Annotated in this window: 53 protein-coding genes, 1 pseudogene and 1 riboswitch (1 of these 55 cut by a window edge); of the genes and pseudogenes, 24 read left to right on the top strand and 30 right to left on the bottom strand. The window is 67.9% G+C overall.

From position 1 onward, the window contains the following. The 5 genes in view from xerC to ACFWP0_RS01030 are tightly spaced (at most 39 nt apart) and all read right to left on the bottom strand, a layout consistent with a single transcriptional unit that may run on beyond the window. Window positions 1-546, bottom strand: the 5' portion of a protein-coding gene (xerC, locus tag ACFWP0_RS01050) for a tyrosine recombinase XerC (protein WP_377839127.1). It extends 444 nt beyond the left edge of the window; 546 of the gene's 990 nt are visible here — the first part of the coding sequence; it begins with the start codon at window positions 544-546; its stop codon lies beyond the left edge, outside the window. Between the two features lie 34 nt (window positions 547-580). After that, on the bottom strand, window positions 581-1,258 hold the full coding sequence (locus ACFWP0_RS01045) for a DUF484 family protein (RefSeq protein WP_377839126.1): 678 nt from the start codon (window positions 1,256-1,258) through the stop codon (window positions 581-583). A gap of 4 nt (window positions 1,259-1,262) precedes the next feature. Beyond that, on the bottom strand, window positions 1,263-2,174 hold the full coding sequence (gene dapF / locus ACFWP0_RS01040) for a diaminopimelate epimerase (protein ID WP_377839125.1): 912 nt from the start codon (window positions 2,172-2,174) through the stop codon (window positions 1,263-1,265). A 21-nt stretch (window positions 2,175-2,195) separates the two neighbouring features. Beyond that, the gene (locus ACFWP0_RS01035; RefSeq protein WP_377839123.1) at window positions 2,196-3,086 is read right to left on the bottom strand and encodes a lysophospholipid acyltransferase family protein; all 891 of its coding nucleotides are present in this window, start codon (window positions 3,084-3,086) and stop codon (window positions 2,196-2,198) included. Window positions 3,087-3,125: 39 nt separating this feature from the next. Next, window positions 3,126-3,992: a lysophospholipid acyltransferase family protein gene (locus ACFWP0_RS01030; RefSeq protein ID WP_377839122.1), complete on the bottom strand. Its 867-nt coding sequence runs from the start codon at window positions 3,990-3,992 to the stop codon at window positions 3,126-3,128. A 278-nt stretch (window positions 3,993-4,270) separates the two neighbouring features. Here ACFWP0_RS01030 and metK point away from each other — a divergent pair, with 278 nt between their 5' ends. The 3 genes and pseudogenes from metK to ACFWP0_RS01015 all read left to right on the top strand — a co-directional run bounded on the left by metK (window position 4,271) and on the right by ACFWP0_RS01015 (window position 6,131). Next, window positions 4,271-5,434 (top strand): methionine adenosyltransferase, encoded by a 1,164-nt coding sequence (gene metK, locus ACFWP0_RS01025; protein ID WP_377839120.1) that lies wholly within the window; start codon window positions 4,271-4,273, stop codon window positions 5,432-5,434. Window positions 5,435-5,544: 110 nt separating this feature from the next. After that, window positions 5,545-5,712, top strand: a pseudogene (locus ACFWP0_RS01020) (type II toxin-antitoxin system Phd/YefM family antitoxin); the annotation flags it as partial. After that, the gene (locus ACFWP0_RS01015; protein WP_377839119.1) at window positions 5,712-6,131 is read left to right on the top strand and encodes a type II toxin-antitoxin system VapC family toxin; all 420 of its coding nucleotides are present in this window, start codon (window positions 5,712-5,714) and stop codon (window positions 6,129-6,131) included. The pseudogene ACFWP0_RS01020 and the gene ACFWP0_RS01015, both read left to right, overlap by 1 nt. A gap of 122 nt (window positions 6,132-6,253) precedes the next feature. On the opposite strand, the gene ACFWP0_RS01010 is transcribed toward ACFWP0_RS01015, so the two are convergent. Then, window positions 6,254-7,681: an amidase gene (locus ACFWP0_RS01010; RefSeq protein ID WP_377839118.1), complete on the bottom strand. Its 1,428-nt coding sequence runs from the start codon at window positions 7,679-7,681 to the stop codon at window positions 6,254-6,256. Between the two features lie 15 nt (window positions 7,682-7,696). Beyond that, window positions 7,697-9,001, bottom strand: coding sequence for an MFS transporter (locus ACFWP0_RS01005; protein ID WP_377839117.1), 1,305 nt, complete (start codon window positions 8,999-9,001; stop codon window positions 7,697-7,699). Between the two features lie 81 nt (window positions 9,002-9,082). Between ACFWP0_RS01005 and ACFWP0_RS01000 the strand changes: the two genes are divergently transcribed. Then, window positions 9,083-10,087: an Lrp/AsnC family transcriptional regulator gene (locus tag ACFWP0_RS01000; RefSeq protein ID WP_377839116.1), complete on the top strand. Its 1,005-nt coding sequence runs from the start codon at window positions 9,083-9,085 to the stop codon at window positions 10,085-10,087. Between the two features lie 3 nt (window positions 10,088-10,090). Here the strand turns inward: ACFWP0_RS01000 and ACFWP0_RS00995 are convergent, their stop codons facing one another. Genes ACFWP0_RS00995 through ACFWP0_RS00985 form a run of 3 tightly spaced genes read right to left on the bottom strand, consistent with a single transcriptional unit; the run spans window position 10,091 to window position 14,676 of the window. Continuing rightward, window positions 10,091-12,580 (bottom strand): ATP-binding cassette domain-containing protein, encoded by a 2,490-nt coding sequence (locus ACFWP0_RS00995; protein ID WP_377839114.1) that lies wholly within the window; start codon window positions 12,578-12,580, stop codon window positions 10,091-10,093. Further along, window positions 12,580-13,458 carry a branched-chain amino acid ABC transporter permease gene (locus tag ACFWP0_RS00990; RefSeq protein WP_377839113.1) on the bottom strand — a complete coding sequence of 293 codons (879 nt, stop codon included), beginning with the start codon at window positions 13,456-13,458 and terminating at the stop codon, window positions 12,580-12,582. The genes ACFWP0_RS00995 and ACFWP0_RS00990 overlap by 1 nt, the downstream gene beginning before the upstream one ends. A gap of 27 nt (window positions 13,459-13,485) precedes the next feature. Next, window positions 13,486-14,676 (bottom strand): ABC transporter substrate-binding protein, encoded by a 1,191-nt coding sequence (locus ACFWP0_RS00985; RefSeq protein ID WP_377839111.1) that lies wholly within the window; start codon window positions 14,674-14,676, stop codon window positions 13,486-13,488. Between the two features lie 230 nt (window positions 14,677-14,906). On the opposite strand from ACFWP0_RS00985, the gene ACFWP0_RS00980 reads away from it, so the two are divergent. From ACFWP0_RS00980 to ACFWP0_RS00970, 3 genes are read left to right on the top strand one after another with little or no spacing between them, the layout of a single operon-like run. Beyond that, window positions 14,907-15,863: a polysaccharide deacetylase family protein gene (locus ACFWP0_RS00980; protein WP_377839110.1), complete on the top strand. Its 957-nt coding sequence runs from the start codon at window positions 14,907-14,909 to the stop codon at window positions 15,861-15,863. Between the two features lie 36 nt (window positions 15,864-15,899). Further along, complete coding sequence (locus ACFWP0_RS00975; protein ID WP_377839108.1) at window positions 15,900-16,727, top strand: FCD domain-containing protein; 828 nt, start codon at window positions 15,900-15,902, stop codon at window positions 16,725-16,727. Window position 16,728: 1 nt separating this feature from the next. Beyond that, on the top strand, window positions 16,729-17,370 hold the full coding sequence (locus ACFWP0_RS00970; RefSeq protein ID WP_377839107.1) for a flavin reductase family protein: 642 nt from the start codon (window positions 16,729-16,731) through the stop codon (window positions 17,368-17,370). Between the two features lie 4 nt (window positions 17,371-17,374). Here the strand turns inward: ACFWP0_RS00970 and ACFWP0_RS00965 are convergent, their stop codons facing one another. Continuing rightward, window positions 17,375-18,298 (bottom strand): LysR family transcriptional regulator, encoded by a 924-nt coding sequence (locus ACFWP0_RS00965; protein ID WP_377839105.1) that lies wholly within the window; start codon window positions 18,296-18,298, stop codon window positions 17,375-17,377. Between the two features lie 127 nt (window positions 18,299-18,425). Between ACFWP0_RS00965 and ACFWP0_RS00960 the strand changes: the two genes are divergently transcribed. The 11 genes from ACFWP0_RS00960 to ACFWP0_RS00910 all read left to right on the top strand — a co-directional run bounded on the left by ACFWP0_RS00960 (window position 18,426) and on the right by ACFWP0_RS00910 (window position 28,657). Beyond that, window positions 18,426-19,403, top strand: a complete 978-nt coding sequence (locus tag ACFWP0_RS00960; protein WP_377839104.1) for a tripartite tricarboxylate transporter substrate binding protein — start codon at window positions 18,426-18,428, stop codon at window positions 19,401-19,403. Window positions 19,404-19,477: 74 nt separating this feature from the next. Beyond that, the gene (leuC, locus tag ACFWP0_RS00955) at window positions 19,478-20,899 is read left to right on the top strand and encodes a 3-isopropylmalate dehydratase large subunit (RefSeq protein ID WP_377839102.1); all 1,422 of its coding nucleotides are present in this window, start codon (window positions 19,478-19,480) and stop codon (window positions 20,897-20,899) included. After that, window positions 20,896-21,546 carry a 3-isopropylmalate dehydratase small subunit gene (leuD, locus tag ACFWP0_RS00950; protein ID WP_377839101.1) on the top strand — a complete coding sequence of 217 codons (651 nt, stop codon included), beginning with the start codon at window positions 20,896-20,898 and terminating at the stop codon, window positions 21,544-21,546. Before leuC ends, leuD begins: the two co-directional genes overlap by 4 nt. 26 nt (window positions 21,547-21,572) lie before the next feature. After that, a complete protein-coding gene (locus tag ACFWP0_RS00945) occupies window positions 21,573-22,460 on the top strand; it encodes an alpha/beta fold hydrolase (protein WP_377839100.1) in 888 nt (295 codons plus the stop codon). 59 nt (window positions 22,461-22,519) lie between these two features. Continuing rightward, on the top strand, window positions 22,520-22,756 hold the full coding sequence (locus ACFWP0_RS00940; protein WP_377839098.1) for a DUF1289 domain-containing protein: 237 nt from the start codon (window positions 22,520-22,522) through the stop codon (window positions 22,754-22,756). A 65-nt stretch (window positions 22,757-22,821) separates the two neighbouring features. Next, entirely contained in the window at window positions 22,822-23,868 is a 1,047-nt protein-coding gene (locus ACFWP0_RS00935) for a glycosyltransferase family 4 protein (protein WP_377839097.1), read from the top strand. Between the two features lie 58 nt (window positions 23,869-23,926). Continuing rightward, a riboswitch (S-adenosyl-L-homocysteine riboswitch) is annotated at window positions 23,927-24,050 on the top strand. 100 nt (window positions 24,051-24,150) lie between these two features. After that, window positions 24,151-25,569, top strand: coding sequence for an adenosylhomocysteinase (gene ahcY, locus ACFWP0_RS00930; RefSeq protein WP_377839095.1), 1,419 nt, complete (start codon window positions 24,151-24,153; stop codon window positions 25,567-25,569). A 125-nt stretch (window positions 25,570-25,694) separates the two neighbouring features. After that, window positions 25,695-26,030, top strand: a complete 336-nt coding sequence (locus ACFWP0_RS00925; RefSeq protein WP_377839628.1) for a phage holin family protein — start codon at window positions 25,695-25,697, stop codon at window positions 26,028-26,030. Window positions 26,031-26,165: 135 nt separating this feature from the next. Further along, complete coding sequence (gene metF / locus ACFWP0_RS00920; RefSeq protein ID WP_377839094.1) at window positions 26,166-27,008, top strand: methylenetetrahydrofolate reductase [NAD(P)H]; 843 nt, start codon at window positions 26,166-26,168, stop codon at window positions 27,006-27,008. 182 nt (window positions 27,009-27,190) lie between these two features. Beyond that, a complete protein-coding gene (locus ACFWP0_RS00915) occupies window positions 27,191-28,240 on the top strand; it encodes a PAAR domain-containing protein (protein WP_377839093.1) in 1,050 nt (349 codons plus the stop codon). A 6-nt stretch (window positions 28,241-28,246) separates the two neighbouring features. Next, window positions 28,247-28,657 carry a hypothetical protein gene (locus ACFWP0_RS00910; protein WP_377839092.1) on the top strand — a complete coding sequence of 137 codons (411 nt, stop codon included), beginning with the start codon at window positions 28,247-28,249 and terminating at the stop codon, window positions 28,655-28,657. Between the two features lie 74 nt (window positions 28,658-28,731). Here the strand turns inward: ACFWP0_RS00910 and ACFWP0_RS00905 are convergent, their stop codons facing one another. The 6 genes from ACFWP0_RS00905 to ACFWP0_RS00880 form a co-directional block, all read right to left on the bottom strand. Beyond that, window positions 28,732-29,730, bottom strand: a complete 999-nt coding sequence (locus ACFWP0_RS00905) for a tripartite tricarboxylate transporter substrate-binding protein (RefSeq protein WP_377839091.1) — start codon at window positions 29,728-29,730, stop codon at window positions 28,732-28,734. A 178-nt stretch (window positions 29,731-29,908) separates the two neighbouring features. Then, complete coding sequence (locus tag ACFWP0_RS00900; protein WP_377839090.1) at window positions 29,909-30,772, bottom strand: peptidase; 864 nt, start codon at window positions 30,770-30,772, stop codon at window positions 29,909-29,911. A gap of 55 nt (window positions 30,773-30,827) precedes the next feature. After that, a complete protein-coding gene (locus ACFWP0_RS00895; RefSeq protein ID WP_377839088.1) occupies window positions 30,828-31,631 on the bottom strand; it encodes a transglutaminase domain-containing protein in 804 nt (267 codons plus the stop codon). A gap of 13 nt (window positions 31,632-31,644) precedes the next feature. Continuing rightward, window positions 31,645-32,613 carry an alpha-E domain-containing protein gene (locus ACFWP0_RS00890; protein ID WP_377839087.1) on the bottom strand — a complete coding sequence of 323 codons (969 nt, stop codon included), beginning with the start codon at window positions 32,611-32,613 and terminating at the stop codon, window positions 31,645-31,647. Window positions 32,614-32,615: 2 nt separating this feature from the next. Further along, complete coding sequence (locus tag ACFWP0_RS00885) at window positions 32,616-34,046, bottom strand: circularly permuted type 2 ATP-grasp protein (RefSeq protein WP_377839086.1); 1,431 nt, start codon at window positions 34,044-34,046, stop codon at window positions 32,616-32,618. 334 nt (window positions 34,047-34,380) lie between these two features. Next, complete coding sequence (locus tag ACFWP0_RS00880; protein WP_377839085.1) at window positions 34,381-35,052, bottom strand: 5-formyltetrahydrofolate cyclo-ligase; 672 nt, start codon at window positions 35,050-35,052, stop codon at window positions 34,381-34,383. Between the two features lie 90 nt (window positions 35,053-35,142). Between ACFWP0_RS00880 and ACFWP0_RS00875 the strand changes: the two genes are divergently transcribed. Next, window positions 35,143-37,275 (top strand): transglycosylase SLT domain-containing protein, encoded by a 2,133-nt coding sequence (locus ACFWP0_RS00875; RefSeq protein WP_377839083.1) that lies wholly within the window; start codon window positions 35,143-35,145, stop codon window positions 37,273-37,275. Next, window positions 37,272-38,372: a CCA tRNA nucleotidyltransferase gene (locus tag ACFWP0_RS00870; RefSeq protein WP_377839082.1), complete on the top strand. Its 1,101-nt coding sequence runs from the start codon at window positions 37,272-37,274 to the stop codon at window positions 38,370-38,372. The genes ACFWP0_RS00875 and ACFWP0_RS00870 overlap by 4 nt, the downstream gene beginning before the upstream one ends. 23 nt (window positions 38,373-38,395) lie before the next feature. Here ACFWP0_RS00870 and ACFWP0_RS00865 read toward each other — a convergent pair whose 3' ends face one another. The 7 genes from ACFWP0_RS00865 to nhaA all read right to left on the bottom strand — a co-directional run bounded on the left by ACFWP0_RS00865 (window position 38,396) and on the right by nhaA (window position 45,939). Continuing rightward, a complete protein-coding gene (locus tag ACFWP0_RS00865; RefSeq protein ID WP_377839081.1) occupies window positions 38,396-39,583 on the bottom strand; it encodes a class I SAM-dependent methyltransferase in 1,188 nt (395 codons plus the stop codon). A 144-nt stretch (window positions 39,584-39,727) separates the two neighbouring features. Continuing rightward, window positions 39,728-41,536 carry a DEAD/DEAH box helicase gene (locus tag ACFWP0_RS00860; RefSeq protein WP_377839080.1) on the bottom strand — a complete coding sequence of 603 codons (1,809 nt, stop codon included), beginning with the start codon at window positions 41,534-41,536 and terminating at the stop codon, window positions 39,728-39,730. Between the two features lie 278 nt (window positions 41,537-41,814). After that, window positions 41,815-42,576: a uracil-DNA glycosylase gene (locus tag ACFWP0_RS00855; RefSeq protein ID WP_377839078.1), complete on the bottom strand. Its 762-nt coding sequence runs from the start codon at window positions 42,574-42,576 to the stop codon at window positions 41,815-41,817. Window positions 42,577-42,613: 37 nt separating this feature from the next. Then, complete coding sequence (gene tenA / locus ACFWP0_RS00850) at window positions 42,614-43,276, bottom strand: thiaminase II (RefSeq protein WP_377839077.1); 663 nt, start codon at window positions 43,274-43,276, stop codon at window positions 42,614-42,616. Window positions 43,277-43,358: 82 nt separating this feature from the next. Then, window positions 43,359-44,144, bottom strand: coding sequence for a 3-hydroxybutyrate dehydrogenase (locus ACFWP0_RS00845; RefSeq protein WP_377839076.1), 786 nt, complete (start codon window positions 44,142-44,144; stop codon window positions 43,359-43,361). 112 nt (window positions 44,145-44,256) lie between these two features. Continuing rightward, entirely contained in the window at window positions 44,257-44,646 is a 390-nt protein-coding gene (locus ACFWP0_RS00840) for a DUF488 domain-containing protein (RefSeq protein ID WP_377839075.1), read from the bottom strand. 57 nt (window positions 44,647-44,703) lie between these two features. Beyond that, window positions 44,704-45,939: a Na+/H+ antiporter NhaA gene (gene nhaA / locus ACFWP0_RS00835; protein WP_377839073.1), complete on the bottom strand. Its 1,236-nt coding sequence runs from the start codon at window positions 45,937-45,939 to the stop codon at window positions 44,704-44,706. 438 nt (window positions 45,940-46,377) lie between these two features. On the opposite strand from nhaA, the gene ACFWP0_RS00830 reads away from it, so the two are divergent. Next, window positions 46,378-47,541, top strand: coding sequence for a glycosyltransferase (locus ACFWP0_RS00830; RefSeq protein WP_377839072.1), 1,164 nt, complete (start codon window positions 46,378-46,380; stop codon window positions 47,539-47,541). Between the two features lie 20 nt (window positions 47,542-47,561). Here the strand turns inward: ACFWP0_RS00830 and ACFWP0_RS00825 are convergent, their stop codons facing one another. From ACFWP0_RS00825 to ACFWP0_RS00810, 4 genes are all read right to left on the bottom strand, one after another. Continuing rightward, entirely contained in the window at window positions 47,562-48,026 is a 465-nt protein-coding gene (locus tag ACFWP0_RS00825) for an HIT family protein (protein ID WP_377839071.1), read from the bottom strand. Continuing rightward, the gene (locus tag ACFWP0_RS00820; protein WP_377839069.1) at window positions 48,023-48,472 is read right to left on the bottom strand and encodes a GNAT family N-acetyltransferase; all 450 of its coding nucleotides are present in this window, start codon (window positions 48,470-48,472) and stop codon (window positions 48,023-48,025) included. The genes ACFWP0_RS00825 and ACFWP0_RS00820 overlap by 4 nt, the downstream gene beginning before the upstream one ends. Before the next feature lie 23 nt (window positions 48,473-48,495). Continuing rightward, window positions 48,496-49,962 carry a polyphosphate:AMP phosphotransferase gene (gene pap, locus ACFWP0_RS00815; protein WP_377839068.1) on the bottom strand — a complete coding sequence of 489 codons (1,467 nt, stop codon included), beginning with the start codon at window positions 49,960-49,962 and terminating at the stop codon, window positions 48,496-48,498. A gap of 81 nt (window positions 49,963-50,043) precedes the next feature. Beyond that, window positions 50,044-50,907 (bottom strand): MBL fold metallo-hydrolase, encoded by an 864-nt coding sequence (locus ACFWP0_RS00810; protein WP_377839066.1) that lies wholly within the window; start codon window positions 50,905-50,907, stop codon window positions 50,044-50,046. Between the two features lie 124 nt (window positions 50,908-51,031). Between ACFWP0_RS00810 and ACFWP0_RS00805 the strand changes: the two genes are divergently transcribed. Genes ACFWP0_RS00805 through ACFWP0_RS00795 form a run of 3 tightly spaced genes read left to right on the top strand, consistent with a single transcriptional unit; the run spans window position 51,032 to window position 52,237 of the window. Continuing rightward, the gene (locus ACFWP0_RS00805) at window positions 51,032-51,367 is read left to right on the top strand and encodes an ArsR/SmtB family transcription factor (protein ID WP_377839065.1); all 336 of its coding nucleotides are present in this window, start codon (window positions 51,032-51,034) and stop codon (window positions 51,365-51,367) included. Then, window positions 51,364-51,795: a YeeE/YedE family protein gene (locus tag ACFWP0_RS00800; RefSeq protein ID WP_377839064.1), complete on the top strand. Its 432-nt coding sequence runs from the start codon at window positions 51,364-51,366 to the stop codon at window positions 51,793-51,795. Before ACFWP0_RS00805 ends, ACFWP0_RS00800 begins: the two co-directional genes overlap by 4 nt. 1 nt (window position 51,796) lies before the next feature. Then, a complete protein-coding gene (locus ACFWP0_RS00795; protein ID WP_377839063.1) occupies window positions 51,797-52,237 on the top strand; it encodes a DUF6691 family protein in 441 nt (146 codons plus the stop codon). Here ACFWP0_RS00795 and ACFWP0_RS00790 read toward each other — a convergent pair. Beyond that, window positions 52,221-53,489: a phenylacetate--CoA ligase family protein gene (locus ACFWP0_RS00790; RefSeq protein WP_377839062.1), complete on the bottom strand. Its 1,269-nt coding sequence runs from the start codon at window positions 53,487-53,489 to the stop codon at window positions 52,221-52,223. The two genes, ACFWP0_RS00795 and ACFWP0_RS00790, sit on opposite strands and share 17 nt — an antisense overlap. 81 nt (window positions 53,490-53,570) lie before the next feature. Further along, the gene (locus ACFWP0_RS00785) at window positions 53,571-54,413 is read right to left on the bottom strand and encodes an ABC transporter ATP-binding protein (protein WP_377839060.1); all 843 of its coding nucleotides are present in this window, start codon (window positions 54,411-54,413) and stop codon (window positions 53,571-53,573) included. Between the last annotated feature and the right edge of the window lie 96 nt (window positions 54,414-54,509).

The raw sequence follows: 54,509 nt of genomic DNA, 5'->3' as shown, positions 1-54,509 counted from the left end.
GCGCGACTCGTAGTGCGGCGTACGTTCATAGCGCAGGTCCAGCCCCACCAGTTCCGACAGCCGCAGGCCGCTGGAATAGAGCAGTTCGAACATGGCCTGGTCGCGCAGCGCGGCGGGTTCGGTCGCAACGCGGGCGGGCGGGCGGTCGAGCAAGGCCTGGGTCTGTTCCACGGACAGCGCCTTGGGCAGGCCGCGGGGCGCCTTGGGCGCGCGCACGCCGGCCACGGGGTTGCCGGCCAGTTCGATCGCCGGCGCCCACCATTGGTAGAAGCCGCGCCAGGCCGCCAAGGTGCGCGCCAGGCTGCGCGGGCCGCGGCCCTGCGCGTGCAGGCGCGCCACGAACTGGCGGATATGGCCGTTGCCGAGCTTGTCCAGCGGCAGGCGGGCCGTGTCGGCCAGCTCGCGCAGGAAGTGGAGTTCGCGCCGGTAGCCGTCCAGCGTATGGGGCGAATAGCGGCGGTTGGTTTCCAGATGGCGCAGCCACGCGCGCATCGGATCGGGCAGGGCGGCCTGGGGCGGATCGGAGTCTTGCGCGGCATTCTGCATTGCGTTTTCCTTGTCCGCCTGCCCGGGCGTTGCGCTAGGCCTTGGGCGTGGCCGGGTTCAGGCGGTGCAGCGCGGCGGATGCCAATTGGCCGATGGATTCCAGGAACGTCGTGCCCATTTCAGGCGTGAAGCGCTCGGGGTCGTCCGATCCCAGCACCAGCAGGCCGACGGCGGCGCCGTCGGCTTCCAGGCGCAAGGGCACCAGCGCCAGCGACTTGGGCTTGCCGTCCAGCCAGGCGGCCGCTTCAAAGGCAGTGTCGGTGCCGCAGTACGGCGTCTTCAGGCTGTCGGTGAAGGTGCGGACGTCCTGAGTGACGGGCTCGCCATAGCCGTGCGCGGGCAGCTCGGACAGGTCCCACAGGCGCAGCGCCACATGGTTCAGTTCGAACTGCTCGGCCAGGCCCAGCGCGATTTCGCCAGGCACCAGTTGCGGGTCGCATTCGGACAGCAGGCGGCAGCACCACTTGGCCACATGCGTGCCGATGCTTTCGTTGGCGCTGGCGTTGCGCACGAGTTCGTTCAGGCGCCATTCCAGTTCGCGGTTGCGTTCGCGCAGCGTGAGGATCTGGCGTTCGCCCAGCGAAATGGCGCGCGAGCCGTGCGGATGCGGCACCTGCAGGGTGGCGAAGACTTCGGCGTGTTCGTCGAAGAAGCCGGGGTTCTCTTGCAGGAAGCCGGCGATGTCCTGGGCGGTGAAAGCGGTATCGGTCATAGGGTTATCGGTTCAGCGCCATGGAGAAGACGAGCTTGTCGATGTCGACTTGGCCCGTGAAGACGGATTCGGCGGGGCCGGTCATGCGTAGCTGTTCGCCGTTCCAGGCAATGGTGAGCACGCCGCCGCGCGTCTGCACGCGCACGGGGGACTCGAGCAGGCCGCGGCGGATGCCGGCCGCGACCGCGGCGCAGGCGCCGGTGCCGCAAGCCAGGGTTTCGCCGGCGCCGCGTTCAAAGACGCGCAGCCGGATGTTGTGGCGGTCCACCACTTGCATGAAGCCGGCGTTGACCCGGCGGGCAAAGCGCGGATGGGTTTCGATCAGGGGGCCGAGGACGGACACGGGCGCGGTGTCGACATCGTCGACCACCTGCACCGCATGCGGATTGGAGATGGCCACCGCCGATATGGCGACCGTGCGGGGCAGGCCGGCGGGCGCGTCCAGCTCCAGGTCCCACAACGTGTCCTGGCCCTGCGCGCGCGAGGCCAGGCCCGCGGTGTCGAACGGCAGGGCGGCGGGGTCGAAACGGGTGCTGCCCATTTCCACGGTGACCTGCTCGTCGTCGCCCTCGTCCAGGACGAGGATGCCGGTGGCGATCTCCGCGCGCAGCGGGTTGCGGTCGGACAAGCCCTGTTCATGGACGAACCGCACGAAGCACCGGGCGCCGTTGCCGCAGTGCTCGACCTCGGTGCCGTCGGAGTTGAAAATGCGGTAGCGGAAATCCGCGTCCGGCCGCGTGGCGCGTTCGACCAGGAGGATCTGGTCGGCGCCGATGCCGAAATGCCGGTCGCCCAGGGCGCGGGCGCGCTCGGGCGTCATGTCGATGGCCTGGCGGACGCCGTCGAGCACGACGAAATCATTGCCCGCGCCATGCATTTTGGTGAAGTTCCAGTTCATCACCGGATTATCGCCCATTATTGCGGCGCGGGCCGGGGGTCAGTAGAGCTTGGGCTCGCCTGGGGGACGCGTCTTGAACCGGCGGTGGACCCAGTAGTACTGGCTGGGGCAGCGGCGCACCCAGGATTCCAGATCGCGGTTCAGCCTTGCGGTGGCCTCCTCCAGGGTGTCTTCGCCCGGAAAGTCCGCCAGCGGCGGCAGGACGTCCATATGGTAGCGGCCGGTATCCGGGTTCCAGAAGCCCAGGATGGGCAGCACGGCGGCATTCCATTTCTTGGCCAACTGCGCGGTGGCAAGCAGGGTGGCGGCCTGGACGCCGAAGAACGGCACGAAAACCGCGCCCTGGCGGCCGAAATCCATGTCCGGCAGGTAGTAGACGGGGCGCGGTTCGCGCAGGTGACGGATCAGTTCGCGCACCCCGTCCTTGCGGCTGACCAGGAAGACCTCGTTGAAGCGGGCCCGTCCGGCGGCAACCACCGCGTCGACGTGGGGGTCGCTTTGCGGCGTGTACATGGTGGCGGCGCTGGGGAGCTCCAGCGTCAGCCGGGTGGCGGACGCGTCCAGCCCGATGAAGTGCGGCGCCAGCAGGATGACAGGACGGCCTTGGGCGATCAGCGCGTTGATCTGCTCCGCGCCCGTCTGCGTCACCAGCTCCTTGACGGCCTCGGCGGTTCCGTACCAGAGCACGCCGCGATCCACGATGGATTGCGCCAGGGCGCGGAAGTGTTCGGCCGCCCAGCGCTCGCGGACGGCCTCGGGCTGGTCCGGGAAACACAGCGCCAGATTGCGGCGGACGATGTGCGCGCGCGATTTGGCCAGCCGCAGGCCCAGCCAGCCCAGGCAGGCGCCGACGCGCTGCCGGGTCGAGGGCCGCATGCGGGAGAACCATTTCAGCAGGGAAACCAGCGCGCGCGTTTTGAAGTCAGTCATGGTGTGGGGGATGGGGCCGGGGCAGGTGCGACGGCGGGTTCAGCTTGCCGTCGACGCCGCATCGGCGGCGGGCGCCGGGGGCGCGCCGCGCGGCGTCTTGTAGCGGTTGTAGCTCCAGAGGTATTGCTCGGGGCAACGGCGGATCAGTGTTTCCATGGCGGCGTTGAGCAGCGCAGCCTGGGATTCTGCGTCGGCGGGCAGCGGCTCGGGCACGCGCACATAGTGGATGCGCCAGCCGCGGCCGTTGGGCAGCCGTTCGCCGGCGGTCAGGATGATGGGCACGTTGGTCTGCGTGGCCAGCTTGCCCGGCAGCGTCATCGTATAGGCCATGCGTCCGAAGAACGGGGCCCATACGCCGTCGCCCACGCCGGGCGCCTGGTCGGGCAGCATGCCTACGGACTCGCCGCGGCGCAGGGCGCGCACGAATTCACGGACGCCTTGCATGGTCGCCGGCACCGCATTGACGGCCGAACTGTTGCGCGCCGTTTCCAGGAGCGGGGCCAGGAAGTCCTTGCGCGGGGGCCTGAACATGACCGTCATGGGCATCTGGCGGGCCAGGTAGCGGGCGGTGATCTCGAAGCAGCCCAGGTGCGGCGTCAGGAACAGGATGCCGCGCTTTTCGGCGCGCGCCGCGTCGACCACGTCGTTGTCGTCCGAGACCACCTGGGCCAGGCTTTGTTCATTGCGAAACCAGACGCGCGGATTTTCCAGGATCATGGCGCCGGTCTCGCCCGCCGCCCGCCGGGCGAACGCCGCGCCGGGGTAGCCGGCCTGCGCCGCATTGGCCTGCAGGCGACGCCGGTACTTGCCGGGCCAGGCGTAGATCGCGCGCCCGGCAAGGCGCCCCAGAGCGTGCGCGACGGGTAGCGGCAGGGCGGCAAAGAGTCGGAACAAGGAGAGCAGCATCGGCAAAAGGGTGAGAACGGGCAGGGTACTGCCGGTGCTCGGGGAATATGTATACACCCCGGGCTCAAGCATAAGAACGGCATTTTCGCTTAAAATGCCTTCAGTCGCCGAGTTAACCGACAACTTGCGGGGCGACGGCAAGGGGTGCAGCGCTGTGCGCGGCCATTGCCAAATCCGCTAAAGCGTCGCGCCCAGATTGGCGTATGCCATGTAGAACGGGGTGCAACGCGCCTCGTGAACCTATGTGCCGGGAATTCCGGACAAGCAAGGACGCATCTGTGGCCAACAACGATTTTCTCTTTACCTCCGAGTCCGTCTCCGAAGGGCACCCCGACAAGGTTGCCGACCAGATTTCCGACTCGATCCTCGACGCCATCTTCACCCAGGACCCCAATGCGCGCGTTGCAGCTGAAACGCTGTGCAACACGGGCCTGGTCGTGCTGGCTGGCGAAATCACCACCACCGCCAACGTCGACTACATCCAGGTCGCGCGCGACACCATTCGCCGCATCGGCTACGACAACACCGAGTACGGCATCGACTACAAGGGCTGCGCGGTGCTGGTTGCGTACGACAAGCAATCGCCCGACATCGCCCAAGGCGTGGACCGCAGCTCGGAAGACTATCTGAACCAGGGCGCGGGCGACCAGGGCCTGATGTTCGGCTACGCGTGCGACGAAACGCCCGACCTGATGCCGGCTCCGATCTGGTACGCGCACCGCCTGGTGCAGCGCCAGAGCGAACTGCGCAAGGATGGCCGCCTGCCGTGGCTGCGTCCCGACGCCAAGTCGCAAGTGACGTTCCGCTATGTCGACGGCCGCCCGGCGGAAGTCGACACCGTGGTGCTGTCGACCCAGCACGCGCCCGAGGTCACGCAAGAGACCATCCGCGAAGCGGTGATCGAAGACATCATCAAGCCCAGCTTCCCCGAAGGCCTGATCACGCCGCAGACGAAGTTCCTGGTCAACCCGACCGGCCGCTTCGTCATCGGCGGCCCGCAAGGCGATTGCGGCCTGACCGGCCGCAAGATCATCGTCGACACCTACGGCGGCGCATGCCCGCACGGCGGCGGCGCGTTCTCGGGCAAGGATCCGTCCAAGGTCGACCGTTCGGCCGCCTACGCCGCCCGCTACGTGGCCAAGAACATCGTGGCCGCCGGCCTGGCGCGCCAGTGCCAGGTGCAGGTCAGCTACGCCATCGGCGTGGCCGAGCCCATCAACATCACCGTCTACACCGAAGGCACGGGCGTCATCCCCGACGACCAGATCGCCAAGCTGGTGCGCGAGCACTTCGACCTGCGTCCGAAGGGCATCGTGAACATGCTGGACCTGCTGCGCCCGATCTACGCCAAGACCGCCGCCTACGGCCACTTCGGCCGTTCGGAGCCGGAATTCTCGTGGGAAGCCACGGACAAGGTCCAGGAACTGAAGAAGTCCGCCTGACGAGAAAGTCCGCCGGATCGGCTTGATCCACGGCCTGATCGGACAAGACGCCTCCGCACATGCGGGGGCGTCTTGCATTACGGGCCGCTGTGCTCTTGCATCGGTATTGCATTACAGACCGTGGCAAGCCTGCTCATGTGCTGTTGAGCTTTGAGGACTATCAGCGGCTCACAAAGCAGCGACGCAACATCGCCGATGCGCTGGCAATGCCGGGCGTTGCCGACGTTGAATTCGAGCCGCCGTGCGTGGCCATCGGAACCCGGCCGGTTGACTTCTGATGATGTACGTCCTCGATACAAATGTGGTGTCCGAGTTGCGCAGGGTCCGGCTGGGCAGGGCCGATGCAAACGTCGCGGCATGGGCGGCGGGCGTTGATGCCGCCGATCTTTTTGTATCGGCTATCACCATCATGGAGCTGGAGCTTGGCGTTCTGTCGATAGAACGCAAGGATGCGATTCAAGGCGCCATGCTGCGTTCATGGCTGGAACAGCAAGTATTGCCCGAGTTTTCGGGCCGCACGCTTCCAGTCGATACGGCGGTGGCGCAACGCTGCGCCCGCCTTCACGCACCCGATAAGCGAGGCGAGCGGGATGCGCTGATTGCGGCAACGGCCATCGTGCACGGCATGGCGTTGGTGACCCGCAACGTGGATGATTTCAAGCCCACGGGAGTGACAATCATCAATCCGTGGGCTTGAGGCCCGATGCCAGCACGCAGGCGCGGTCGAGCAGCGACAACGCCCGCATGGCCATCTGACCCGCCAACACGCAAACGCCCCCGCATCGCGGGGGCGTTTGTCGTTGCGGCGCCGCCTGGAAGTCAGAGGCCCCAGGCCGACAGGTCCGGTACGCGCGGGTCCGGCGACAGCACCGGTTCCAGCGCCTCTGCGCAATCCAGCAGCGCGGCATCGCGCCCGGCCGGAGACAGCAGCTGCACCGAGCCGGGCATGCCGTCGGCGTCGAAGCCGGCCGGCAGCGCGATGGCGGCCGCGCCCAGGAAGTTGGCCGGGCGCAGCAGCTTGCCCAGGCCGGCGTGGCGCACGTCTTCGGCGTCCAGGGGCTGTGCGGCCTGGTCGCAGGCGGGCATCAGCAAGGCGTCCACCCCTCGCATGGCCAGCGCGAAGGCGGCCATGTCGGCGTGGCGGCGCAGCAGCGCGGCCTCGTAGTCGGCCTGCGCGATCCGGCCGCCCGCGGCGATGCGCGCGCGCACCACGTCCCACAGCGGCTGCGCGGGGTCTTCGGCCAGCGCGCCGTAGTATCGATAGGCCTCGTAGGCCAGCACCAGCGAGTTGTCGTCCGCCATGCGGGCAAACGACAGGGATTCGGGCGGATGCCAGGCCGTGGGCGTGAAACCGGCTTGCGCCAGGCGCTCCTGCGCCTGATGCCAGGCCTGCAGGCCGGCGTCGGTCAGCGCGGCGGGCCAGGCTTGCGGCGCCAGCACGGCCACCGCGCCAGGCCTGCGCGCCTCGGAGCGGCGCAGCGCGGCGACGCAGGCGGGGGGCAGGGCCAGCGTCGCCGCGTCGTCGACATCGGGGCCTGCCAGCGCCTGCGTCAGCAGGCGGGCGTCCGCGACGCTGCGGGAGATCGGGCCCAGCACGTCCAGCGTATCCGACAGAGGCAGGCAGCCGGCGCGGCTGATGATGCCGGTCGACGGCTTGTAGCCGACCACTCCGTTCAACGCCGCGGGCGCGCGCACGGAACCGCCGGTGTCGCCGCCCAGCGCCAGGGGCGCCAGTCCGGCCGCCACCGCCACGCCCGAGCCGCTGGAGGATCCGCCCGGCGCGCGCGCTGTCTTGGCGTCCCAGGGATTGCGCGCCGTGCCTTGCGTCGGGTTCTGGCCCGACAGGCCGAACGCGAACTCGGTCATGCGCGTCTTGCCCAGGATGACCATGCCTTGGATCGCCAGCCCCCGCGCCGCGGCGGCGGTGCCGCTGCTGACGACGCCCAGGCGCGTCCGCGATCCGCCGCTGGCCGAGGTGCCTTCCCACTGGACGCTGTCCTTGATCGCCACCGGCACGCCGTGCAGGGGCCCCATGAAGATGCCTGCCTCACGCAAGCGGTCCGCGGCCTCGGCTTGCGCCATCGCGCGTTCGGCAGTGACCTCGCTGTAGGCGGCCAGCGCGGGCGCGCGCTCGATGCGGTCCAGGAAATGCAGGGTGACCTGGCGCGAACTGAGTTCGCGCTGGCGGATGGCGCGGGCAAGTTCGCGGGCGTCTCGGAAATGCAGAGGGGTGTCTTGGGCTGGCATGGGGCTCGTCGTCGTTTACTTCAGGACCTGGCCGCGGGTCTCGGGCATGCGGATGAAGGTGATCAGGGTGATCACGGCGCCCGCCAGCACGTAATAGAAGAACCAGCGCTCCATGCCCTTGCTTTGCAGCCAGGTCAGCAGATAGGGCGTGGTGCCGCCCAGCAGCGCCACGACCAGGTTGTACGGCGTGCCGATGCCGACGGCGCGCACGCTGGTGGGGAACTGCTCGGACATGATGGCCGGGGCAATCGACGTGTACATGGCGTACAGCACCAAGCCGAACAGCTCCACCGCCAGGATCGAGCCGAAGGACGGGCCCAGCGTGGTCATCAGCGGATAGAAGAAGACCAGGTAGCCGGCGGCGAAGAAGATCAGCTGCGGCTTGCGGCCGATGCGGTCGGACAGCATGCCGAAGACCGGCTGCACCAGCATGAACACGATCAGCGCGACGGTGTTGGCGGCAAACGCGGTCTTGGGGTCGGCGCCCACCTGGCGGATGGCGTAGGTGGGCACGTAGGCCACGAAGATATAGAACGCGAACGTCGTCAGGATCGAGAAGCCCACGATGCGCAGCACTTCGCGCGGGTGGTCGCGCAGCAGGGTGCGCAGCGGCTGCTTTTCGACGCCGGCCTTCTTGGCGTGCGAGAAGGCCTCGGTTTCCGGGATGGAGCGGCGGATCCACATGCCGGCCAGGCCGCCGAACGCGCCGATCAGGAACGGAATGCGCCAGCCCCAGGCGGCCATGTCGGCCTTGGTCAGCGTGGACGTCAGGATCCAGCCCACCGCGGAGGCGGCCAGGATGCCGACGGCGGCGCTGAAGAAGACGAAGCTGGAATAGAAGCCGCGCTTGTTGGGAGGCGCCATTTCCGCCAGGAAGGTCGTCGCCGAGGCATACTCTCCGCCCAGGGACAGGCCTTGCAGCAGGCGGGCGGCGGTCAGCAGCAGCGGGGCGGCCAGGCCGATGGCGGCGTAGGTGGGGGTGATGGCGATGATGAGCGAACCGCCCGCCATCATCAGGATCGTCAGGCCCAGCGCGGCCTTGCGGCCGTAGCGGTCGGAGAAGATGCCGAGCGCCCAGCCGCCCACGGGACGCATGAAGAAGCCCACGGCGAAGATGCCGAAGGTCGCCAGCAAGGCGGTGGTTTCGTTGCCTTCCGGGAAGAACTGGCTGGAAAAGAAGATGGCGAAGGAAGCGTAGATGGTCCAGTCGAACCATTCGACCGCATTGCCTACACTACCGGCCAGAATCGTGCGGGCGCGGGAAACGGGCGCGGCGCTTGCCCCTTGCGCCTGGCGCAAGGTTGCGGATGTGCTGCTCATGACGTCCTCAAATAAGAATTTATTTTTGGTCAAAAAGACCGTTTAATTTTATGTTTTTATCAATGCGCGAACGTTAAGTTAATGGATATGGTCACGTCAAGTAAGGGTAACCCCCTAATTCCGGCATTGGACGACACCGATCTGGCCTGCCTGGTCGCGCTGCAGGCCGAGCCTCGCGCCTCCTGGCGCGAGCTGGGCGCCGCGACCGGCATTGCCGAACGCACGGTCGCGCGGCGCCTCAAGCGCCTGATGGAGGCCGACGCGCTGCGCGTCATCGCCGAGCCGGACCCGCTGGCCACTGGCCGCGGCGTGGTGCTGCACGCCTGGGTGCGCTGTCGTTCGGGGCGGGTGCCGGACGTGGCCGAGCAATTGGCGCGGCTGGACATCAGCCAGCTCGTGGTGACGCTTGCCGGCTCGGCCGACCTGATGGCCGAGCTGACGCTGGCGGACGCCGCCGACATGCCGGACGTGGTGACGCATGTGCTGCCGTCGATAGACGGCGTGGAGCATGTGGAAGCGCGGCTGGTGCTGCGGCCGTTCCGCCGCGCCGGCCAATGGCGCATCCAGGCGCAGCCGGACGACGCGGCCGAAGCGCCGCAGTCGCGGCCGCCGGCGGCCCTGACCGAGCCGGAACAGCGCATGGTGACCCATCTGATGCGAGACGGGCGCGCCAGCCTGGCCGAGCTGGCCGAGCAGGCCGGCGTGAGCGAGCCCACCGCGCATCGCCTGCTGCAGAACCTGGTGGAGCGCCGCGCGCTGAGCTTTCGCGTGGAAGTCGAACCGGCGCTGGTCGGCTTTCCCGTCGAAGCCGTGATCTCGGTGCAGGTGCGCCCGCAGGCGGTGGACGCGCTGGCCGCGCATCTGGCGCTGGATCCGAATACGCGCTGCCTGTTCGGCACCAGCGGCGCTTCGCAGCTCTTCTGGCACGTGCTGTGCCGGGACAGCCTGCATTTGTGGGACGTGGTGACGCGCCGGCTGGGCGAGCTGGACGGCGTGCTCAACAGCGAAGTCGGCGTGGTGATGCGCGCGCACAAGCGTTGCGGCATTGTGCGCGCGGGGGCGCGGCTGGGGCCGGAAGCCGCCTGAGGCCTAGGCGCCCAGATACGCCCGGGCCAGGGCCCCGTCCTGCGCGATCTCGGCCGCGGTGCCGTGCGCTGCCACGCGGCCCGATTCCAGCACGTAGGCGCGGTCGGCCAGCGACAGCGCCAGCGCGGCCATCTGGTCCACCAGCAGGATGGTCATGGATTCGGCGCGCAGCCGGTCCAGGGCCTCGAACAGCTCGTCGATGATCTTCGGCGCAAGGCCCAGCGACGGCTCGTCCAGCAGCAGGATCACGGGCTTGGACATCAGCCCGCGCGCGATCGCCAGCATCTGCTGCTCGCCGCCGGACAACAGGCCGGCGCGCTGGTGCAGGCGTTCGCGCAGGCGCGGAAAGCGGGTCAGCATTTCCTCGACTCGCGCGTCCCGGTCCTGCGGCTGCAGGAACGCGCCCAGACGGATGTTGTCCAGCACGCTCAGGCCCGGAAACACCTGGCGGCCTTCGGGCACCAGCACCAGGCCGCGCGCCACGATGCGGTCGGCGGCCAGGCCGTGCAGCTCCTGGCCTTGCAGGTGCATGCCGCCTTGCGCTGGCCGGTGCAGCCCGGCCAGCGTGCGCATCAGCGTCGATTTTCCTGCGCCGTTGGCGCCCAGGAGCGCCACCATTTCGCCCTGCCTGACCTGCAGGTCGATTCCGTGCAGCACCGGGTTGGCCCCGTAGCCGGTGGTGAGCTTGCCCACGCCCAGCACTTCGGGCGGCAAGGCGCCGCCCGCCGGCCGGGTCCGGGCGGCGGGGATGCGGCGGGCCGCCTCGTCGCCCAGATAGGCCTGGCGCACCGCCGGCGATTGCTGGATGTCCGCGACGCTGCCCTGCGCCAGTTCACGGCCGGCGTCGATGGCGACGATGTGGTCGGACACGCCCATCACCAGCGTCATGTCGTGCTCGACCAGCAGCACGCCCGCGCCGGCGTCGGCGATGCGCCGCAGCAAGCCGGCCAGGCGCGTCTTGTCTTCACGCGAGAGGCCGGCCGCGGGTTCGTCCATCAGCAGGATATCGGCGTCGGTGGCCAGCGCGCGCGCAATCTCCACCAGCCGCCTATCCACATGAGGCAGGTCCGCCGCGGGCGCGTCCAGCGCGCCTTCGTAGCCGCAGAACGCCAGCAGGGCCCGCGCGCGTTCGCGCGCATCGGCGGCCAGATAGCGGTGCGAGGCCAAGAGGCCGCCCAGGCGGCCGCGCAGCATGCCCAGCGCCACGTTGTCTTCCACGCTCAGCGTGTCGAACAGCTGCGAGGTCTGGTAGGTGCGGGCGATGCCGCTGCGCGCCACCCGGTGGGCCGGCAGCGCCGCCAGCGCCTGGTCGCCCAGCGCCACGGCGCCGCTGGTCGGCTGGTAGTAGCCGCTGAGCATGTTGATGACGGTGGACTTGCCCGCGCCGTTGGGCCCGATCAGCGCGGTCACCGCGGCGGGCCGCACGGTGAAGGACACGGCCTGCACCGCGCGCACGCCGCCGAATGTCATGGTCAGCGCATCCGCCCGCAGGATCCGCCGCGGCCGGCCAGTGGCGGGCATGCCGCCGTGGCGGGGCGCCAGGCCCGCGCCGTGCGCGCCGCGCCGCCAGCGCGCCAGCAGGCCCGCCGCGCCTTCGGGCGCCGCCCACAGCACCACCAGCAGGAAGGCGCCGAAGAACAGCAGCCGGTACTCCTCCAGGCTGGACAGCATCTCCGGCAGCAGGCCCACCACCAGCGCGCCCAGCAAGGGGCCCGCCAGCGAACCCGCGCCGCCTATCGTCACGGCCAGCACGAACAGGATGGACTGCATGAAGTTGAAGTTGTGCGGGGTGATCATGCCGGCCTGCGGCGCGTAGAGCCCGCCCGCCAGGCCCACCACGGCGGCCGACACCATGAACGCCACGGCCTTGACCGCCAGCGGGTTGATGCCGATGGATTCGCTGGCCGTCTCGCTGTCCTTGACCGCGCGCATGGCGGCGCCCCAGGTGCCGCGCGACAGCAGGGCATAGCCCGCCAGCGCCGCGAACACGGCCACGATGGCAAGCATGGCCACGCCGCGGTCGCCGCCGATGCCGCCCAGGGCGGGCTGGGCGATGCCCATCAGGCCGTTCTGGCCGCCGGTGATCGATCCGCCTTCGATCAGCGCGTGCTCGACGATGAAGCCGAAGGCGATGGTGATCATTGCCAGGTACGGCCCCTTCACCCGCAGGGCGGGCACGGCCAACAGCAGGCCGAAGGCGGCGCAGACCAGCGCGGCGGCCGGCCAGGCCAGCCAGAAGCTCCAGCCGGCCTGGCCGGTGAGGATCGCCACCGTGTAGGCGCCGATGGCATAGAAGCCCGCATGGCCGAACGACATCTGGCCGGTCAGGCCCAGCAGCACGTTCAGGCCGATGCCGGCAAGCGCCAGCAGCGCCACGTTGCCCAGCACGAACACGTAGTAGCCGTTGACGGTGGCGGCCAGGAGCAGGGCGGCGGCGGCCAGCACCGCATAAAGCGCCAGCGGCAGCCAGCGCGTTGCAAGTTGCTTGTTCATCAGACCTTCCTCACGTCGGCGCGCCCGAACAGTCCGTTGGGGAGCACGGCCAGCATGACGATCACCAGCGTGAAGCTGATGATCTGGGTGTAGCCGGAGCCCAGGACCACGGTGATCAGCGCTTCGACCACGCCGAACAGCAGGCCCGCGATCATCACGCCCCAGGCGCTGGTGATGCCGCCCAGGATGGCGACCACATAGGCCTTCAGGCCGAACAGCGTGCCCATGTCGGCCTGCACGTTGAACAGCGGGGCGACGAGCGCGCCGGCCACGCCGGCAAACAGCGTCGACACGGCAAAGGCGGCCATGATGGCGCGGCGCACGGGGATGCCCATCAGCCGCGCCGCGTTCGGGTTCTGCACCACCGCCAGCAGCGCCACGCCCCAGCGGGTGCGGCGCGACAGCGCATGCAGCGCGGCGGCCAGCGCCAGGCCGACCAGCGGGATCAGCAGCTGCAGCGGGTAGATGCCCAGGCCCAGCCCGCCGATCTCCAGCGGCGCCTGGGCCAGCGGCGAGGGCAGGCTGCGCGGCTCCTTGCCGAAGGTGAACATCACCACGTTGTCCAGCACGATGCCCAGCGCCACCGTGGACATGAGCCAGGCATTGGAGCCGCGGCTGGCGAAGGGCCGCACCGCCAGCCGCTCCACCACCAGGCCGTAGAGCGCGCATAGCGCCAGCGCCAGCGGCAGGGCGGCCGCCAGCGGCCAGCCCAGCGTCTGGGCGAACGTGTAGGTCAGCACGGCGCCCAGCATCATGGAACTGCCCTGGGCGAAATTCACCGTGCCCGATACGGCATAGGTCAGGTAAAAGCCGAGGGCCATCAGGCCGTACATGCTTCCCAGCCCCAGGCCGCTGACGATGGCGGACATCAACAACATGCGCGTCTCCCGCGTGAACCGGCCGGTTTACTGCTCGCCCTTGACGGGCAGGATGCGGTTGTCGATGAACTGCGTCCACACGTAGTCGTTCTCGCGCAGCGCGTCGTGCGAGGCCGGCGTGAAGGGCTGCTCATACGTCTTGATCAGGCCTTCGTACTTGCCGATCTTGTAGAAGCCCTGGCGCACCGCGTCGCCGTCGGTGGAGCCCGCCTGCGCGATGGCCAGCGCGGCCAGCTGCATGCCGTCGTAGGCATTGGCCACGCCCACGGCGGGCGTGATGTCCTGCGGGCCCTTGATGTCGGAGTACTTGGTCTTGAGCGCCTGCATGACCTTGTCGCCCACCGGTCCCTGCTTGCCGAAGAAGCTGTACGTCTGCACGAAGTGCACGTTCTTGGCGTTGGGGCCGGCCAGCTCCGTGAAGCGGCCGCCGGCGGGACCCCAGTGCGACACGATCGGCACCTTCCAGCCCATGCGGTCCAGCGATTTCACAACCTGGGCCGACGGGCCCACGTTGCCGACCAGGAACAGCGTGTCGGCGCCTGCGGCCTTCAGGCGGCTCAGCTGGGGCACGATGTCCAGGTCGCTGGGTTGGAATTTCTCGACGCCGGCCGGCGCGACCTTGGCCGCCGCCAGCGCGGCGTTCAGGCCTTTCTCGTTGGATTCGCCCCAGGGATTGTTCACCAGGATCATGCCCGGCTTGGCGCTCTGGAAGGTCTTCTGCGCGTACTGCACCATCGCGCTGTCGACGATCTCGTCCATGGCGGACACGCGGAATACGAAATTGGGGTTGCCCTTGTTTTGCGTGATGGCCGTGCCGGCCGCCCACGGGCCCATGAAGGGCACCTTCTCCTGGTTCACGATGGGCACGATGGCCATCGAGACCGGCGTGTCCAGGCCGCCGAACAGCACCGCCACCTTTTCCTTGTAGATCAGCTCGCGGGCCGCGGCCATTCCCTTGGCGGGATTGCCTTCGTCGTCGCGCCGCACCAGCACGACCTGGCGGCCGCCCAAGAGGCCCCCGCTCGCGTTGATCTCGTCGATGGCCACGGCCATGCCGCGCGTCAGCGCTTCCCCGGCGCGGGCGGATTCCCCGGACAGCGCGGTGATCAGGCCGATCTTGATGGGATCCGCGGCCAGCGCCGGTTGCGAGGCCAGGCCTGCGGCAAAGAGCGCGGCGGCGGCGCCGTGGAGCATGAAGGAACGACGGGTCGGGGTCATCGGGGCACTCCTGGAAAAGTGGAATGAATCTTGCATGGGGTTAAGTGCTGCTCCGTTTCCCCATGCAAGATCCATGCCACCTGATCCGCTCCGCCGCCAGACGGCGCCGGCGCCCCTGCCACCGCGGGGCAAGGCGTGTTTCCTTCGTGGTTTGTCCGCAGCCGATCTGTATTTTGTTTCCAAAGCGTCAGCGTTTTTGTTCACAATCATGCATCAAGATTTGCACCAAAATGAATCCATCCTCGCTTCAAAGCACTAAACCGGGGCGTGAAGAGGCGTCCGCCTGGACGCCCGCGCCGCTGGCCTGCCATGGCCGCTTCCCGTACCAGCCGATAGCCGGGCGGGCGGATTACACGTGGCCCAACGGCGCCCGCCTGGCCGTGTACCTGGGCTTCAACCTCGAACACTTCGCCTTCGGCGAAGGGCTGGGCGCGGAGCTGGGGCCGGCGTCGCCGCACCCCGACGTGCTCAATTACGCCTGGCGCGAGTACGGCAACCGGGTGGGCGCGTGGCGCTGCCTGGAGTTGTTCGACGAACTGCGCCTGCCGGCCGGCGTGCTGATCAACACCGCGCTCTACGAGCATTGCCCTGAACTGGTGGAGGCCTGCCTGGCGCGCGGCGACGAACTGATCGGCCATGGCTACAGCAATGCGCACCGGCAGGGCGGCCTGCCCGAAGCCGAGGAAATGGCGCTGCTGGCGCACTGCCGCGACCGTATCCTGCGGCATGCCGGCAACGGGCCCGCGGGCTGGCTGTCTCCGTGGATCTCGGAAAGCCGCGCTACGCCCGACCTGCTGGCGGAGGCGGGCTACCGCTACACGCTGAACTGGTGCCACGACGACCAGCCCATGCGCATGCGCACCCGCGCGGGGGACCTGTGGGCGATTCCCTACCCGCAGGAGCTCAACGACATCCCGATGATCATGGGCCGCAAGATGGACGCGCGCGACTTTGCCGATATGATTCTTGACCAGTTCGAGGAAATGCGCGGGCAGGCCGCCCGCCAGCCGCTGGTCATGGGCATCGCGCTGCATCCGTATATCGTCGGCCAGCCTTATCGCCTGCGGCACCTGCGGCGCGCCTTGGCGCCGCTGGCCGCCGCGCGCGACCGCGGCGAGATCTGGTTCGCCACGCCCGGCGAGATCTGCCGGCATGTGGACAGCCTGCCGCCCGGCGTCATCGTCTAGCGCCGCCCCGTCTCACCCGTTGAACCGAGTCCTCTCATGTCCACCCGAAGCCCCGCCAAACCTCGCACCCCCCGGACCGCCCGGCCGAAGCCGGCGAACGAGCCCGCCCCCGGCTTGCAGGCAGCCGGTACGCCCGCCGCCGGTACGCCCGCCGCCGGTACGCCCGCCGCCGGTACGCCCGCCGCCGGTACGCCCGACGCCGACATGGAGCGCCGCATCTGCGAAGCGGTGTACGAAAGCGTGATGAGCCAGCGCCTGACCCCCGGCACGAAACTGCCCGAGGCGGCGATCTGCGAACTGTTCGGCGTGTCGCGGTCGGTGGCGCGCAAGGCCTTGCAGCGCCTGGCGCACGAGCATGTGGTGGACCTGCACCACAACCGCGGCGCCGTGGTGGCCGAGCCCACACCCGAAGACACGCGCCAGATATTCCAGGCGCGCCGCGCGCTGGAGGCGGCGCTGGTGCCGCTGGCGGCGGCGCGCGCCACCAAGGCCGACTATGCCTCGCTGCGCAAGCAGCTGCGGGACGAGCACGCGCTGCTGCACCGGGCCGGCCAGCCCGCCTGGGCGCGGCAGGCCAGCGCCTTTCACGTCCGGCTGGGCGAGCTGTCGGGCAATGCCATCCTCCACGGCTACCTGTCGGAACTGGTGTCGCGCTGCTCGCTGATCGTGGCCCTGTACGAGCCGCCCGGCAATGCGGCCTGCGAACACGGCGAACACGTGCTGATCGTGGACATGATGGAACGCGGCGACGTGGCCGAGGCCGTGAAGATCAACGACAACCACCTTGCGGACCTGGAACGGCGCATCAGCCTCGAACGTCCGCAACCCGCTCAAACTCTTGCCCAGATGCTGGGACTGGCCTGACATGGAAATCGATTTCGACGCTATTACCGAGTATCAGCGCTACAAGCTGATGGCCAGCCTGATCGTGCCCCGGCCGATCGCGCTGATCACGACCCTGTCCGAGACCGGCGTGGTCAACGCCGCGCCGTTCAGCATGTTCAACATGCTGGGCGAGGACCCGCCCATCGTCATGGTCAGCATCAACCGCCTGGAAGACGGCGGCTTGAAGGACACGGCGGTCAACATCGCCCGGGACAAGGAATTCGTGGTGCACCTGACCGACGAGGCCATGGCGGAAAAGATGCACCGCTGCGGCGACCGGCTGCCCGCGGACGTCAGCGAGCTGGCGCATGCGGGCCTGGACGCCGCGCCCAGCCACCGCGTAGCGCCGCCGCGCATCGTGCAGGCGCCCGTTGCGTTCGAATGCACGCTGTTCGAAACCATGGAGACCGCCAGCCGGCAGATCTTCATCGGCCAGGTGCGCTGGCTGCATGCGCGCGACGGCCTGATCGACACGGAAACCTGGCGCGTGCGCCTGCAGGACTACTTCCCGGTGGGGCGCTTTGGCGCCAGCTTCTACGTCACGACGCGCGACCGCTACGCCATCGGCGCGGATAGCGCGCCGGCCGGCGCCTCCGCCAGCACGCCCATCGACGAAATCTGAGCCGTCACCAGACCGCGCCGCCGCCGCCCGGCGGCCGCAGGTGGCGGGCAAAGCGCTGCGACAGGAAGTCCACGAAGGCCAGCGTCTTGGCCGGCAGGTTGAGCCGTTCGGGATACAGCGCGTGGATGTCGGCGGGCGGGGTGCGCCAGTCGGGCAGCACCTCGCGCAGGCGTCCGGCGCGCAGGTAGGCGGCGGTTTCCCATTCGGATCGCATGACGATGCCGTGGCCGTCCAGCGCCCATTCCAATGCGCTCTGCCCGTCGTTCGAGCTGACGGGGCCGCGCACCTTCACGGTTTCCGCGCGCGCGCCCGATTCCAGCCGCCACGTGCCGTAGGCCACGTCGTTCTCGCGCACGACAATGCAGCGGTGGCGCTGCAGTTCGCCTGGCGTGCGCGGCTCTCCATAGGTATCGAGGTAGCGCGGCGACGCGCACAGCAGGCGCCGGTTGGAGGCGATCTTGCGGGCGGTCAGGCGCGCGTCGGGAAGGTCGCCAAACCGCACCGCCACGTCAAAGCCTTCCTCGATCAGGTTCAGCGGCCTGTCGGTCAGCCGCATCTGCACTTCGACCTCGGGATACTGGCGGCAGAAGTCCGAGACCGCCGGCACGATATGGGCGCGTCCGAAGCCGAACGTGGCGTTCAGCCGCAGCAGGCCCTGGGGTTGCGCGCGCGCGCTTGAAACCGAGCGCTCCAGCGCCTCCAGGTCCGCCAGGATGCGCCCGCCCTCGGCCAGGTACAGCTCGCCTTCCTGGGTGACGCTGACCCGGCGGGTCGTGCGGTTCAGCAGGCGCACGCCCAGGCGCTGCTCTAGCTTGGCCAGCCGCGTGCTGACGGCCGGCGGCGTCAGCCCCAGTTCGCGCGCGGTGGCCGACAGGTTGCCGTGCTTGACCACCAGCGAGAAGAAGGCGAGATCGGAAAGCGCATCCATGGGCTCATTTATAAATCAGATTTAACAAAGCTTTATTAATTCAATTAATTATAAGAACGGAACGGGCTTATACACTGGGCTTACCGATACAGAGCCGCCCGACGCGGCCATACGAGGAGACCAGGAAATGAAGATCCATACCGCGGCCGGCGCCCTGTGCGCGGCCATCGCCGCATCCTGTTGGACCCAGCCCGCCGCCGCCGACGCGTTTCCCCAGCGGGCGGTGACGCTGATCGTGCCGTTCGCCCCCGGGGGCAGCGTGGACATCGCCGCGCGCCTGATCTCCGACGCCTGGGGTCGGGCGCTGGGCCAGAGCGTGATCGTGGAGAACCGCGCCGGCGCCTCCGGCAACATCGGCATGTCCGCGGTGGCGCGCGCCGAGCCCAACGGCTACACGCTGGGTATCAACACCATGTCGCTGGCCATCAATCCGGCGCTCTTCAAGACCATGCCGTTCGATACGGCCAAGGACCTGCGTTCGGTCGGCACGGTGGGCACTTCGCAGCACGTGCTGACGGTGACCAACGCGCTGCCGGTGGCATCCGTGAGCGATCTTCTCGCCTATGTGCGCGCCCGGCCCGCCAATGAGACGAGCTTCGGCTCCGCCGGCACGGGCAGCACCTTTCACATGGCCGCGGAACTATTCAAGTCCGTGTCGAAGACGCAGATCCTGCACGTGCCGTACAAGGGCGGCGGGCCCGCCATGCTCGACACCATCAGCGGCCAGGTGCAGATGAGCTTTCCGGTGCTGTCCGCGGCCAAGCCGCAAGTGGACGGCAAGAAGCTGCGCGCGCTGGGCGTGACCGGCGCCACGCGTTCGCCGCTGCTGCCGGACGTGCCCACCATCGCCGAATCGGGCCTGCCCGGCTATGAATTCAACACCTGGTTCGTCATCAGCGCGCCCGCCGGCACGCCGCAGCCGGTGATCGACACGCTGAACGCCAGGCTGGGCGAAGCGCTGCGCTCGCCCGAGCTGACGCAACGCATGCAGAAGGAAGGTTTCGATCCGCTGATCTCCGCGCCCGACAAGGCGGACGCCATGGTGGCCGCCGAGATGACGCGCTGGTCGGGCATCGTCAAGGACGCCGGCATCGAGGCCAACTGAACGGACCGCAAGACGCGCCCGCGCCGGCCGCAGGCGCCTGCGGCGGGCGCAATCATCATCCAAGGAAGCACGACATGCCCGGCATGACGCTATACGACAAACTGGTGGCCAGCCATGAGGTGGCCCCGATCGACGACGAGCACATCCTGCTTTACGTCGACCTGCACATCATGAACGAGTACACCAGCCCGCAAGCCTTCAGCGGCCTGGCCGCGCGCGGCCGTCCGGTGTTGCGTCCGGGCCAGCAGATGGCGGTGGTGGACCACATCATCCCCACGCATCCAGTGCCGGCGGCGCTGCGCGTGATCGCCGACGACGCGTCGTCGCGGCAGGCGCTCAACCTGAAGCGCAATTGCGACGAGCAAGGCATCGCGCTGTTCGACACCACCGATCCGCTTCAGGGCATCGAACACGTGATCGCGCCGGAACACGGCATGATCCTGCCCGGCATGGTGGTGCTGTGCGGCGACAGCCACACCACCACCTACGGCGCCCTGGGCGCCTTGGGCTTCGGCATCGGAACGTCCGAGGTTGAGCACATCCTGGCCACGCAAACGCTGGTCTACCGGGTGGCGCGCAACATGCGGATCCGGGTCGACGGCGTCTTGCCCCACGGCGTGTCGGCCAAGGACCTGGTCATCTTCATCGTGCATCGCATCGGCGCGCAGGGCGCGCGCGGGCATGCGGTGGAATTCTGCGGCGAGGCGATCGACGCGCTGTCCGCCGAGGCTCGCATGACCCTGTGCAACATGACGGTGGAGGCGGGCGCGCGCGCCGCGCTGATCGCGCCGGACGCCGTCACCGATGCCTATGTCGCCGCGCATGCCCCGCAGCTGCGCGGGGACGCGCTGCGGCAGGCCCGCGAATACTGGGCCACGCTGCGCACCGACGGCAACGCCCGGTTCGACATCGAGCATGCGTTCGATGCGGCGAGGATCGCGCCGTTCGTGACCTGGGGCACCAGCCCGGACCAGGCGGTGCCGATCGACGGCGCGGTCCCGGACCCGCGGGCCGAGGCCGATGCGCTGGCCCGGCTGGCGCTGGAGAAAGCCATGGACTACATCGGCCTGCCCGCCGGCACGCCGATTGCCGGCGTGCCGATCGACCGCGTGTTCATCGGCTCCTGCACCAACGGCCGCATCGAAGACCTGCGCGTGGTCGCAAGCCTTGTGCGCGGCAGGAAGGTCGCCGCCGGCGTGCGGGCCATGGTGGTGCCGGGGTCCGGCGCGGTGCGCGCGCAGGCCGAGGCGGAAGGGCTGGCGGCGCAGTTGATGGAGGCGGGGTTCGAATGGCGCCAGCCCGGCTGTTCGATGTGCCTGGCCATGAACGACGACGTGCTGCGCCCCGGCGAGCGCTGCGCGTCCACCACCAACCGGAACTTCGAAGGACGCCAGGGGCGGGCAGGGCGCACGCACCTGATGAGCCCGGCGATGGCGGCCGCCGCCGCGCTGGCGGGCCGCATCGTCGACGTGCGCGCATGGGGAGCAGCCAAATGAATCCAGTGATCGAGGGCGTAGCCGCGCCGTTGCCGTATTCCAATCTGGACACCGACCAGATCATGCCCAAGCAGTTCCTGCGCATCATCGACAAGGCGGGGCTGGACAAGGGACTTCTGTACGACCTGCGCTTTGACGAGGGCGGCGCGCCGCGGCCGGATTGCGTGCTGAACCAGGAGGCCTACGCGGGCGCCTCCATCCTGGTGGCGGGGCCGAATTTCGGCTGCGGATCCAGCCGCGAGCACGCGGTCTGGGGCCTGCAGCAGTTCGGCATCCGCGCCGTGATCGCGTCGAGCTTTGGCGAGATCTTCTACTTCAACGCCCTGAACAATGGCTTGCTGCTGGTGACCTTGCCGCCCGCCGCGGTCGACGCGCTGCTCGCGCGGGTGTCCAATACGTCCGTTGCCCGCGGCAACCGCGTCGGCATCGATCCGCTGGCCGGGCAGGTGCGCGCCGCCGACGGCTGGACGGCGGGGTTTGAACTCCCGGAACGGCATCGCCGCATGTTCGCCCAGGGGCAGGACATGGTGGGCGCCTCGCTCTCGCAACTGCCCGAGGTGGAGCGGTTCGAGTCCCGCCATTGGGCGCGCTTTCCCTGGATGAAGGACGTGGCGCGCCAGGTGCGCGACCGGCTGGACGCCGCCTAGCAATACAGAAACTGGAGACTACGCCGATGACCGCCTTCTTCGACCTGCCCGTGCGCCGCATCGCGGCCAACGGCATCCAGATCGCCGCCCGCATCGAGGGCTCGGGTCCGCCCTTGCTGCTGCTGCACGGGCATCCGCAGACGAACGCCATCTGGCACCGCGTCTGGCCCGAGCTGACGCGGCGGCGCACCTGCGTGGCGGCGGATTTGCGCGGTTATGGGGACAGCGACAAGCCGGCCGCCAGCGCCGACCACGCGTCGTATTCCAAGCGGGCCATGGCGGCCGACATGGCGGCGCTGATGCGCGGGCTGGGCCATGCGCGCTTCGAGGTGCTGGCCCATGACCGCGGCGCGCGGGTAGCCCACCGCCTGGCGCTGGACCACCCGGACGCCGTGGCCCGCATGATGCTGCTGGACATCGCGCCCACGCTGGACATGTACGAAGGCACGACCCGCGCCTTCGCCCAGGCCTATTTCCATTGGTTCTGGCTGATCCAGCCCGCGCCCGTCCCGGAAACGATGATCGAGCACGACCCCGTTTTCTATCTGCGATCGGTGATGGGAGGGCGGCCCGGCGGCCTGGCGCATTTCTCGGCTGAAGCCATGGCGGAATACGAACGCGCGGCGCGCCTGCCCGGCTGGGCCGCCGGCATCTGCGAAGACTACCGGGCGTCCGCCACGCTGGACCTGGAGCATGACCGCGCGGGCCGCGCGGCTGGCGAGCGCCTGCGCCAGCCGGTGCGCGTGCTGTGGGGCGAGCGCGGGGCAGTGGGCAGGAACTTCGACGTGCTGGCCTTGTGGCGCGCCGTGGCCGACGACGTGACCGGCGGCCCGCTGCCGGGCGCGCATTATCTGGCGGAGGAAACGCCCGACGCCCTGCTGGCCGAGGCGGGAGATTTCTTCGGCTGGCGCTGACCGGGCGGGCGATAGGGCTATCCAAAAAGGGACGCAACCCCGGTGTTAACCTTCGGCCCATGAATCGCTACTTCGCCGATCTTTCCGAATTGCCCGAGGCCGAAGACGCCCAACGCGTCTTGAAGGCCACGGATTCCCCCTGCGTGGCGGTGTGCTCCACGCTGTTTGACGACATCTGCCGCGGTTGCGGTCGCACGGCCATGGAAGTCGCCAACTGGGTCTTCATGACGGAAGAGGAAAAGCGCGAAGTCTGGGTGCGCATCAAGGCGCAAGGGTATCCGCGGCGCAACAACTAGCCGCCGTCTTGGGCATGTCACATGGCGCGGGCTAAATCGCGCTATCGTCCACTTCCGGCTCCATCATGCGCATCGTTCTGGTTACGGATGCCTGGCATCCGCAAGTCAACGGCGTCGTCCGCACCTGGACGACCATGCAACAGATCCTGAGCGAATGGGGGCACGAGCTGATCGTGGTGAACCCCCAGGGCAGCCGGACCATTCCGGCGCCGTCCGAGCCGGACCTGCGCCTGTGCCTGCGGCCGGGGCGCCAGCTGCGCCGCATCCTGGGCGACACCGTCCCCGACGCGCTACACATCGCCACCGAAGGCCCGCTGGGGCTGGCGGCCCGCCGGATGGCGCTGTCGCGGGGCTGGCGCTTCACCACCTCGTTTCACACGATGTTTCCCGACTACCTGCAGGCGCGCATGGGCATTCCCGCCGCCTTGCCGTGGCGCTACCTGCGCTGGTTCCACCGGCCCTCGCAATGCGTGCTGGTGCCCACGCCCACCGTGCGGGACATCCTGGTCCGGCGCGGCCTGGCCAACCTGCGGGTCTGGTCGCGCGGGGTCGATCCCCGGAAATTCCAGCCTGGCGACAGCCAGGCGTTCGCGCACCTGCCCCGTCCCGTCTGGTTGAGCGTGGGCCGGGTGGCGCGCGAAAAGAACCTGGACGCCTTCCTGGCGCTGGATCTGCGCGGCAGCAAGGTGGTCGTGGGCGCCGGACCCGACGAGGCCCGGCTGAAGAAGCGCTTTCCCGATGCCGTTTTCCTGGGCATGCAGCAGGACGGCGCGCTGCCCGGCTTCTACGCCGCGGCCGACGTGTTCGTTTTTCCCAGCCTGACCGATACCTTCGGCCTGGTCATGCTGGAGGCCATGGCCTGCGGCACGCCGGTGGCGGCCTTTCGCAGCGAGGCGCCGCTGGCCGTGGTGGAGCAGGGCGTCACGGGCTGCCTGGACGACGACCTGGGGCACGCCTGCCGGGCGGCGCTGCCGCTGGACCGCCACGCCGTGCGCGCCCATGCGCTGACGCGCAGCTGGGATTCGGTGGCCGCCGACCTGCTGGCCGCGCTGGTCCCGCTGACGCAGGGGAGTTCGCAGGGGGCCGCGGGCGCCTGGGCGCCCACCCCCTGATACAGCCACGTCCTTGGGCGACTACCCCATTGGCGCGGCACCTTGTACAATGCCCGACAATCCTGAGGAGCGTTGCGACGACCCTGCGGTCCCCTTCATGCGGAATCCGGTTCGCCAGGCTCAGGAATCCTTGTTCAAGCGCCGCGCCCCGCGCGTCGCTGCAGCAACGGCGCTCACCTTTGTCGCATATGGCGGGAAAGGCGAGCACTCGACTGTCGTGGTGTATTCGCGTTGTCCGGCCATATCGTGCGCCGTTCGTTATTCACGTGGAGCCTACACACCATGAACGCTGTGACTGATAAATCCTTCTCCGACTACCTCGTCGCCGACATGTCGCTGGCCGGCTGGGGCCGCCGCGAACTCGCCATCGCCGAAACCGAAATGCCCGGCCTGATGGCCATCCGCGAGGAATTCGCCGCATCGCAGCCGCTCAAGGGCGCGCGCATCGCCGGCAGCCTGCACATGACCATCCAGACTGGCGTGCTGATCGAAACGCTGGTGGCCCTGGGCGCCGAAGTGCGCTGGGCCTCGTGCAACATCTTCTCCACGCAAGACCACGCCGCCGCCGCCATCGCCGCGTCCGGCACGCCGGTCTTCGCCGTCAAGGGCGAAACGCTGGAAGAGTACTGGCAGTACACCCACAAGATCTTCGAATGGCCCAATGGCCAGAACGCCAACATGATCCTCGACGACGGCGGCGACGCCACGTTGATGCTGCACCTGGGCACCAAGGCCGAGAAGGACCTGTCGGTCCTGGCCAACCCGGGCAGCGATGAAGAGCGCATCCTGTTCGCCGCCATCAAGGAAACGCTGAAGCGCGATCCCAAGTGGTACTCGACCCGCCTCGCCCTGATCAAGGGCGTGACGGAAGAAACCACGACCGGCGTGCATCGCCTCTACCAGATGTCGCAAAAGGGCGAGCTGGCGTTTGCCGCCATCAACGTCAACGACTCGGTCACCAAGTCCAAGTTCGACAACCTGTACGGCTGCCGCGAATCGCTGGTGGACGGCATCAAGCGCGCCACCGACGTCATGATCGCCGGCAAGATCGCCGTCGTGGCCGGCTACGGCGACGTGGGCAAGGGCTGCGCCCAGGCGCTGGTCGCGCTGCGCGCGCAAGTGTGGGTCACCGAAATCGATCCGATCTGCGCCCTGCAGGCCGCCATGGAAGGCTTCAAGGTCGTGACGATGGAAGAAGCCGCCGCCCATGGCGACATCTTCGTCACCGCCACCGGCAACTACCAGGTCATCACGCGCGAACACATGAACGCCATGAAGGACCAGGCCATCGTCTGCAACATCGGCCACTTCGACAACGAAATCGACGTCGCCGGCCTGGCCGATTGCCAGTGGGAAGAGATCAAGCCGCAAGTCGACCACGTCATTTTCCCGGACGGCAAGCGCATCATCCTCCTGGCCCAGGGCCGCCTCGTGAACCTGGGCTGCGCCACCGGCCACCCCTCGTTCGTGATGTCGTCGTCGTTCGCCAACCAGACCATCGCCCAGATCGAACTGTTCACGCGCAACGAAGCCTACAAGTCCGGCGAAGTCTACGTGCTGCCCAAGCACCTGGACGAGAAGGTCGCCCGCCTGCACCTGAAGAAGCTGGGCGTGAAGCTCACGACCTTGCGCAAGGACCAGGCCGACTACATCAGCGTGCCGGTCGAGGGCCCCTACAAGCCCAATCACTACCGCTATTGATCGGTTGAAAGCAAAATAGGGAAACGCCGCGCCATGTTGGCGCGGGTTTTCCGGTCCGTGGGGTTCACCCGTGCCCGCCTGGCGATCACGGGTCCGCGGAGCGCCAATACAGGAGTTCGAACATGGTGACATTGATACTCGTCTGGATCCTGAACGCGGTGGCCCTGCTGGCCGTTGCCTATCTGCTTCCCGGCATCACGGTGGCCAGTTTCGGATCGGCGCTCATCGCCGCGCTGGTGCTGGGCCTGGTGAACATGCTGGTCAAGCCGGTGCTGGTGCTGCTGACGCTGCCCATCACGATCGTCACCCTCGGTCTCTTCCTCATCGTCATCAACGCCTTGTTGTTCTGGTTCGTCGGCTCCGTGCTGAAGGGCTTCCAGGTCAACGGGTTCTGGTGGGCCGTGGGCGGTGCAATCCTGTACAGCATCATCGCTGGCCTGCTTACCAAACTGATTCCCTGATGTGTGGGCCCACCCCCGAAGCGCTTCGCGCTTCCCCCTCAAGGGGGCGCCGCCGCGTACCGGCAAAGCCGGCTCCGCGCGGCTCGGCGGGGCTGCCAGCATCGCAGGTTATGTGTAGCCCCATAGATAACTGATATGTCCGAATCGATCTCTCCTGCTTTCAGTCTGGAATTCTTTCCCCCGCGCGACCTGGCCGGCCAAGAGCGGCTGGTTCGCGCGGCCAAGCAGATGCTGGCCATCCAGCCCAAGTACGTCAGCGTGACCTTCGGCGCGGGCGGCTCCACGCGCGCCGGCACGGCGGACGCCGTGCGCACGCTGCGCAACCTGGGCTGCGATGCGGCGCCTCACCTGTCGTGCGTGGGCGCCACGCGCCAGGACCTGCGGGACATCCTCCAGGTCTACAAGAACGAAGGCGTGCGGCGCGTGGTGGCCCTGCGCGGCGACCTGCCTTCGGGCATGGGCGGCGACGCGGGCGAACTGCGCTATGCCAACGAGCTGGTGTCGTTCATCCGCGAGGAAACGGGCGACTGGTTCCACATCGAAGTGGCGGCCTATCCCGAAATGCATCCCCAGGCGGTCAATCCCTCGGCCGACCTGGACCATTTCGTGACCAAGGTGAAAGCCGGGGCCGACGCGGCCATCACGCAGTATTTCTTCAATGCCGACGCCTACTTCGACTTCGTCGACCGGGCCCAGGCCAAGGGCGTGAACGTGCCGATCGTGCCGGGCATCATGCCCATCACGAACCACACGCAGCTCCTGCGGTTCTCGGAAATGTGCGGCGCGGAAGTGCCGCGCTGGATCCGGCTGCGTCTGGCCGAGTTCGGCGACGACAAGGCTGCCATCCGCGCCTTCGGCGTGGATGTGGTGACCGAGCTGTGCCAGACCCTGCTCGACAACGGCGCGCCGGGCCTGCATTTCTACACCTTGAACCATTCGGAAGCGCCGCTGGCGGTGTGGAAGGAACTGTCGCTGTAGGCTTCGCGCCTGGCGCAATGTAAAAAAGCCGGCATCGCCGGCTTTTTTTGCATCGATATTTATTTTTAGTGCGACTTGTATGAGCTCTTTGAATAGCTGAATTCCAATTTCGTATTATTCCGATGCTCCGGTCTGCGTGTATTTGAATAGACTTGGCACTACTTCAAATGCATGGAAAAAATATGATTGGCCGCCTCATCGTTCGGATTGGCGACAGAACCTCCCATGGCGGGACCGTCTTGCAGGGTTTCCCGTTCCATAACATTGAGGGTCGTGCCGCAGCGGGCATGGGCCATATGGTGGACTGCCCGCAATGCAAGGGCTCCTTTCCCATCGTGCAGGGCGTACCTAGTTTCTCGGTTGATGGCGTTCCCGTCGCGGTCGAGGGTATGCAGACTGCGTGCGGCGCGGTGCTAATAGCCAGTCAGAATATTGCGGTCCTGGATCCCGGACCCGGCGGCGTTAGGTGGGCAGCGAGCGATACGGGAGGACTGGCGAACGGATTTATGAGCAGCGCGGGCACTGGCCGGCCCCTGTCCAATGGGCTGCGGCAGGAGGCCTGCAATCATCCCGATGCCCTGATCGGCATCGCCGAGTACATGGTCCGGGAGATGAAGACCAACCCTTTCTCTATCGAGGGAAGGAAAATTCGTGCTGCGAATAGTGCTGATCCTCAGGCACGGCGCGAAGAATGGCAGCAATTACCCTGGTACTTACGATTGGAGGGGCAGCCTGACTTCGAGGGCGCAGCCGCAGGGCAAAAAGTCGCCGCATACGGAATGTGGATAGAAAGAGTCGGGCCTGGCAGGCCTTGGGACCACAAGCCAGCGTTGGAGCGGATGCTGGGCAAGAACTTCAATATTGGCTGGCAGAAGTACGGGAATTTCGACTACTTCTTCGATATCTGGTCCAACATTCATTATGGCTACGCCGGCGTGGCTCTAGGCTTTAGCGCGGCTGAATTGATCAATGGTGCCGGCTTGGCGCAGGCCGCGTTTGATGCCTGGGTAAAGCGGCGTCAGCAGAACCATCCCCAGAATGGCCCCTGGCCGGCGAGCGCGGATGATGTGCCAGACCACATTTCAATCAAGCTTGGGGCAGATCTATATAATGAAGTTAAGCCTCACGCTCTGACGGTCGGTATTTTGCTTCAAAAAATTGAAGACGTGCCTCTTCCATGGGGAGCGGGGAGCGACCGCGCGAAAAGAGTACACGAGTGCAACGGGGGCTAGTGCAATATGGACAAGCGCTTGATTAAGCGGATCGCCATTGCATTGTGCGTCGGCCCGCTTCTGTGGGTCTTGTTCTTGTTTTATTGTCGGCCTGTCGTGGCTTTGCATTATTCAGCAAGGGCGACGGAGTCCATCGGCTTCTTTTTCATGATTGACTACGCCACGAGAAAGCAGGGCATGGAGCCGGGTGAAACGGTGGTGATACCTACCCCGATGTTTCCAGAGCGCGACCTGTGGATATTGCTTTCGTTTCCCTTCGACAGCAAAGATTCGTTCGAGATCAGGAAGCCGTTCAGTCGGGTAGATGTGTGCATCGGAGCGGGGGCGAAAGTGGAGCGGACCGAAATTCGGCACGGTTTTTTTGACCGGTTCACCGAGCCGAGAGAACCATGCGAGCCACCGACGTCTAAGCGATAGCGGTGCGACTTTGGTACTAGCCTAAAGGCCCCGACACGGATTATCCGGTCGGGGCTTTTCTTTTGGTGGCGCAATCAGTCCGCGTACACGCCCGCCTTGCGGATGATGCCGCCCCACTTGTCCACTTCGGACTTCAGCCAGGTCTGCAGGCCATCGGGGGTCTGCTTGGCGTCGGGGACGATCTCGGCGCCCAGCTCCGCCATCTTCTGCGTGAACGCGGGGTCCTTGAGCGCCGTGCGCAGCGCCGCGTTGAACTTGGCGACGGCCTCGGGCGGCGTGCCCTTGGGCGCATACACGCCGTGCCAGACCTTCACCTCGAAGTCCTTCAGGCCGCCTTCCTGCAGCGTGGGCGCATCGGGCAGCGCCTTGATGCGGTCCAGCGTGGTGACGCCGAACAGCTTCACGCGTTCCGCCTTGATCTGCGGAATGGTCTGCGTGGTCTGGTCGCACAGCACGTCCACCTGGCCGCCCAGCAGCGCGGTCATGGCCGGCGCCGTGCCGGCATAGGGCACGGTCGTGAACTGGACGCCCAGCGACTCCTGCAGCAGCATGCCGCAAAGCTGCGAGACGGCGCCCAGGCCCGCATTGGCCAGGTTGACCTTGTTGCCGTTCTCCTTGGCGTACTTGATGAAGCCAGCCATGCCGTCGGCCGGGAGGTCCTTGCGGCCCAGCAAGGTCATGGGCACGTCGGCGACCTGGCCGACGTAGGCAAAGTCCGTCAGCGGATTGAACGACAGCTTGCGGTACAGCGCCGGCGCGGTCGCCATGCCGTTGTGGTGGATCAGGAAGGTGTAGCCGTCGGGGGCCGCGCGGGCCACGTGCTGGGACGCCAGCGTGCCGCCCGCGCCGGTGCGGTTCTCGATGATGATGCTCTGCCCCAGCGTCTTCGCCATGGACGCGCCCAGGCTGCGGGCCACCACGTCCGTGGGGCCGCCCGCGGCGAACGGCACCACCAGCGAAATGGGATGGTTGGGGTAGGCGCCCTGCGCGCCGGCGTTGCCCCAGGCCAGGCAGGACAGGGCCAGCATGGGCCAGGCGGCGCGCTTGATCGCGCGCGCGAACGGTTGGGACATGTCTCGCTCCTTGTGGTTTTAGTCGACCCGCAAGGCAAGGCAAGACGGGCTGGCCGCCAGTGTGGCGCGCCCGGGCGCATATTGGAATTCGTCGTTTCGCAAGCCGGGTTTCGGCTGGCGGAAAGGAGGGTTTACGCGGACTTAGCGCCTGTTCGCGCCAAAAGGAGCCTCGCGCGCCCTAGCCCGGCTGGTCCTTGCCCGGATCTTCGGCCAGCACCTGGGGGGTGTGGTAACTGGCCGCGGGCGCGTTGACGGGCTCCACGCGCAGCGGCTGATGCACGCGGCTGGGAGGCACCAGCGAGCCGGGGTCGTCGGGATTGGTCCACAGCGGGTCCGGGATCTCGGCGAAAACCTGGCGCAGGCGTTCGCCCCAGGTGCCGCGGATCATGCGGAAGTATTCGTTGTGTTCGTCGATGCTGGCGAAGTGCGTGACGCGCAAGGCGTTCGTGTCGTAGACCAGCAGATCCAGCGGCAGGCCCACCGAGATGTTCGAGCGCAGCGTGGAGTCCATGGAGATCAGGGCGCACTTGGCGGCTTCGTCCAGCGAGGTGTCCGGGCGCAGCACGCGGTCCAGGATGGGCTTGCCGTACTTGGCCTCGCCGATCTGGAAGTACGGGCATTCCTGGCCGGCTTCGATGAAGTTGCCCGCCGAATACACCTGGAACAGCCGGCAATGTTCCGTGCCGATCTGTCCGCCGAAGATCAGGCTGACATTGAAGTCCACGCCCTGTTCGTGGAGCGCGGGGGCTTCGCTGCGATAGACCTCGCGCACCGCGGCGCCGACCCGGCGCGTGGCCTCGAACATGTCGGGCGCGTTCCAGATGGTCTCGTTGGTGTCTTCCTGCTGGCGGGTGAGCGCGTTCAGCACGGCCTGGCTGACCGCCAGGTTGCCGGAGGACATCAGGACCATCACGCGCTCGCCCGGCCGCTCGAAGACGGTCATTTTGCGGAAGACGCTGATCTGGTCCACGCCGGCGTTGGTGCGGGAGTCGGACAGGAAAACCAGGCCGGAGTCGAGGCGGGCTGCTACGCAGTAGGTCATGATCGGAAAATAGGGAAACCAGGCCGCATTGTATTGCGGCGCGGCCGGCCGGATGTTACTGCTGCGCGGGGGTCTGGACTTGCACGCTGATCTCCATGGATTCCTCGCCGCCGCCGGTGCGCACGCCGCGCACCGGCGAGGCCGAGTCGTAGTCGCGCGCCACCGCCAGGCGGCAATGGCAGTCCGAGGCGAATTGGCGATTGGTGATGTCCACGCTGGTCCAGCCCACGCCGGGCAGCCAGACATCCGCCCAGGCGTGGCTGGCGGCGTGTTCGTTGGTGGTGTACAGGTAGCCGCTGACATAGCGGGCGGGCACGCCCAGGCCCCGCACGCAGGCGAGGAACAGGTGGGCGTGGTCCTGGCACACGCCGTGGCCCATGGCCAGCACCTGGTTGGCGGCGGTGGTGACATCCGTGGTGCCGGGCTCGTACGCGACGCGCTCGTTGATCGCGGTGGCCAGGGCCAGGATGTCGTCCGGCGTGGTCAGGCCGCCGGGCAGCACCTCGCGCACGAAAGCGAGGATGGTGTCGTCCGCCTGCGTCAGCGGCGTCTGCACGCAATAGGCGTGCACCGGCAGCCGGCTGTCCTCGCCGCCCAGCACGCCGCGGGTCAGCGGCGCCACCAGCACCTGGCCGGCCACGCGCAATTCGATGTCGGTGTGCGGGTGGTTCAGCGTCAGCGTGTGCGTGATGTTGCCGTAGGCGTCGACCTGCTTTTCAAGCGCGCCGGGCGCTTCGATATGCCAGCGCAGCACGCGCTGGTGCTCGTCGTCCCGCGGCGTCAGGCGCAGGGTCTGGATGCTGTAGGCGACCGGCGCGGTGTAGCGGTAATGCGTGACGTGCGTGATGATCTGTTTCATTCCCGTCTCCGTTTTATGCCGACAGCGGCACCAGGAAGTCCTGGCTGATGCGGTTGCCCAGGTCGTTGATGCGGGCGAGGAAGTGGTCCAGGTACTGGTGCAGCCCGCTGTCCAGGATGTCCTCGACGCGGCCGTACTGCAATTCGGCGCACAGCATCCCGGCGCGCCGCTCGGTTTCGGTCGAGCGCTGGTTGGAGACGCGCGCCAGGTCCTCGGCCACCGCCCGCACCGAGGCCAGCAGCGAACGCGGCATGTCGCCATGCAGGATCAGCAATTCCGCCACGCGGTCGGGCGTGATCACGTCGCGGTACACCTTGCGGTAGATCTCCAGCCCGGACACCGAGCTGAGCAGCGCCGACCAGCGGTAGAACTCGCTTTGCAGCGCCGCGGTGCCCGCGGCTTCGGCGCGTCCCTCCTGCGCGCCGCCGCGTTCATGGAACTTCACGTCCAGCATGCGCGCGGTGCTGTCGGCGCGTTCCAGGTGCATGCCGATGCGCAGGAAATACAGCGCCTCGTCCTCCAGCATGGTGCCGATGGTGACGCCGCGGGCCAGGTGAGAGCGGAACTTCACCCATTCAAAGAACTCGCCCGGATTGCGCTCCAGCAGGCCGGTGTGCAGGTGCTTCAGCAGTTCCAGCCAGGTGGTGTTGTAGGTTTCCCAGACCTCGGTCGTGAGGCTGCCGCGCACGGCGCGCGCGTTCTCGCGGGCGGCGCGCATGCAGGAATAGATCGACGAGGGGTTCTCGGGATCCCGCACCATGTACTGCAGCACGTCGTGGGGCGAGATGGAGGCGTACTTGCTCTGGTACAGGCCCTGCAGCTCGGAGATGCGCAGCACGCCCAGCCACGAGCCTTCGCGCGTCTGCGTGTCCTGCGGCAGCAGCGACATCTGCAGGTTCACGTCCAGCATGCGGGCGGTGTTCTCGGCGCGTTCGGTGTAGCGGCACATCCAGAACAGGCTGTCGGCGGTTCGGCTCAGCATAGCTATTCCTCCAATACCCACGTGTCCTTGGTGCCGCCGCCCTGGCTGCTGTTGACCACCAGCGAGCCCTCGGTCAGCGCCACGCGGCACAGCCCGCCCGGCACGGTGCGGATGTCCTTGCCGCACAGCACGTAGGGGCGCAGGTCCACGTGGCGCGGCGCCACGCCCGATTCCACATAGGTGGGCACGGTGGACAGCGCCAGCGTGGGCTGCGCGATGTAGTTGGCGGGATTGGCGCGCACGCGCTCCTTGAACGCCTCGACTTCCGCGCGCGAGGCCGAGGGCCCCACCAGCATGCCGTAGCCGCCGGCGCCATGGACTTCCTTGACCACCAGCTCATGCATGTTGGCCAGCACATGGGACAGCTCCTCGGGCCGGCCGCAGCGCCAGGTGGGCACGTTCGACAGAATGGGTTCCTCGCTGAGGTAGAACCGGATCATGTCCGGCACGTACAGGTACGTGGACTTGTCGTCGGCGATGCCGGTGCCGATGGCGTTGGCCAGCGTGACGCGGCCGGCGCGATACACCGACAGCAGGCCGGGCACGCCCAGCGCCGAATCGGCGCGGAACGACAGCGGGTCCAGGAAGTCGTCGTCCAGGCGGCGGTAGATCACATCCACCTTGCGCGGCCCCTGGGTGGTGCGCATGTAGACGGTGTTCTGCTCCACGAACAGATCCTGCCCTTCCACCAGCTCCACGCCCATCTGCTGGGCCAGGAAGGCGTGCTCGAAATAGGCCGAGTTGTACATGCCCGGCGTCAGCACCACCACGGTGGGGTCGTCTCCGCCGTGCGGGGCGACTTCGCGCAGGTTGTCCAGCAGCAGGTCGGGGTAGTGCGCCACCGGCTCGACCTTGATGCGGCTGAACGCGTCGGGCATGAGCCGCATCGACATCTTGCGGTTCTCAAGCATGTAGGAGACGCCGGACGGCACGCGCAGATTGTCTTCCAGCACGTAGAACTCGCCCGCGCCGGCCCGCACGATGTCCACCCCCGCGAGGTGGCAATAAATGTCCTCGGCCACGTCTACGTCCTGCATTTCGGGGCGGTACTGGGCGTTCAGGAACACCTGCTCGGCCGGGACGATGCCCGCGCGCACGATGTCATGGCCGTGGTAGATGTCGTGGATGAACATGTTCAGCGCGCGCACGCGCTGCTTCAGGCCGGCTTCCAGGTGCCGCCATTCGGCGGCGGGGATGATCCGGGGGATCAGGTCGAAGGGGATCAGGCGCTCGGTTCCCGCGGCGTCCCCCGCGACCGAGAAGGTGATTCCCACCCGGCGAAAGCTCAGGTCCGCTTCCAGCCGGCGCACGGCCATGGCCTCGGCCGATTGCTCGCCGTGCCAGCGCTGGAAGGCCTGGTAGTGGGAGCGTATGCCGCTGGCGCCGTGGCGCATTTCGTCATAAGCGGCTGGACGGGATGATCTGTCCTTCATGGCTCCTCCGATGCAGGTGCTGCGGCCGGCTTGCACGCGGCCGTCATCCGGCCCACGCGGGGCCGGTCCTACTGGTTAAGCAACCCGCGTGCCAGCTTTTCGGGCCAGCGGACGCCTCTGGGGACAATATCCTCTGAAGGGTATCGAAATGCCATCCCCGCAGCGGGCTACGCGGGTCGGTCGGGCTGGCGCAAACGCCCCGCCAGGGGGCAGGCGCAGGGCGGAAATGGGGGCGTTGCCGCCGGGGGCGGCAGGTTGTTGCGGCGTGACGCCGGGGGAACGTGGGGAAGGGCCTGCACCATGGTGGTGCGGGCTGTGTGCCAAAACGGGTGCGTCAGTTCATCCGGTAGGTGTGCAGCGTGGTGCCGCCCGTGCCGCCTTGCAGTGGCGCCTGGGGCACCCAGCCGTCCTGGGTCAGCACCGCGTCCAGCTGGACGTCATGCGGGGCGGGCGCGTAGCCGGCATCCAGCTCGCCGCAGCTCCAGGCGATTCCGATCGAGATGAAGGGGTGGCCCCGGTCGCGCAGCGCGGCCAGGGTGCGGTCGTAATAGCCGCCGCCGTAGCCCAGGCGGTCGCCTTGCTCGGTGTAGCCCAGGGTGGGCACCAGGACCACGTCGGGGAGCAATTCGGGGCCGGATACGGGCTCCTGGATGCCATAGGGACCCGGGCGCAGTTCGGCGTCCGGCGTCCAGGGCAGGAACGCCAGGGGCGCGTTGCGTTCGCGCACCACGGGCAGCGCCACGGCCATGCCGGCCTCGGTCCATTGCGTCAGCAGGGGGCGCAGGTCGGGTTCGTCGGCCATGGGCCAGAAGGCGGCAACCGTCTTCGGGGCCGGATTGCCCGCCCGCTCGGCTTCGTCGCGGGCCACATTCAGCCAGGTGAAAAGCCTTGCGCGCATCAGCAAAGCGCCGCGGCTGCGCTGGTCTTCCGGCAATTCGGCACGCATTTTCCGCAATCGCGTGCGGTGCTGGACTGCGGTATCCTCTGGAATATTTTGCGTAGTCATGCGGTGGCTGTAATGGGGGTGGACAAATGAAGACAAACATGCGGATGGTCGGCATGCGGGCGTGCAGGGCCGATGTATGAGGAAAGCGGCATGACACAGACCCTGCAACCTCGACGGTATCAGAAATCCTTGCGGCAAGCCGCGAGCCGCCCCGCCTCCGCTTCCGACGTCAGTTCCGGCCTGCGCCGCTGGCTGCCCCTGGTGGCGTTGTTCACCGCCGCCTGTGCCCCGGTGGATGCGCAACAGCGCAGCGCCGCCGTCAATCCGCAGCCCCAGCCCGCCGTGCAGGCGACCCAACCCGTCATCGCGGTGCCGCCCGCCGTGCTGGCGGGCCTGCCGCCCACCTCCGATACGCCCGCGCTGGCCGCCGTGGTGGCCGCTCGCGAGGCCATGAACCGCAAGCAATGGTCCATTCTGGGCGCGCTGGTGCCGCAGGCCAAGGCGGACCCGCTTGGCATGTACCCCGAATACTGGCTGCTGCGCTACCAGCTGTGGACGCCGCCCGCGACCGGCCGGCCCACCGCCGCCCTGCAAAAATTCATCAGCAGCAATGGCGACGCCTACCTGGCCGATCGCCTGCGCGGCGACTGGCTGCTGGCGGCCGCCCGCAGCGGCGACTTCGAAACCGTGCGCAAGCTGGCCCCGGTAAAGAACACCAACGCGCAAATCGAATGCGCCATCCTGGACGGCAAGCACATGACCGGCCAGCGCGCCACCGCGGCTCAGGCCATGGCCGTGTTCGCGCCGGGCGGAGCCTGCTGGGCGCTGTACGACCAGCTGGTGGCCGATCGCATCCTGGGCTGGGAACAGCTTGAACCCCAGCTGCGCGACGCCATCGAGGCCAACAAGACGACGGACGCGCGCAAGCTCGTGCAGTACATGTTCGAGCCGCGCGACGTGAAGACCTACGACGTCCTCATGAAGGACCCGATGAAGTGGCTGACGCGCCAGGACCGCCTGCCCGTCGGCCGCAACGAAAAAGAACTCGTGACCATCGCGCTGGCCCGCCTGGCGCGTTCGGACGTCGGCGTCGCCGATTCCTATCTGCGCCGCGAGTGGGCCAAGTCCATGGCCAAGTCGAACCTCGCCTGGGTGCGCGGCCAGTACGCGCTGGTCGCCGCGCTGAACCTCGATAGCCGGGCGGACGACTGGTACCGCGAGGCCGGCCATATCCGCATGACGGACTACAACTCCGGCTGGAAGGTGCGCGCCGCCTTGCGCCAGCCGAAGATCGACTGGAAGTGGGTCATCGAATCCATCGACGAAATGCCGGCCGCGCAGCAGGCCGAAACGTCGTGGGTGTACTGGAAGGCGCGCGGCCAGGCTGCCCGCGGCAACAAGGAACAGGCCCAGGCCGCCTACGCCAGCATTGCGGACCGCTTCGACTTCTACGGCCAGCTGGCCGCCGAGGAGCTGGGCCGGCGCATCGACGTGCCGCCGCGTCCCGCGCCCATCAGCGACCGCGAGATCGCCGAGGCGCGCGCCAATCCCGGCCTGCAGCGAGCGGTGCTGCTCTTTCGCCTGGGCTGGCGCGCCGAAGCCGTGCCCGAATGGAACTTCACCCTGCGTGGCATGAGCGACCGCCAGTTGATGGCCGCCGCCGAACTGGCCCGTGCCGAGAACATCTACGACCGCGTGGTCAACACCTCCGACCGCACCGAAAAAGAGTTCGACTTCAGCCAGCGCTTCATTGCGCCCTTCGAAGGCCGCGTCACCGCCAAGGCCAACGCCATCGCGCTGGACCCCGCCTGGGTCTACGGCCTGATCCGGCAGGAGTCCCGCTTCATCATGGACGCCCGTTCGCACGTGGGCGCCTCCGGCCTGATGCAGCTGATGCCGGCCACGGCCAAGTGGGTGGCGGGCAAGATCGGCATGACCGACTTCACGCCGGCCAGCGTGAATGACTTCGACACCAACACCGAGCTGGGCACCAACTACCTGAACATCGTGCTGCGCGACCTGAACGGATCGCAGATGCTGGCCAGCGCGGGCTACAACGCCGGTCCTCGTCGTCCGCACAACTGGCGCTCGACGTTCACGCACCCGGTGGAAGGCGCCATCTTCGCCGAGACCATCCCGTTCAACGAAACGCGCACCTACGTCAAAAACGTGATGTCCAACGCCGTGTACTACGCGGCGATGTTCAGCGGCCAGCCTCAATCCCTGAAGGAGCGCCTGGGCAGCGTCGTGCCGCTAGGCGCGGAACGCACCACCGTTCCATGACGCGGGATCCGGCCACCGACGGGCTGCAGGTTTACATCGTCGGCGGGGCGGTGCGCGATGCGCTGCTTGGCCTGGCGCCGGGCGACCACGACTGGGTCGTGGTGGGCGCCACGCCGGAAGACATGGCGCGCCGCGGCTTCATTCCGGTCGGCGGCGATTTTCCCGTCTTCCTGCATCCCCGCACCAAAGAGGAATACGCCCTGGCGCGTACCGAGCGCAAGTCGGGGCGCGGCTACAAGGGCTTCACGTTCTATACCGGCGCCGATGTCACGCTGGAAGAAGACCTGCGCCGCCGCGACCTGACCGTCAACGCCATTGCGCAGAAGCAGGACGGCGAGCTGGTCGATCCGCTCGATGGCGCGGCGGACGTGCGCGCCCGGGTCTTTCGCCACGTGGGCGAGGCATTCGAAGAGGATCCGGTGCGCATCCTGCGGCTGGGCCGGTTCGCCGCGCGCTTTGGCGACTTCTCCGTGGCGCCGGAGACCCTGGCCCTGTGCCGCCGCATGGTCGAGGCCGGCGAGGCCGACGCGCTGGTGGCCGAACGGGTCTGGAAGGAATTGTCGCGCGGCCTGATGGCGGACGCGCCGTCGCGCATGCTGGACGTGCTGCAGGCGTCGGGCGCGCTGGCCCGCGTGATGCCCGAATTGCGGGGCGTGGACGATGTCGGCGCGGATGTCGACCGCGCTGCCGCGGCCGGGGTGTCGCTGGCGGGACGCTACGCGCTGCTGTGCCGGCTGACGCCCGAGCGCGAGGCCATGAGCCGCCGCCTGCGCGTGCCTACCGAATGCAATGACTATGCGCGCCTGTTGCCGGAGATGCTGTCCGGCCTGGATGCCGCGGAAGACGGCGGCGGCGCCGTCGACGCGCAGCTCGCGCTGATGGAGCGCGCCGACGCGCTGCGCAAGCCCGAGCGCTTCTTCGACCTGCTGGACACTGCCGCGGTATTGCGTCCGGTGGACAAGCCGGCCTGGCAGGCGCGGGTGGCGGCCGTGCGCGGCGTGGATGCGGGGGCAATCGCCAAAGCCTGCGCGGGCGACCCGGCCCGCATCAAGGAAAGCGTGCGCCAGGCGCGGCTGGAACGCCTGCGGGCGGGCTGAACCTGTGTTTCGGCGCAGGCAAGCTACAGCTTGCCCAGCCGGTCGCCGCGCGAAAACCCCGTCAGCGGCTCCTGCATGCCGCGGCCTATCGCCAGCACCTTGAACAATTCGCCCATTTCGGCTTCGGACAGCAGCTTCTGCACGGGCGCGACGGCCTGCGCATAGGCCTGCGCATCCGAGGGATCCAGCTGCGTCAGCAGATCCATCAGCCCCGCGTTCATCAGGAAGCGGGCTTGCGACGTATAGCCCAGCACCTGCAATCCGGCCGCCAGCGCGGCATCCGCCATGGCGGTGAAATCCACGTGCGCGGTGATGTCCTGCAAGCCCGGCGCGGTGAACGGGTCCCCGTGCGCGTGATGGCGCAGGTGGCACATGAGCGTGCCGCCCGCGCGCTGCGGGTGGTAGTACTCGCTGCGGGGAAAGCCATAGTCCACCAGCAGGGCCGCGCCGCGTTCCAGCCAGCTGCCCATGGCGGCGATCCAGGCCTCGCCCTGCATATTGATCTCGGACACATAGCCCGGCAGCGCCGGCATGCGCGCGGCAACGGCGGCGGCCAGCGCGTCCGGGGCGGGGCGGTCTTCCCAGGTGAACGCGCCGGACGCGTCCAGCGCCACGCCGCGCTCCAGTACGGCGCCGCCGTCGCCCCAGGCAAAGATCGACACCGGCATCGCGTCGAGAACCTCGTTGGCCAGCACGCAGCCGGAGAATGTGTTGGGCAGCGCGTCCAGCCATTGCACGCGGTCGCCGAATGCGGCGAGTCTCTCCGCCTGGCGGGCGCGCAGGTCCGCCGACACTTCCAGGATCAGGTACCGGGTCTGTTCCAGCCCCAGCGCGTCCAGCTCGCGCAGCACGCCTTCGGCCAGGGCGCCGGTGCCGGCGCCGAACTCCAGCACGGTCTGCGTCTGCGTCTGGCGCAGCACCTCGGCCGCCTGGCGGGCGAGGGTGCGGGAGAACAGCGGGGTGAGCTGGGGCGCGGTGACGAAGTCGCCCGCGGGCGTCTTGGCGCCGTCGTCCGCATCGGCCAGCTTGACGTTGCCCGCGGCGTAATAGCCCAGCCCCGGCGCATACAGCGCTTCGGCCATCCAGTGATCGAACGGCAGCCAGCCGCCATTGGACGCGATGGCGGCGCGCAGATGCGCGGCGGCGGCTTCGCTATGTTCAAGAGCGGCGGGGGCGAGGGGGGGCAGGTTGGCGGGGGCGGGGCGTTGCATGGTCGGATGAGGCATGGGCAATGCGGCATTTTCCCAAAAAAAAGCCGTGCATGCCGCGCCCCACTGCAAGGCTTGCAGGATGCGGGCGATAAAAAAACAAACCCCGCGACAGGCGCGGGGTTTGTTTCGGGTCAGGCTGGCTGATTAGCCGCGGCGATCCGCCGGCTTGGCGAAGCGCTTGGCGGGGCCGCCGGGGCGCTTGTCGAATGCGGGCTTGGCGCGGAAACCGCCTTCAGGACGGTCGCCGCCGCGGAAGCCGCCTTCGCGCGGGGGACGGTCGCCAAAGCTCGGGCGATCGCCGAAGCTGGGGCGGGCGTCGCGATCGGCGCCGCGGAAGCCGCCTTCACGGGGAGCGCGTTCGCTGAACGGGCGCGCATCGCGCTGGGGACGGTCGCCCTGGGTGGGGCGGTCGCCGCCGAAGCTGGGACGCGAATCGCGGTCGCCGCCGCGGAAGCCGCCTTCACGCTGGGGGCGGTCGCCGAAGGGACGATTGCCCTGGTAGCCGCCTTCGCGCTGGGGACGATCGCCGAAGCTGGGACGGTCGCCGAACGAACGCTGCGGGCGATCGCCGAACGGACGGTTGCCTTGGTAGCCGCCCTCGCGCGGAGCGCCGTCGCGATTGCCTTGGTAACCGCCTTCACGCGGCTTGAACTCGCCACGCGGGCCGCCGAAAGAACGGCCTTCACGCGGAGCGCCGTCGCGGTTGCCCTGGTAGCCGCCTTCATGGCGCGAACCGCCGAAGCCGCCGGGACGCTTGCCGAAAGGCTTGCCGCCACGCGGGGCGCCGCTGCCGCCGGCCGACGGACGGGGCGTGCGCTTGGGTTCCAGGCCGGCGATCACTTCAGGGGTGATCGATTGGCCGATGTAGTGCTCGATACGGCGAACCTTGTGGCGCTCGGAGTGCGTGGCCAGCGTGAACGCCAGGCCGTTGCGACCGGCGCGGCCGGTACGGCCGATACGGTGGACGTAGTCTTCGGCTTGCATCGGCAGGTCGAAGTTGACGGCGTGGCTGATGCCTTGCACGTCGATGCCGCGGGCGGCCACGTCGGTGGCAACCAGGATACGCAGCTGGCCGCGTTGCAGTTGCGACAGCGTGCGGGTGCGTTGGCGCTGGTTCATGTCGCCGTGCAGGGCGGCGGCGGCAAAGCCCTGGTCGGCCAGGCGGTCGGCCAGGTCATCCGCGCCGCGCTTGGTCGACGTGAAGACAATGGCCTGGTCCAGCTTGGCGTCGCGCAGCACGTGATCCAGCAATTGCATCTTGTGGCTGGCATCGTCCGCGTACAGCAGGCTTTGCGTGATGTTGGTGTGCTTTTCCTTGGCGCCGGCCATCTCGATGCGTTGCGGGTCGCGCATCATGCGCGCCGCCAGCTTGGCGATCGTGCCGTCCAGCGTGGCCGAGAACAGCAGCGTCTGGCGGTCTTCGGGCAGGCGGCTGACGATGGTCTCGATGTCTTCGATGAAGCCCATGTCCAGCATGCGGTCGGCTTCGTCCAGCACCAGCGTGTGCACGGTGTTGAGCTTGACGCGGCCCGATTGCAGGTGGTCGATCAGGCGGCCGGGGGTGGCGACCAGCACGTCCACGCGGCGCGACAGCGCCTTCAGTTGCGCGCCGTAGGGCATGCCGCCCACGACGGTGGCGGTGCGCAGGTCGGCCAGCTTGCGGCCGTAGGTGGCGGTGGCTTCGGTGACTTGCAGGGCCAGTTCGCGGGTCGGGGTCAGGACCAGCACTTGCACGCCGACGCCCTTGTTGGCGGGCATCTGGGCGATGCGGTGCAGGGCCGGCAGCATGAAGGCGGCGGTCTTGCCGCTGCCCGTCTGCGAGGACACCATCAGGTCGTGGCCAGCCAGCGCTTGCGGAATGGCAGCGGCTTGGACGGGGGTGGGGGTGCTGAAGCCAGCTTCTTGAACGGCCGACAACAGGGCGGGTGCGAGACCCAGGGTTTCGAAAGACATTACTTTCCCTTGCCGCAATCAATGCGACGCAGTGCTTGGTCGGGCCAGGGGATTAGGCGGCCGGATCCAGGCGACGGTTGATGGAGCATCGTGCCGACCGGATCAACCATGCGCGTGGCGCGTTCTCTTGTGCAGATTGGAACGCAGGGCGAAAGGAAAGGGGTCAGGAATCGATGATAGTTCGGCATGGGGCCGGGGCTTAGGCTTCCCGGCGGACTGCAAAAAATTCCGCTAAATCAAGGCGGTAAATGCCGAACTCGTTTTGTGCAGTGCGGCGATCATAACCCGAATTCGCCTTGCAAGGGAATTATTTTTTTGTCCAGCCCCCAATCAATAGGGTTTTTCCCTTGGTTGGCCAGCCAGGTATTGGTGGCCAGGAAATGGCCGCAGCCCAGGAACGGCACCGGGGGCCTGCGGGCGGAAAGCGGGGAGGGATGGTTGGACATCAGCACCAGGTGGCCGCTGTGGTCGGGAAGCAACATCCGCTTGGCCTGGGCATGGGCGCCCCACAGCATGAACACCTTGGGCGAGGGGTCGCGGGCGACCAGCGCGATCAGCGCATCCGTCACCGTTTCCCAGCCGCGCTTGGCGTGCGAGGCGGGCTGGCCGTCCTCCACCGTCAGCGCGGTGTTCAGCAGCAGCACCCCCTGATCGGCCCAGCTGCTCAGGTCGTTGCCGGCCGGAACGCCCGCGCCCGGGTATTCCTGGGCAATCTCGTTGAAGATGTTGCGCAGGCTGGGCGGACGTTTGCAATCGTCCGGCACCGAGAACGCCAGGCCCTGGGCCTGGCCGGGGCCGTGATACGGGTCCTGCCCCAGGATCACCACCCGCACGTCCGACGGCGCCAGGCCGTGCAGCGCCCGGAAGGGCGTGGCGGGGTACACCACCGCGCCTTCGGCCAGGCGCTTTTCCACATGGGCGGTGGCCGAGGCGAGCGCGTCGGCTACCGTTTTGGGGGTGAAGGCGGCCTGCCAGGCGGCGGGAAGTTGCGCCGTCTGGGCGGCGAGGGCGTTGGGGATCAGGCGGTTATCGATCGGCATGGGCGCGATTTTGGCATAGCCGGGCTGGCCGGCGGCCTCAGACCGGCCAGCCTGCCTGCCGGTGGGCCGAATCCCAGAACATCCATTCCAGCTGGGCCGCGTGGGTGTAAGCCTGGTGCATTGCGTGAAGCGTCTGCGCCGACGCCGTTTCCGCCGCGCGGTCCACCGAGGCGATCACGGCCCGCACCAACGCGTGGAATGCATCGCCGGCATAGGTGTCGATCCACGCCGCGTAGGGGTTGGGACGCGTTGCGCGCGCATGGATGTCGCGGCCGATCTCGGCGTAGATCCAGAAGCAGGGCAGCAGGGCCGCCAGCGCGACCGGATAGGGCGCGCTCCAGGCGGTGGCGATCAGGAAGCTGGTGTAGTGGTGACTGGCGGGCGTCAGCGGCGTGGCCTCGAAGGCGGCCGCGTCGATGCCGAACTGCTGCATGAAGCCAGCGTGCAGGCTGCGCTCGGCGACGACGGCGCCCTTGGCCGCCTCCGCGAACTGCACCACGCCGTCGGCGTCGTCGGCCTTGGCGGCCGCGATGGCCAGCGCGCGCCCGAACGCCACCAGATAGTGCGCGTCCTGGATCATGTAGTGCTTGAATGCGTTCTCGTCGAGCTGGCCGCTGGCCAGTTCCTGGTTGAACGGCATGTCGCGCGTTTTCTCATAGAGCGCGGCATTGCGGGCCCAGGCGTCAGAGCTGAAAGACATGGAATTCCTCAAGACGAAACCGGACGGCGCGCGACCGTGCGCGCCATCTCCGGGGCGTAAGGGTATCAAGTCCCGGGCGCGCCTACTGCATGTACCAGCCGTGGCTGACGACGAAGGACTGCCCGGTAAACGCCGCGCTGGGGAAGGCGCACAGGAACAGCGCGGTCTGCGCCACGTCCTCCACGGTGGTGAACACGCCGTCCACGGTGTCGCCCAGCATGACCTTCTTGACGACGTCCTCTTCGCTGATGCCCAGCTCCCTGGCCTGTTCCGGGATCTGCTTTTCCACCAGCGGCGTGCGCACGAAGCCCGGGCAGATGACATGCGAGCGCACGTTGTGCGCCGCCCCTTCCTTGGCCAGCACCCGGGCCAGGCCCAGGAGCGCATGCTTGGCGGCGACGTAGGCGGACTTCAGCGGCGAAGCCTCATGGGAATGCACGGAACCCATGTAGATGACCACGCCGCCGCGGTCGTCCTTGTACATGTGCTGGAGCGCCGCCTTGGTCGTCAGGAAGGCGCCGTCCACATGGATCGCCTGCATCTTCTTCCAGTCCGAGAAGGCGAACTTTTCGATCGGATTGACGATCTGGATGCCCGCGTTGGACACCAGGATGTCGATGCCGCCGTAGGCGGTGGCCACGCGGTCGATGCCCTGGTTCACGGCGTCTTCATTGGTGACGTCCATGGCCACTCCCATGGCCTTGCCGCCGGCCTGCTCGATTTCGCGGGCCACGGCGTCCGCGCCTTCCTGATTCAGGTCGGCAATCGCGACGGCTGCGCCCGCGCGGGAGAGCGTCAGGGCGATTTCCTTGCCGATGCCGCTGGCGGCTCCGGTAACGACGGCGACTTTTCCATTCAGCTGGTTCATGCTGCAACCTCCGGGTTGAGGGTGCCGGCGCGTCCGCGTTGCGGCTCGTTGGGGGGCGACGTTTTACCGGCGACAGGCCTTGCGGCGGATGGGGGGCGGTAGCGCGGCGGCCTCAGGCCACGCGCTTGCGGTGATGGCGGGCGTAGTCCAGCAGGGCGTCGCGCAGCACGATGGCCTGGGTGTGCTCGGTATTGCGCGCGCCGTACAGCAGCGTCAGGGGGCGGGCGCCGGCGGCTTCCAGCAGGGCCGCCATGCGGGCCTGCTGCTCGGGCGCGGCCAGTTGGTCCAGGTATCGGGCGCGGAATTCGTCCCAGCGTTCGTCGACGTGGCTGAACCACTTGCACAGTTCGGGGGTGGGGGCGATGTCGCGGGCCCACTCGTCCAGATCCAGGTCGGCGCGGCGCAGGCCGCGCGGCCACATCCGGTCCACCAGCGCCCGGTAGCTGCCGTCCGGGCCTGTGCCTTCATAGATGCGTTGTACGGTAATGAGGGACGATTTCATGCCGGCTCCTGCAAAACGTTGCGGCTAGTCTACTGCAACGTCCACGGCGCCTGAAACTCAGCGCGGCCCCGTTTCCCGCGCGGGCGCGCCGCAAACGCGCAGCAGCAGGAACCCGGCGACGGCGGAAGCCAGCGAGCCCGTCAGCACGCCGATCTTGGTGGCGTCGACGGTGGCGGCATCGGTGAAGGCCAGCGCGCCGATGAACAGGCTCATCGTGAAACCGATCCCGCAAAGCAGGGCAACGCCATACAGCTGCGTGTAGGTGGCGTGCCTGGGCAGGCTGGCAATGCCGGTCTTGATGGCGAGCCAGGCAAATCCGAATACCCCCAGCTGCTTGCCCAGGAACAGCCCCAGCGCCACGCCCAGCGGCACCGGCTGCGCCAGGCTGGCCAGGCCCATCCCGGCGAAGGACACGCCCGCGTTGGCAAAGCCGAACAGCGGCACGATCAGCAGGGCCACCGGCTTGTGCAGCGCGTGCTCCAGCGCGTGCAAGGGCGAATGCGCGGGAGTTCCGCCCTGGTTTCGCGGGCGCAGCGGAATCGTCAGCGCGAGCGCCACGCCGGCCAATGTCGCATGCACGCCGGACTTCAGGACGAAATACCACAGCACCGCGCCAAGCAGCAGGTAGGGTGTCAGGCGCGTCACGCCCGCGCGGTTCAGGCAGAACAGGCACGCCAGCAACGCGCCCGCCATGGCCAGCGCGAACCCGTTGAGGCCGGACGTATAGAACAACGCGATGATGACGATGGCGCCGAGGTCGTCCAGGATGGCCAGCGCGGTCAGGAAGATCTTTAGCGATGTCGGCACGCGGCTGCCCAGTAGCGCCAGGATGCCCAGCGCAAAGGCGATGTCGGTGGCGGCGGGAATGGCCCAGCCGCGCAAGGTGTCCGGGCTGCCCAGATTGATCAGCAGGTAGATGATCGCGGGCACCGCCATGCCGCCAAGCGCCGCGATGCCCGGCAGCACGATGCGGGCGGCGCCGCGCAGCTGGCCATCCAGCACTTCGCGCTTGATCTCCAGCCCAACCAGCAGGAAAAAGACGGCCATCAGGCCGTCGTTGATCCAGTGCAGCACGGTTTCCTTGAGCACCACCGGGCCCGCCTGGAAGCCAAGCTTGGCGCCCAGGACGTCGAAGTAGAAGGGAGCTGCGGGACTGTTTGCGACCACCAGCGCGGCCAGCGCGGCGACCATGAGCACGTAGCCGCCCAGGGCTTCCGACCGGAGGAATGCTTGCAGGAAAGAGACGGGCTTGGGGGAGGAGGAGACGGGTGAAATAGCGGGGACGACCTTCATTATGTTTTGATGGGCTAATATTCAGCAACAGAATCTGAATGTTAACTGAATGATTATCAGGCTCCGTTGTAACCCGGGCTAATTTCCGTCATTTTGCTCGAAAATATCGAAAATTCCGAGTTAGATAGCCAGCGTTTCTGTCCGTCGCCATGGGCGCCTTCGAAGTATTTCGATTGAATTCCGGGCAGCGATCAGTCAGTATGTAATACAGATTCCAGCCGCTTTAGAATTCGGCTTTTTCTTGAATTTGGCCAGTCATGGCTTGACCAAGCCCTTTCGGGGGTCTCCCGCTGTACATATGCCACGACTCACATTTGCAGTGCCGACTTTCACGCCCGGACAACCAGGCACGCTTTGCCGCCTGGCGGGCATGGTAACCCTGGCCGCGCGGAGGGCAGGCGTCGCGCCGGGCCTACATCCAAGGCAATGCTCCCGATCATGCTGAATCCCGCTCTTGAACCGCAAGCCAGCGCCGCCGCCGGGACAAGCGGCCGCTTGCGTATCCTGCATACCGAAGCCGCCACCGCCTACGGCGGCCAGGAATTCTGTATCTTCAAGGAGATGGTCGCCATGCGCGAGCGCGGCCATCATCTGGAAGCCGTGTGTCAGCCCCAGGCTGAGCTGGCGACGCGGTTGCGCGAGGCCGGCTTCACCGTGCACACCGTCACCATGAAAGGCCCCCTCAATTTCTTCCGCAGCTTGGCGTTCGTGTATCGCCTGCTGCTGCGCGAGCGTTTCGACGTCGTCAATACGCACAGCCGCAGCGACACCGTGCGCGCCGCGATCGCGGCGCGTCTTGCCCGCGTGCCGCTCATCGTGCGCACGCGGCACCTGGCCAAGCCGATCAACTCCCTCTACGCCTACACCTGGCTCGCGCATCGCGTCATTGCCGTCAGCCGTCACGTGTACCAGCAACTGCTGGACCGCGGCGCGAGGCCCGAATGCATCGCCACCATCCATTCCCCCGTGGTGCTGCCCCAGGTGAACGAGCACGCCTGCGTCCGGCGCGAGCTGGGCCTGCCCGCCGATGCGCTGGTGGTGGGCTGCGTGGCCGTCATGAGGGCGGAAAAAGGGCATGGCGATCTTATCGATGCCTTCCACCGCATTTCCTCGGTGTTTCCGCAGGCGCATCTGGTGCTGGTGGGAGAGGGCATGCCGGTATTTGCCCTCATGCAGGCGCGGGTGGCCGAACTGAACCTGGGCGCGCGCGTGCACTTCCTGGGCCGGCGCGAGGACATCGGCAACGTGATGACGGCGTTCGACGTCTTCGCCTTGCCGACGCACCGGGAAGCCTTGGGCACGGTCTTCATCGAAGCCGCCGCCATGGGGCTGCCGGTCGTCGGCACGGATGTGGGCGGGGTGCCGGAAACCATGCAGGCCGGGGTGACGGGCCTGCTGGTGCCCCCTCGGGACCCCGCGACCCTGGCGGCCGCGCTGGAAACCCTGCTGGCTGATCCCGAACTTCGCCGCCGCATGGGCGAGGCGGGCCGGGAGCTGATCCGCGGCCAGGGCCTGTTTTCCGCCGAACGGACCGCGGACCAGGTGGAGGGCGTCTACCTGCGCTGGTTGAGCGAACTGCGCGGGTCCGCCCGCACCGCCTGAGCCGGATTCCGGCTCGGGCGTCAGTGCCAGAGCAGCGCGTTCATCGCCTCGACCAGCCGGTCGCGGTAGCGGGGCAGCAAGGCCTGCACGCGCGCCTGCCGCTCCTTCCATTCTTCAGGCTCGGCGCCCGCCGCGATGCGCGGCGCCGCCCAGATCGGATCCGGAAAATGGCGGTCGCCTCGCCAGCGCGGGATTACGTGCCAATGCAGGTGCGGCACCATATTGCCCAGCGACGCCAGATTGATCTTGTCGGGCGACAGGATCGATTGCTGCGCTTCTTCCACCACGTACACGGCCCGCATCAGCAGGTCGCGGCCGTGGGTCGACAGGCTGGTCATCTCGGCCAGGTGTCCATTCCAGATCACCCGCGTGAAGCCGGGATAGTCCGCGTCGCCGACCTCGATGATGCGCAGGTGCGGCCCGCGCCAGAGCAGCGCGCCGCCGTCTTCCTGGCACAGGGGACAGTTGGGGTCGCGCGCGCTCAAGCCATCACCTTGCGGTACTGGATGAAGCCGGAACGGTCGGCGATGCGGTCGTACAGCTGCATGGCGGTGGCATTGGTCTCGTGGGTGAGCCAGTACACGCGCGCGCAGTTGGCCGCGGCGGCTTCGGCGTAGACGTGTTCGATCAGCATGCGGCCGGCGCCCGTGCCGCGCACCTCGGGATCCACGTAGAGGTCCTGCAGGTAGCAGTAGTCGCCCGCGGTCCAGGTGGACCGGTGGAAGATCCAGTGGACCATGCCGATCGCGCGGCCGCTTTCGTAGGCCAGGGCCGCATGCATCGGTTCGGCGGGGTCCAGGAAACGCGCCCAGGTGTTGCGGGTTACCGCGTCGTCGATGTTGACGCGATAGAAGTCCTGATAGCCCTTCCACAGCGGCAGCCACGCGTCGAAGTCGGCGGCAACGATAGGACGGATTTCAGCGGTACTCATGGCGCGAGGCCTCCTGAGGGGGTTCAGAGTTGATCTTCCATGGCTTCGACGATGTGTCGCAGCACCTGCAGTCGAGCGTAACGCTTGTCGTTGGCGGACACCAGATGCCAAGGCGCATGAGAGACGTCGGTGCGGGCCAGCATTTCGTTGGCCGCGGCGGCGTACTCATGCCACTTGTCGCGGTTGCGCCAGTCTTCGGGCGTGATCTTGAAGTTCTTGAAGGGGGATTTTTCGCGCTCCCGGAACCGCTCCAACTGCTCGCCGGGGGTGATGGCCAGCCAGAATTTCAGCACCAGCGCGCCGCTTGCGGCCAGCTGCTGTTCGAAGTCGTTGATCTCGGCGTAGGCCCGGCGCCACTTGGCCGGCGCCGTCAGCTTCTCCACGCGCTCGACCAGGACGCGGCCATACCAGGAGCGGTCGAAGATGGCGATGCGGCCGTGGCGCGGAATGCGGCGCCAGAAGCGCCACAGGTAGGGCCGGGCCAGCGCCTCGCTGTTGGGCGCCGAAACAGGGGTGATGTCGAACTGCCGGGCGTCCAGCGCATGCGTGACGCGCCGGATGGCGCCGCCCTTGCCGGCGGCGTCCTGGCCTTCGAACACCAGCACCAGCGAGCGTTCCTGTGCCCTCATGGCGCGCGCGGCGCGCGCCAGCCGGCCTTGCAGCAGTCCCAGTTCGGACTCGTAGTCGTCCTTGTCTATCCTGGCGTCGTAGTCCAGCTTGCCCAGGCGGTCGACGATGCGCGCGGGGCCGCCGTGCGCCACGAAGGCGGGAGGGATGCGGGGCGTGCCGCGCTGGCGCATGGCGGCAAGCACCGCTTCCGCCGTGCGGGCGGCGCGCATGTTCTCGTCGGCGCTGGGGATCACGACCCAAGGCGCATGGCCGCTGTCCGTATGGTTCAGCACGATCTGTCCGCCGGCGCAGATGCGGTCGTACTTCTTCTTTACCTTGAGGTCGACCGGGCTGACCTGCCACGCGGTCTCCGGGCTGGCCAGCAGGCGCAGGGCGCGCGCCTTCTGCGCCTTGGCGGAAAGGTGAAACCAGAGCTTGAGGATCTGCACGCCTTCGGCGGCCAGCATGGCTTCAAAGCGCCGGATCGCGGCGGCCTGCGCATCGACGCGGTTCTGGTCGGGCCGCTTGCGCGAGGTCTCAAGAATCAGCGGCGCGTACCAGGAGCCGAAGACAATGCCCGTGCTGCCCTTGGGCGGCAGATCCTTCCAATAGCGCCACAGCGGCGGGCGTTCCAGCTCTTCGCCTTCGCGCGGACCAAAGGCCAGCGTCCTGATATGGCGCGGATCCATCCACTCGTTCAGCAGATTGATCGTCGCGCCCTTGCCGGCGCCGTCGATGCCCGCGACGACGACCAGCAGCGCCTTATCCGCCTGCTTGAGCCGCCGGTACTGCGCATTGAGCAGCGCGACGCGCAGCCGCGCCTCCAGCGGTTTGAACTCGTCCTTGGGCAGGCTGGGGTCGGCTTCGGCTTCGGCGAACATGGGGGCGTCTGATCGGGTTTTTTCGATCGGGCGATCTTGCGGGATAAGCCCGCGGCGCGCAAGGCCGCCGAGGCATTCGCGTCAGAGCGCGTTGATCGGGATCTTCAGGTAGCGCACGCCGTTGTCCTCCGCCGGCGGGAAATGGCCGGCCCGGATGTTCACCTGGATGGCGGGCAGAATCAGGGTGGGCATGGACAGCGTGGCGTCGCGCCGGGTGCGCATGCCGACGAATTCCGCTTCGCCGATGCCATCGCGCACATGGATGTTGGCGCTGCGCTGCTCGGCCACGGTGGTCTGCCACGACGCCTCGCGCCCCGGGGGCGGATAGTCGTGGCACATGAACAGCCGGGTGGCGGCGGGCAGGCTCAGCAGGCGCTGGATCGAGCGGTACAGCAGATGGGCGTCGCCGCCCGGGAAGTCGCAGCGCGCGGTGCCCACATCCGGCATGAACAGCGTGTCTGCGACAAAGGCCGCGTCGCCGATCAGGTAGGCCATGTCGGCGGGCGTGTGGCCGGGCACATGGATGGCGGTGGCGGTCAGGGCGCCGATCCGGAAGGTCTCGCCGTCCGTGAACAGATGGCCGAACTGCGAGCCGTCCAGCTGGAACCCGGGCTCCAGGTTCAGGATCTTCTTGAAGACGCCCTGCACCGTGCGGATGCTCTGCCCGATGGCGATGACCCCGCCCAGCTGGCGCTGCAGGTAGGGCGCGGCCGAGAGGTGGTCGGCGTGCGCATGGGTTTCCAGCAGCCAGACGGTTCTCAGCCCGCGTTCGCGCACATAGTCCGCCACCCGGTCGGCGCTGGCCGTGTCGCTGCGGCCCGACTTGGGGTCGAAGTCCAGGACCGAGTCGATGATGGCGCAGGCGCCGCCCGGCGCGGCCTCATGGACCACATAGGTGACGGTGGCGGTGACGGGATCGAAGAAGGCTTGGATGTGCGGATTCATGAGCGCTCGCTGGGGCGCCGCAAGGGCCCGGAGAAGACAATATACATTTTTTGATAATATGGTTCGACAGTTTATCCGTAAATATAATGATCGCACCATCCGCCAGGCGACTGACGCACACCCCATGAATGCTCCCCTTACCGACTGCGAGGTCGCCGTCCTGCGCGAATCCGCCTCGCAGGCTTGCGCGCTGCTCAAGGCGCTGGCCAACGAAGACCGCTTGCTGCTGCTGTGCCAGCTGGTCCAGAATGAACGCAACGTGGGCGAACTGGAAGCGCTGACCGGCATCCGCCAGCCGACCTTGTCCCAGCAGCTGGGCGTGCTGCGCGACGAAGGGCTGGTGGCGACGCGGCGCGACGGCAAGTACGTCTACTACCAGATGGCCAGCTTCGAGGTCAGCCAGGTCATGAAAACGCTATCCAGTCTGTACTGCGGCCGCGCGATGGAGTCGCTCAAGTGAACGTGGACTGGTCCGGCTTCACTCCGGCCATCGCCGCGGCGGGCGGCCTGCTGATCGGCGCGGCGTCCGTGCTGCTGATGCTGGGCGCGGGACGCATCGCGGGCATCAGCGGCATCCTGGGCGGCCTGCTGCCGCCCGAGCGCGGCGGCGGCTGGAGGCTCGCCTTTCTGTTGGGGCTGTGCGCCGCGCCCTGGCTGTACCGGCTTTTTTCCGCGCTGCCCCCGATCACCGTCCAGGCCGGCACGCCGCAGCTCATCGTGGCGGGGTTGCTGGTGGGCCTGGGTACCCGCTACGCGTCGGGCTGCACCAGCGGCCACGGGGTGTGCGGCCTGTCGCGCGGATCGCGCCGGTCGCTGGCCGCCACGGCGATCTTCATGGCGGCGGGCTTTGCCACGGTCTACGTGCTGCGCCACGTAATGGGGAACTGACATGGCTGCGCTTTTCGCCTTCGCGGCCGGCCTGGTGTTTGGCGTGGGCCTGATCGTCTCGGGCCTGACGGACCCGGAGCGCGTGCTGGGTTTTCTGGATCTGGCGGGCGACTGGAACCCGGCGCTGGCTTTCGTGATGGGCGGCGCGGTGCTGGCGGCCAGCGTGGGTTTCGCGGCCTTGCGGCGTCGCCGCGCCAGCCTGTCGGGCGAACCCATGCGCTGGCCGCAGGCCGCGCGCGTGGACCTGCGGCTGGCCGTCGGCAGCCTGGCGTTCGGCGTGGGCTGGGGGCTGGCCGGGTTCTGTCCCGGTCCGGCGCTGGTTGCCGCCGCGGCCGGGATCGCCGACGCATTGATCTTCGTCGCCGCCATGGCCGCGGGGATGGCGATCTACTCCGCCATCCAGTACTTGCAGCGCCTTCCCCGTCCTACTCGTACGTCCTGATATCGTCGATGACCTTGCCGTCGTTCGGCAGGGCGTCCGCGTCCACCCATTCCACGTCGCTGCGCAGCTTGGTCACGTCGCGCACGGATTCCGCGATCCGCTTGCCCAGCTCTTCGCTGCGCACCCGCGATGCCACCTGCAGCACCATGCGGTCCGATCCGGTGCTGCCGCTGATGACCAGGCGCGCGCGCAGGATCTCGGGGTGGCGGCGCGCCACGTCGGCCACTTGCGACGGATGGACGAACATGCCGCGCACCTTGGTGGTCTGGTCGGCGCGTCCCATCCAGCCCTTGATGCGCGTGTTGGTGCGCCCGCAAGGCGAGATGCCGGGCATCACGGCAGACAGGTCGCCCGTGCCGAACCGCACCAGCGGGTAATCGGGATTCAGCGTGGTCACGACGACCTCGCCGACTTCGCCGTCGGCCACGGGCTCGCCGGTGCCGGGGCGCACGATCTCGACGATGATGTCCTCGCCCAGCACCAGCCCCTCGCGGGCCGGCGTTTCAAACGCGATCATGCCGAGGTCGGCGCTGCCGTACGCCTGATAGCCTTCGATGCCGCGCGCCGCCAGCCAGTCGCGCAGCGACGGCGGGAAGGCTTCGCCCGACACCAGCGCGCGGCGCAGCGAATCGAGCTTCACGCCCAGCTCGTCCGACTTTTCCAGGATGATCTTCAGAAAGCTCGGCGTGCCGGTATAGCCGCTGGGCGCCAGGTCCTGGATCGCGCGCACCTGCTGTTCGGTCTGTCCGGTGCCGCCCGGGAAGACGGTGCAGCCCACGGCGTGGGCGGCCGTTTCCATCATGGAGCCGGCCGGGGTGAAGTGGTACGAAAAGCAGTTATAGGCCAGCTCGCCGGCCCGAAAGCCCGCCGCGTACAGGGCGCGCGCAAAGCGCCAATAGTCCGCGCGCGCGCTTTCCGGCTCGTAGATCGGGCCGGGCGAGGCGAACACGCGCATCGCCTCGCCCCAGCCGATGGCGGAAAAGCCGCCGAAGGCCTTCCCGGGGCCCGCGGGCGCCGCCGCGTCGTCGCGGCTGGCCTGCTGGCGCTCCAGCAGCTCGTGCTTGCGCAGCACGGGCAAGCGGGCCAGGGCCGCGCGCGAGGTGATCGCGGCGGGGTCGATGCCGCGCAACTGCTCGGCGATGGCCGGCGCCCGGGCAATGGCCCGTGAGATCGCGCCGGGCAAGGCGGCCATCAGCTCGCGCTCGCGTTGCTCGGGCGCTCGGGTTTCCAGGACATCGAAAAACTCGGACATGGGATCGCACCTTCTCGTGTGCCGTATTGCAATGCCGTTGCCGGCGGCAGGCGGCAAGCGCTGGCTTGCCCGCTCCAGGGATCAGGCCAGCCAGCGTTTGCGGCGGCGGTAGAACTTGTTGTCTCGGAAACTCTTGCGTTCGCCGCTGGAAATGCCCAGGTAGAACTCCTTGACGTCTTCGTTTTGCGCCAGGTCGGACGCGGCGCCGTCCATCATCACGCGCCCGTTCTCCAGGATGTAGCCGTAGTCGGCATAGCGCAGCGCGATGTTGGTGTTCTGTTCGGCCAAGAGGAAGCTCACGCGTTCGCGCTGGTTCAGGTCGCGCACGATCTCGAAGATCTCTTCGACGATCTGCGGGGCCAGGCCCATGGACGGTTCGTCCAGCAGGATCATGTTGGGGTTGGCCATCAGCGCGCGGCCGATCGCGGTCATCTGCTGCTCGCCGCCCGAGGTGTAGCCGGACTGGCTGGCGCGGCGCTGCTTCAGGCGCGGGAAGTACTGGTAGACCTTGTCCAGCGCGGCGGCGGTGTCGCCGCGGTTCATGCTGCGCGTATACGCGCCGGTCAGCAGGTTTTCCTCGATGGTCAGGTGGGCAAAGCAATGCCGGCCTTCCATCACCTGCACGACGCCGCGCTTGACCAGTTCCGCCGGCGACAGCCTTTCGATGCGCTGGTCGCGGTATTGGATATGGCCTTTGGTGACGTCGCCGCGCTCGCCCTTGAGCAGATTCGAGATCGCGCGCAACGTGGTGGTCTTGCCCGCGCCGTTGGCGCCCAGCAAGGCCACGATCTTGCCTTCCGGCACTTGCAGGGACACGCCCTTGAGCACCAGGATCACGTGGTTGTAGATCACCTCGATGCCGTTCACATCGAGCAGCACCTTCGGGGCGCCGGCGGGTATAGCGGAAGTCGTTGCAGCGGTCATGGCGGTTCCTGCGGCTTGGTGGCGGGCGCGGCCCCCGGCGGGGCGGCGCCCCCGCTGCATAAGATGTCACGAACAGGCGGGGGGGTGGTGTATTGA

This window comes from Achromobacter sp. NPDC058515 (assembly GCF_042721735.1).
In the GTDB taxonomy this organism is placed as follows: domain Bacteria; phylum Pseudomonadota; class Gammaproteobacteria; order Burkholderiales; family Burkholderiaceae_B; genus Achromobacter.
The sequence above is the reverse complement of the archived record's forward strand: the minus strand, read 5'-3'. Positions and strand labels throughout refer to the sequence as shown.

Bases quoted from the DNA above. Each gene is read 5' to 3' on its own strand.
- metF (WP_377839094.1), top strand. From the start codon at position 26,166: ATGTCCGAATCGATCTCTCCTGCTTTCAGTCTGGAATTCTTTCCCCCG.
- ACFWP0_RS00855 (WP_377839078.1), bottom strand. From the start codon at position 42,576: ATGCCGATCGATAACCGCCTGATCCCCAACGCCCTCGCCGCCCAGACG.
- ACFWP0_RS00935 (WP_377839097.1), top strand. From the start codon at position 22,822: ATGCGCATCGTTCTGGTTACGGATGCCTGGCATCCGCAAGTCAACGGC.
- ACFWP0_RS00820 (WP_377839069.1), bottom strand. From the start codon at position 48,472: ATGAGTACCGCTGAAATCCGTCCTATCGTTGCCGCCGACTTCGACGCG.
- pap (WP_377839068.1), bottom strand. From the start codon at position 49,962: ATGTTCGCCGAAGCCGAAGCCGACCCCAGCCTGCCCAAGGACGAGTTC.
- ACFWP0_RS00840 (WP_377839075.1), bottom strand. From the start codon at position 44,646: ATGAAATCGTCCCTCATTACCGTACAACGCATCTATGAAGGCACAGGC.
- leuD (WP_377839101.1), top strand. From the start codon at position 20,896: ATGAATCCAGTGATCGAGGGCGTAGCCGCGCCGTTGCCGTATTCCAAT.
- ACFWP0_RS00910 (WP_377839092.1), top strand. From the start codon at position 28,247: ATGGACAAGCGCTTGATTAAGCGGATCGCCATTGCATTGTGCGTCGGC.
- ACFWP0_RS00915 (WP_377839093.1), top strand. From the start codon at position 27,191: ATGATTGGCCGCCTCATCGTTCGGATTGGCGACAGAACCTCCCATGGC.
- ACFWP0_RS00795 (WP_377839063.1), top strand. From the start codon at position 51,797: ATGGCTGCGCTTTTCGCCTTCGCGGCCGGCCTGGTGTTTGGCGTGGGC.
- ACFWP0_RS00875 (WP_377839083.1), top strand. From the start codon at position 35,143: ATGACACAGACCCTGCAACCTCGACGGTATCAGAAATCCTTGCGGCAA.
- ACFWP0_RS00890 (WP_377839087.1), bottom strand. From the start codon at position 32,613: ATGCTGAGCCGAACCGCCGACAGCCTGTTCTGGATGTGCCGCTACACC.
- ACFWP0_RS00970 (WP_377839107.1), top strand. From the start codon at position 16,729: ATGGAAATCGATTTCGACGCTATTACCGAGTATCAGCGCTACAAGCTG.
- leuC (WP_377839102.1), top strand. From the start codon at position 19,478: ATGCCCGGCATGACGCTATACGACAAACTGGTGGCCAGCCATGAGGTG.
- ACFWP0_RS01000 (WP_377839116.1), top strand. From the start codon at position 9,083: ATGGATATGGTCACGTCAAGTAAGGGTAACCCCCTAATTCCGGCATTG.
- ACFWP0_RS01045 (WP_377839126.1), bottom strand. From the start codon at position 1,258: ATGACCGATACCGCTTTCACCGCCCAGGACATCGCCGGCTTCCTGCAA.
- ACFWP0_RS01030 (WP_377839122.1), bottom strand. From the start codon at position 3,992: ATGCTGCTCTCCTTGTTCCGACTCTTTGCCGCCCTGCCGCTACCCGTC.
- ACFWP0_RS01005 (WP_377839117.1), bottom strand. From the start codon at position 9,001: ATGAGCAGCACATCCGCAACCTTGCGCCAGGCGCAAGGGGCAAGCGCC.
- tenA (WP_377839077.1), bottom strand. From the start codon at position 43,276: ATGTCTTTCAGCTCTGACGCCTGGGCCCGCAATGCCGCGCTCTATGAG.
- dapF (WP_377839125.1), bottom strand. From the start codon at position 2,174: ATGGGCGATAATCCGGTGATGAACTGGAACTTCACCAAAATGCATGGC.
- nhaA (WP_377839073.1), bottom strand. From the start codon at position 45,939: ATGAAGGTCGTCCCCGCTATTTCACCCGTCTCCTCCTCCCCCAAGCCC.
- ACFWP0_RS00965 (WP_377839105.1), bottom strand. From the start codon at position 18,298: ATGGATGCGCTTTCCGATCTCGCCTTCTTCTCGCTGGTGGTCAAGCAC.
- ACFWP0_RS01035 (WP_377839123.1), bottom strand. From the start codon at position 3,086: ATGACTGACTTCAAAACGCGCGCGCTGGTTTCCCTGCTGAAATGGTTC.
- ACFWP0_RS00975 (WP_377839108.1), top strand. From the start codon at position 15,900: ATGTCCACCCGAAGCCCCGCCAAACCTCGCACCCCCCGGACCGCCCGG.
- ACFWP0_RS00990 (WP_377839113.1), bottom strand. From the start codon at position 13,458: ATGTTGTTGATGTCCGCCATCGTCAGCGGCCTGGGGCTGGGAAGCATG.
- ACFWP0_RS00985 (WP_377839111.1), bottom strand. From the start codon at position 14,676: ATGACCCCGACCCGTCGTTCCTTCATGCTCCACGGCGCCGCCGCCGCG.
- ACFWP0_RS00945 (WP_377839100.1), top strand. From the start codon at position 21,573: ATGACCGCCTTCTTCGACCTGCCCGTGCGCCGCATCGCGGCCAACGGC.
- ACFWP0_RS00980 (WP_377839110.1), top strand. From the start codon at position 14,907: ATGAATCCATCCTCGCTTCAAAGCACTAAACCGGGGCGTGAAGAGGCG.
- ACFWP0_RS00790 (WP_377839062.1), bottom strand. From the start codon at position 53,489: ATGTCCGAGTTTTTCGATGTCCTGGAAACCCGAGCGCCCGAGCAACGC.
- ACFWP0_RS00960 (WP_377839104.1), top strand. From the start codon at position 18,426: ATGAAGATCCATACCGCGGCCGGCGCCCTGTGCGCGGCCATCGCCGCA.
- ACFWP0_RS00805 (WP_377839065.1), top strand. From the start codon at position 51,032: ATGAATGCTCCCCTTACCGACTGCGAGGTCGCCGTCCTGCGCGAATCC.
- ACFWP0_RS00810 (WP_377839066.1), bottom strand. From the start codon at position 50,907: ATGAATCCGCACATCCAAGCCTTCTTCGATCCCGTCACCGCCACCGTC.
- ACFWP0_RS00830 (WP_377839072.1), top strand. From the start codon at position 46,378: ATGCTGAATCCCGCTCTTGAACCGCAAGCCAGCGCCGCCGCCGGGACA.
- ACFWP0_RS00785 (WP_377839060.1), bottom strand. From the start codon at position 54,413: ATGACCGCTGCAACGACTTCCGCTATACCCGCCGGCGCCCCGAAGGTG.
- ACFWP0_RS00880 (WP_377839085.1), bottom strand. From the start codon at position 35,052: ATGACTACGCAAAATATTCCAGAGGATACCGCAGTCCAGCACCGCACG.
- ahcY (WP_377839095.1), top strand. From the start codon at position 24,151: ATGAACGCTGTGACTGATAAATCCTTCTCCGACTACCTCGTCGCCGAC.
- ACFWP0_RS00870 (WP_377839082.1), top strand. From the start codon at position 37,272: ATGACGCGGGATCCGGCCACCGACGGGCTGCAGGTTTACATCGTCGGC.
- ACFWP0_RS01010 (WP_377839118.1), bottom strand. From the start codon at position 7,681: ATGCCAGCCCAAGACACCCCTCTGCATTTCCGAGACGCCCGCGAACTT.
- ACFWP0_RS00995 (WP_377839114.1), bottom strand. From the start codon at position 12,580: ATGAACAAGCAACTTGCAACGCGCTGGCTGCCGCTGGCGCTTTATGCG.
- ACFWP0_RS00905 (WP_377839091.1), bottom strand. From the start codon at position 29,730: ATGTCCCAACCGTTCGCGCGCGCGATCAAGCGCGCCGCCTGGCCCATG.
- ACFWP0_RS00940 (WP_377839098.1), top strand. From the start codon at position 22,520: ATGAATCGCTACTTCGCCGATCTTTCCGAATTGCCCGAGGCCGAAGAC.
- ACFWP0_RS00900 (WP_377839090.1), bottom strand. From the start codon at position 30,772: ATGACCTACTGCGTAGCAGCCCGCCTCGACTCCGGCCTGGTTTTCCTG.
- ACFWP0_RS00845 (WP_377839076.1), bottom strand. From the start codon at position 44,144: ATGAACCAGCTGAATGGAAAAGTCGCCGTCGTTACCGGAGCCGCCAGC.
- ACFWP0_RS00865 (WP_377839081.1), bottom strand. From the start codon at position 39,583: ATGCAACGCCCCGCCCCCGCCAACCTGCCCCCCCTCGCCCCCGCCGCT.
- ACFWP0_RS00860 (WP_377839080.1), bottom strand. From the start codon at position 41,536: ATGTCTTTCGAAACCCTGGGTCTCGCACCCGCCCTGTTGTCGGCCGTT.
- ACFWP0_RS00885 (WP_377839086.1), bottom strand. From the start codon at position 34,046: ATGAAGGACAGATCATCCCGTCCAGCCGCTTATGACGAAATGCGCCAC.
- ACFWP0_RS00895 (WP_377839088.1), bottom strand. From the start codon at position 31,631: ATGAAACAGATCATCACGCACGTCACGCATTACCGCTACACCGCGCCG.
- ACFWP0_RS01015 (WP_377839119.1), top strand. From the start codon at position 5,712: ATGATGTACGTCCTCGATACAAATGTGGTGTCCGAGTTGCGCAGGGTC.